Source organism: Halospina sp. K52047b (assembly GCF_008709855.1).
In the GTDB taxonomy this organism is placed as follows: Bacteria; Pseudomonadota; Gammaproteobacteria; order Pseudomonadales; family Oleiphilaceae; genus Halospina; species Halospina utahensis_B.
This window is the reverse complement of the sequence record NZ_VYJH01000005.1, coordinates 171,909-215,315: the sequence shown is the minus strand read 5'-3', so window position 1 is coordinate 215,315 and position 43,407 is coordinate 171,909. Positions and strand designations below refer to the sequence as shown.

Sequence of the window (43,407 nt, the reverse complement as noted above, 5' to 3'; positions counted from 1 at the left end):
AAGTCTCATTCCCCGCAATCGTTCTCTCCCTGAACGGACTCCGCTGAAAAACTGCTGACTGATTCAAAGCATTGCCCGCCTGCCTGAGTATGCTGGATACAAGGAAATTCCCTCTCCCGTTTTCGGCTCAGGAGTTTGGCAATTGGCGGACAGAAACCTGAAAACGTCCATGAGTCTGATGATGCTCTGGCTTGCCGGTGTGCCGTCAGCCTGGGCGTCCGGCATGGAGCCCATGAGCAACCGGGAAATGGCTGACGTCCGGGGGCAGGGAGTCGGGATCGTCATGGAGGACTTCCGCTTTGCGCATGGCCATGATCCGGACAACAACCAGACATTCCGGTTGAGCGGCATCACCAACCAGGCCGGAGAGGATGTCGAGGTACTGGTTGATCAGCTTTACATCGGAGGTGCTGGGAGCCAGCGGGGTGAGAGCCTGCAGACGGTCAACCTCGGGCGTCTGACCAACCCCTTCGGGATTGATCTGGTTGATGGTGATGGGATCGGCGGTGATGCAGCTGGTAAGGCGGTGTTTGAATACGCGGCTCCCGAAAAGGTTGCACAGGCTGAGGGCGTCGCCTGTCTGCCAGGTGGGGCGGACACCGGCTGCGTGAGTCGTGCGCCGAATGCGGATCAGAACATCCGGGGCGAACGCATGGATCTTGGTTTCGAGACAACGGTGCACTCTGGTACCGCTGTGGCGAAGTCGGTGAATATCCATGCCGAGAAGGCCGTTGTGGACGGCAGTTACATCCAGCTCTGGGGGGCGACTTCTGATGATAGCCGCCAGCAGCTGCGAGGCCGGATCCAGACCAATTTCTATACGCCGAGCCTGACGGTCAGTGCCTGCGAGCAGGGCGGAACCAGCTGCAACACCGAGATCGCCTTCAATGATTTCATGATGGAGCTGGCCCTGGGTAATGAGCATCAGCCGCTGTTCATGGGCGTACTCGGCGTGGGCCAGGAGGTGATGACTGACGGTGAGGTCGTTGCGGGTCCTGGCAACTTCCGTCTGGAGCTGAAGGCGATCAATGATGCCCGCTCGCCGGACCCCATCAATGAGGCCGGTGACAGCTCCAGCGACGATAACGCCACCTACGATTTCTACAGTGACTACTACACCAACGATGAATACCGCAGCGACATAGAAGTCGGCAGTCTGGAGGTCGGTGGCCAGGACATGGGATCAACCAGGATGAAGGGGATGCTGTTCCAGAAACTGGATGTGACCACGAGGAGCCTGGACTGATATGGCGATTCAGGGAAATAGCATACGCAGGTTCATGGTCACAGCTGTCGTTGCCCTCGGTTGCGCTTCAAACGCTGTGGCCGAGATGGAATCGATGAGTGACCAGGACCTCTCGGGAGTCAGTGGGCAGTATGGGGGCATGTCGCTCTCTGGCGATGTGACGTTCAATGAGTCCGGTGGTCCCCTCAAGGGGGAGGCTGTCGGGTTTGACTGCGGCGAGGGCGAGCGTTGTGGTGCCCGGATTGCCGCCCAGCTGAATCAGGGCGGTGGCTGGATTGTACTGGACGATCTGCAGGGAACCTTCGAGTTCATGGGGCTGACGCTGGCCACTCGGCTGATCAATGGGGACGATACGGGATTCGGGGGCGATGCAGGGGACTTCAACCGGGAAGTCATTGAGATCGGCCTGCCGGAGACAGCCCGTTTTACGGATTTCAGCTACACCATGGCAACCAGTTCAACGGCCCGCCCCGGCGATAGTGATTTCCGTCAGGTTGATCGCCTGACAGTGGAAATGGGGGGCGACATGACTCTGGACGGTAATGCATTGATCTTCCCTACGGAGCCCTGAGCCATGAAGAAACAGGTACTCCATCGCTGGTTTTCTGCAGCAGGGATGGCGCTCTACGCGGCAACGGGCCAGGTGTGTGCCATGGAAGCCATGAACGATGCGGAACTGGCCGGTGTCCAGGGGCAGGCGGGCGTTACCGTCGAAATGGCCCACAAGGCCTCCATGGATCGTTTCAGCTATTTCACCAATGACAACGGGATACATCTGGAGGACATTCGGGTCGGGTCTGCCTCCGATCCTGAAGGTCGGGCGAGAAGGGACTATGAACTCGATCTGCTGAACGATGGCAGCCTTGAGATCGGGCTGGATATACAGGATGAGCGTGTGTCTGTGGGTGGTGTCTCGCTGGATGACAGTGGCGCCCGGAGCATGGGGGCCTTCTGGATGGATCGTGATATGGATGGCTTCTTTCGCATTACTCCTGGTGGTGCGGGTGGCTCTGCTGATGGATACACCTTCAATTTCGATTACGCGTTGAGTAATGGCCGTTTCGGCTATCGCACGAATGGTCATCAGTTGTTTCTCGATGATGTATCCATGAATATCTCAACACCGGAAGGGGCCGGTCATACGCTTGATGTGATCGATGGGGCCATCCAGTACGTGGCGCCGACGGTTGGGGATATCACCATAGGAGCAGTCCGTTACGCTGAACAGTCGACCAACATTCGAGGCGATCAGAGCGCGCTCGCCAGCATGGGGTCTTTTGAAGCCGGTTTCGATTTTATTACGGATTTCGAGATTCGTGGTGGTGGCGGTCGCCAGGGGGCCGAAGGGATACAGGTTAGCGCAGATACTACGCTCAATACCGCAAGCTTTCTTTACAGCACCAACGGTTATGGGCTGCTTTATCAGGGAATATCCGGGGCCTCCAGTGTCCAGGACCTTCGTATCGAAGTAGGGGAGGATTTCACGGAGGAGGGCCGTCAGGGACTGGCCTTTACCCTGAACGGGGACAGTTCCAGGGCGGAAGGCAATCTCAGCATTGATGACATCCGGCTGGGTGTTGATGCCGGAACCCGGGATGGCGGACGCAGCGTCGGTTCCGTGAACTTCAGCTGGCTTTACGAGAACCAGACCATCAATGGGGCGACTTTCGCTAATCAGGTCTACCTGATGGCCGGAGGTCACCCGGATGCGGGCGACGAGGGGATGCGCTTCGCCTCTGAATGGAGCCTTGCGGATGCGGGGCTGACCTGGACGACCAACGGCAGTTCTGTGCTTTTTGACGGGATACAGTCCTGGGGGCGCGGTGATGTGACTGTCAACGTCACGGGCAATGAGGCACTGGGGGGCACGCAGTTCTACAAAGGGCTTCGGGTTGGTTTTGATGGCATTTCCGGCGGCTACCGCATGGATGGGATTCGTGTCGGCTCCGAGGGCTCGGCAGAGGGAGCCGAGGTTCAGGCGGGAGCTGAGCTTCTGAGTGCCCTCGGGGTTTTCCGTTCCTTTGAATTCGGCAATATGGACGGGCAGTACACGCTGACTCCGGGCGGTCCGAATGGCGACGGGATCACCATCAACTCGGACCTCTATATCGAGGATGGCCGTATCGGGTCCCTGACCGAGGCGTCTGGCCAGGGCGTCTGGGCGGACGACCTGTCTTACGAGGGGCACATCCGGGATATGACGCTGGAAGTCGTTCAGAATGGTCTTCGTGTCGTGCAGGGAGAGGCATGGAGCACCATGGATGTGGGCAATCTGCGGGTAGGCGGCGCGGAAGATGGCGCCAGTTTCGGCCGCATCGTCTGGCAGCGCTACGGTCAGGACAGTGAGATGGTGATTACGGGGCCGGAAGGGCAGGAAGGGCTCAAACTGGCCCTTACGAGCATCTTCAGTGAGGCGGTGGGCGATAAGCGTAACCGCTTACTGTGGGAGACTGGCCGGACCACGGATGCGGAGGGCAACCCCCAGAATGGAACCGGGATGCAGTTGGTGCTCGACAACATACACACGTCCGATGGACTGGGTGCCGGCAACAATGATTTCGGGGTCCAGACGGAGTTGTCGGTCGACGTCCGTGAGGCGGATTCCGCTGATGGACTGCAACCGAGCTTCCATGTGAATACCCACACACGGTTCAGGGAGCTCAATGTCGGCCGTGTCAATCTTGTCCACAATGATGGCAGCGGCAACAGTTCCACGGCGACGGCGCTGCAGGGCGTCAGCATCCAGAACATGGATATGGAATCGAACCTGAACGCCACACCCATTCCCTGAGGTGTTCCTTTCCCCTGCTGTGTTGGTTACCTTAGCCGGATCAGGCAAGGAGACCACATGCATCCCTATCCTCTGATCCACCTGCTGGCCGATGGCCAGCTCCATTCCGGTACTGAACTTGCGGAGCGGCTGGGTGTGACCCGGACCGCTGTCTGGAAACAGCTGCGCGGGCTTGAGGAAATCGGTCTGGACGTTGAGTCCGTCCGCGGCAAGGGCTATCGGCTGGCTGAACCGCTGGATCTGCTGTCCCGGGAGTCGATCGAGCCGGCTCTGGCGGGTCTGAAGCCTCAGCCCGAACTGGCGCTGGAGCCAGTCGTTGAATCAACGAACACACTCCTCATGGGCCATTCCGGTTATTCAGGGGTTCCCCGCGTGTGTCTCGCCGAGCAGCAGTTACAGGGGCGCGGTCGCCGGGGGCGGGGGTGGGTCAGTCCCTTCGCCCGCAACCTCTATCTCAGCGTCGGTGTGGAAACCGATGCCGGGCCCGCAGCGGTCCAGGGCGTAACGCTAAGGGCGGGCCTCGGGGCGGTCCGGGCACTGGCGGGGCTTGGTATAGAGGGACTGGGGATCAAGTGGCCCAATGATCTTTGGCTCAATGGCCGCAAGGTGGCGGGCATTCTGACGGAGCTTCAGGGATCGGCCCAGGATGAACTCAGACTCGTGATCGGGCTGGGCCTGAATGTCTATATGACGGAATCGGAAACCGCGATTGACCAGCCCTGGACATCCCTGGCCAAAGAGGGGCAGGTGCCAGAGGGGGGGCGCAACCGTTTGGCTGTTGCATTGATTGAGGGAATCCTGGCCTCGGTGGCCGGTCTCGGGTTCGGGCCGGATCCGGCCGTTCCCGCAGAGTGGGCGCACTATGATGTGTTACGGGGCCGGCAGGTGGCCGTCAGGGGCAGGGATTGTCGAGGCATCGGTGATGGCATTGATGCATCCGGGCAACTTCGGCTGCGGACGGCGGATGGCGAAGTGATACTCCTGAATGCCGGAGAGGTGAGTCTGGAGGTCCCGATTGATTCTGCAGGTTGATGCGGGGAATTCCCGGGTCCACTGGCGCTGTCTTGATATGGACCGCTTGGTCATCGCCCGGGGTGATCAGCCATGGGAGACGATCGGATCCGACGGCATTGCGGGCGTGGACTCTGACAGGCTGGCGTGGCTGGAGTTTGCCTCGGTTGCCGGCGACCGGGCCAATCAACTGAAAGCCAACCTGGTTTCCGGCAACCACGTGCGGGTTATGGAGTTTGCGGCTTCCCGCCGTCAGTGTGGTGTGGTCAATGCGTATAATGATCCCGCCCAGATGGGGGTTGATCGATGGCTGGCGATGCTTGGGGCGTACAGTACCTGGGAGGGCCCGATTACGGTTCTTGATGCCGGAACGGCGATCACCGTTGACCATGTGGACGCTTCGGGTAATCATCAGGGTGGCTATATCCTTCCAGGTGGGGCTCTCATGGCGCAGTCGCTTGGCGCGGGAACCTCGGGGGTGCGCCCGGAAGCGGTTGCCGGTGCCGACACTGCGCCCGGCATAACAACATCCGAGTGTGTTCATCACGGCATAGCCTGGCTCATGCAGGCCCTGGTGGCCCGAAGCGCTGATTACTGGCAGGGTCGTGGCACCATGATCGTGACCGGTGGGGATGCTGCGGCTGCAGCGTCGGGTTTGCCGACGGAGCAGGTTGTAGAGCCGGACCTGGTGTTCCTGGGCATGGATGCGGTCATGGCTGAAGCCGGGGGCAGTCGCTGAAACACGGGAGTCTGGTGTGCGGATTCTTTTCGGGGTACTCGTTATCGCCAATCTGGCCGTCTTTCTGCTGGCCGCACGCCTGCCAGCACCGGAGTCGGGTAATGTGCCCAAGGCCAATATACCAAGGGTGGAACCGATCCGGACCATTGAAGCAGAAGAGGGTGTTGCAAAGCCGCCGCAAAATCCTTAGGATACTGCCCTCGCTGATTGGCGATACACAGCTGGTGTAGCTCAGCAGGCAGAGCAACTGACTTGTAATCAGTAGGTCGGGGGTTCGATTCCCTCCACCAGCTCCAGATCAGCACCGTTTTTAAGCAGAAGGCCTGCGGGTCGGCTGCGAGACGGAGGGGTTCCCGAGTGGTCAAAGGGATCAGACTGTAAATCTGACGCGAGAGCTTCGCAGGTTCGAATCCTGCCCCCTCCACCATATTTTGCGGGTGTCGTATAGTGGCTATTACCTCAGCCTTCCAAGCTGATGACGCGGGTTCGATTCCCGCCACCCGCTCCAGGTTGTCGAGGGCTCATGTAGCTCAGTGGTAGAGCACACCCTTGGTAAGGGTGAGGTCGGCGGTTCAAGTCCGCCCATGAGCTCCAGTTCTAAGGCTGAAGGCTGGCTGTAACATAACGAAGAAAGGCAACGGCGCGGGAGATAGGTCAAGTGTCTAAGGAAAAATTCGAAAGAGATAAGCCGCACATCAACGTGGGCACCATTGGTCACGTGGACCACGGCAAGACGACGCTGACGGCGGCGCTGACGCGCGTGAGTGCGGAAGTGTTCGGCGGTGAGGCGCGTGCGTTTGACCAGATCGACAACGCGCCGGAAGAGAAGAACCGCGGTATCACGATCGCGACCTCGCACGTGGAGTACGGTTCCGAGAGCCGTCACTACGCGCACGTTGACTGCCCCGGCCACGCTGACTATGTGAAGAACATGATCACGGGCGCGGCGCAGATGGACGGCGCGATCCTGGTGGTCTCCGCCGCTGACGGCCCGATGCCGCAGACGCGTGAGCACATCCTGCTGTCACGCCAGGTTGGCGTGCCGCACATCGTGGTGTTCCTCAACAAGGCCGACATGGTTGACGACGAGGAGCTGCTCGAGCTGGTTGAGATGGAAGTGCGGGAGCTGCTGAACGAGTACGACTTCCCGGGCGACGACACGCCGATCGTAACCGGCTCCGCGCTGATGGCGATGGAAGGCAAGGACGACAACGGCTACGGCACCACCGCGGTGGCGAACCTGATCAAGGAAATGGACGCGCACATTCCCGAGCCCGAGCGCGCCATCGATCAGCCGTTCCTGATGCCGATCGAGGACGTGTTCTCGATCTCCGGTCGCGGTACCGTTGTCACCGGCCGTGTTGAGCGCGGTGTGGTCAAGACCGGCTCCGAGGTGGAGATTGTGGGTCTGCGCGAGACGCAGAAGACCGTTTGCACCGGTGTTGAGATGTTCCGCAAGATGCTCGACGAGGGTCGTGCGGGTGAGAACATCGGCGCGCTGCTGCGTGGCACCAAGCGTGACGACGTTGAGCGTGGCCAGGTACTGGCCAAGCCGGGCAGCATTACGCCTCACACCAAGTTCGAGGGCGAGATCTACGTCCTGAGCAAGGACGAGGGTGGTCGTCATACGCCGTTCTTCACCGGCTATCGCCCGCAGTTCTACTTCCGGACCACGGACGTGACCGGCACCTGCGAGCTGCCGGAAGGCGTCGAGATGGTGATGCCGGGTGATAACGTGAAGCTGGTAGCCACGCTGATCGCGCCGATCGCGATGGAAGACGGGCTGCGCTTTGCGGTACGCGAAGGCGGCCGGACTGTCGGCGCAGGCGTGGTGACCAAGATTATCGAGTAATACAAAGTTTCGGTGCAGGCCAGTAGCTCAATTGGCAGAGCAGCGGTCTCCAAAACCGCAGGTTGGGGGTTCGATCCCCTCCTGGCCTGCCATTTATTTCGGCACCCACAAAGTTGAACCCTATGGAATCCAGTTCCAGAGAGGCGACGACCCGCTTTGACACCGCAAAGTGGGTCGTCGTTGTTGCTTTGGTGGCGGCAGGTGTAGCCGGCAACCATTACTACGGGGGCGAGTCCCTTCTTTACCGTACACTGGCGCTGGTGGCGCTGGCGCTTGTTGCCGGCGCTGTTGCGCTGCAGACGGGAAAGGGGCGTCAGCTGGCCCGGGTTATGAGAGAGGCCAAGGTCGAGATCCGCAAGGTGGTCTGGCCGACCCGTCAGGAGCTCCTTCAGACAACGGCCATTGTACTTGGCTTTGTGCTGCTGGTGGCATTGATCCTGTGGGGGATGGATTCTCTGGTGGCGTGGATTGTCTCAAGTTTGATCGGTTAACAGAGAGCGGCACATGGCGAAACGCTGGTACGTGATTCACGCCTATTCCGGCTTCGAAAAGCATGTCATGCGGTCCCTCAGGGAACGGGTGCAGCTCAACAACATGGACGATCTTTTCGGTGAGATTCTCGTGCCCACCGAAGAGGTCGTTGAAATGCGTGAAGGCAAGAAACGCAAGAGCGAGCGCAAGTTCTATCCGGGGTACGTGCTGGTCCAGATGGAGATGACCGACGAGACCTGGCACCTGGTCAAGAGTACTCCCAGGGTTATGGGTTTCATTGGCGGCACACCGGATAAGCCGGCACCGATCAGCGAGAAGGAGGCAGACGCCATTCTTCAGCGTGTCGAAACCGGCGCCGAGCAGCCCAAGCCCAAGACCCTGTTTGAGCCGGGCGAGATTGTCCGTGTCATCGAGGGTCCGTTTGCGGACTTTAATGGCGTGGTTGAGGAAGTCGACTACGACAAGAGCCGTGTCAAAGTAGCGGTTCTGATTTTCGGCCGGTCCACGCCGGTCGAACTGGAATTTGGCCAGGTCGAGAAAGACTGAAGGCCATCTGGAGAAGGGCACGTGGGCCTGTCAGGTGCCACGTGCCTTTCTGTCTCAACGGGGAGCCAGTAAGGCGTTTGAACCCATCAGGAGGTTATCGTGGCTAAGAAAATCGAAGCTTATATCAAGCTGCAGGTCGCCGCGGGCAAGGCCAATCCGAGTCCCCCCGTGGGTCCGGCTCTGGGTCAGCACGGCCTGAACATCATGGAGTTCTGCAAGGCATTCAACGCCGAAACGCAGGACATGGAGCCCGGACTGCCGACACCGGTAGTCATCACGGTCTACAGTGACCGCAGCTTCACCTTTGTCACCAAGACGCCGCCGGCGCCGGTGCTGCTCAAGAAGGCAGCAGGCATCTCTACCGGCTCGGGCAAGCCCAACACCGACAAGGTGGGCAAGGTGACCCGGGAACAGCTGGAAGAGATCGTGAAAGCCAAAGAGCCTGATCTGACGGCCGCTGATATGGACGCTGCAGTGCGTACCATTGCAGGCACGGCACGCAGTATGGGCCTGAATGTGGAGGGGCTCTGAGATGGCAAAACTGAGCAAGCGCCAGAAGCTGATCCGCGACAAGGTTGATCGTACCCGCGCCTACAGCGTGGATGAGGCGGTCGATATCCTGAAGGACCTTGATCAGTATACGAATTTCCAGGAATCCGTGGATCTGGCTGTGAATCTGGGCGTTGATGCCCGGAAATCCGACCAGGTGGTGCGCGGTTCCACTGTTCTCCCCAATGGCACGGGCAAGAGCGTGCGGATTGCCGTTTTCGCCCAGGGCGATAACGCGGACAAGGCGACTGAAGCCGGTGCCGATGTGGTCGGCATGGATGATCTGGCGGAACAGATCAAGGGCGGCGACCTGAACTTTGACGTGGTCATCGCCACGCCGGACGCCATGCGCGTTGTCGGTCAGCTGGGTCAGATCCTGGGTCCCCGCGGTCTGATGCCGAACCCCAAGGTCGGCACGGTGACCGCCGACGTGGAGACCGCTGTTGGCAACGCCAAGGCCGGTCAGGTCCGGTTCCGGACCGACAAGAAGGGTATTGTGCACTGCGGCGTTGGCAACGTCGGCTTCGATGCTCAGGCGATCCGCGAAAACGTGGAAGCGCTGCTGGGCGATCTGAAGAAGCTCAAGCCCTCCACGGCCAAGGGTATCTATCTCAAGAAGGTGACGCTGTCCTCCACTATGGGGCCAGGGCTTACCATTGATCAGTCAACACTGTCCATCTGACAGGTTGCAGAATACCGGGCGCCGTAAGCGGTGCCCGCAGCAAGCTTTGTAGTCTGGGCGTGAGCCGGGCTGTCAAAGACCGCAGGTCCCCGAAGCCATCCGGTACAGGGGTTAAAGCAATGCCTGCGCAGACGGTGTAAGACGTTCTCTCCGAACAAAGACACCGTAAGGGCGCCCTCAGGGGCGTGAGTTGATCGCCGGTTCTGCCGGCACAACCTGAGGAGTAAAACCAGTGGCAATCCAACTCGAAGGCAAAAAGGCGATTGTCGCCGAAGTCAACGAGGCTGCCAGTGGTGCTTTGTCTGTTGTCCTTGCGGACTACCGGGGTGTGGACTCCGGCGATATGACCGCATTGCGCGCCAAGGCCCGTGAACAGAACGTTTATCTGCGTGTGGTTCGTAACACACTCGCCAAGCGTGCTGTCCAGGGAACCGACTTTGAGTGCGTGAGCGAGGTCCTCGCCGGCCCGACCCTGTTTGCATTTTCCATGGAGGATCCGGGTGCGGCTGCGCGCCTGCTCAAGGATTTTTCCAAGGAAAACGACAACTTTGAAATCAAGGCACTGGCCGTAGGTGGCGAGCTGCTGGGTGGCGAGCAGATTGATCGTCTGGCCAAGCTTCCGACGCGTGACGAAGCGCTGTCGCAGCTGGCGGGCACAATCCAGGCTCCGATCACCAAGCTGGCACGGACCTTCAACGAGGTTCCGTCCAAGGTTACCCGCGCGGTAGCTGCAGTTCGTGACCAGAAGAAAGAAGCAGCCTGATTGGTTTTTTATCATTTTTGAATCTGGAGAATAGTCATGGCTCTGTCTAAAGACGATATCCTTAATGCAATCGCTGAAATGAGCGTCATGGAAGTAGTTGAGCTCGTGGAAGCGATGGAAGAGAAATTCGGCGTTTCCGCTCAGGCTGCTGTTGCAGCAGCTCCGGCTGCGGCTGGTGGTGGTGACGAAGGCGGTGCTGCGGAAGAGCAGACCGAATTCGACATCGTCCTGACGTCTGGCGGTGAGAAGAAGGTCAACGTGATCAAGGTTGTTCGCGAACTGACAGGTCTCGGCCTGAAAGAAGCGAAAGCTCTGGTTGACGGCGCACCGGGCAACGTCAAGGAAGGCGCCAGCAAGGAAGAGGCGGACGACGCCAAGGCGAAGCTTGAGGAAGCAGGCGCCACTGTTGAGCTCAAATAACGGCTTCCATAGCCGTCCAGAGCGCTGAACCGCGAATTGGCTGGTGGCGTATGCCGCCGGCCTTTTCGCGTTATATGCAGGTCACCCGGATCCAGGATCCGGGTGCCCGGGCCCGACCCGGGACCCATCCCGGCTGACTGTTCGCAGGCCGGGTACACCAGTTATTGAGTCCGAAGCTGGGGAATGCAGATGACTTACTCCTACACCGAGAAAAAGCGAATCCGCAAAGAGTTTGGCAAGTTGCCGTCCGTCATGGATGTTCCGTTTCTGCTTGCAACGCAGATCGACTCCTACCGGGACTTTCTGCAACTTGAATCCGACGCGGATAATCGCAAGAACACGGGCTTGCATGCCGCGTTTCAGTCCGTTTTCCCGATTACCAGCTACTCGGGGAATGCAGCACTGGAGTATGTCAGCTATCGGCTCGGCGAGCCGGCATTTGACGTCAAGGAATGTCAGCTTCGGGGGGTGACCTACGCGGCACCGCTTCGCGTGAAAGTGCGCCTGGTCATCTATGACAAGGAATCGTCCAACAAGGCCGTGAAGGACATCAAGGAACAGGAAGTCTACATGGGCGAAATGCCCCTGATGACTGAAAACGGCACCTTCGTGGTCAACGGCACTGAGCGGGTGATTGTCTCCCAGCTTCATCGTTCGCCCGGTGTGTTCTTTGATCACGACAAGGGCAAGACCCACTCCTCCGGCAAGCTTCTCTATTCCGCCCGGGTGATTCCCTATCGTGGTTCCTGGCTGGATTTCGAGTTTGATCCCAGGGATTCCGTGTTCGTGCGCATCGACCGCCGGCGTAAGCTTCCGGCCACCATTCTGCTGCGCGCGCTGGGATATACTTCCGAGCAGATTCTGGAGCTGTTCTTCGACAACAGCCGCTTCACGCTCGGCAAGGAATCCTGCCGGCTTGAGCTCGTGCCCAGCCGGCTGCGTGGTGACATCGCAACGTTCGACATCATGGACCAGGAAGGCGGCGTCATTGTTGAGAGTGGCCGCCGGATTACCGCGCGCCACATCCGCCAGCTCGAGAAGGCGGGGGTTACCGAGCTTGAGGTTCCGCGTTCCTATCTCCACGGTCGTGTGGTTGCAAGGGACATGGTGGATGAGAGCACCGGTGAGGTGATTGTTGAGTGCAACACCGAACTCACCGAGGACCACCTGGAAAAGCTTGAGGAAGCGGGCATCCAGACAGTCGACACCATCTACACCAACGACCTCGACTGCGGACCGTTCATTTCCGATACGCTGCGGATTGACCCCTCGCGCAACCAGCTGGAAGCGCTGGTCGAGATCTATCGGATGATGCGTCCGGGGGAGCCGCCGACGAAGGAATCCGCTGAGACGCTGTTCAACAACCTGTTCTTCTCTGAAGAGCGCTATGACCTCTCTGCCGTTGGCCGGATGAAGCTCAACCGCCGTCTTGGACGCGAGGAGCTGGAAGGCTCCGGTGTTCTGGACGAGCAGGATATCGTGGATGTGCTGCGCACCCTCGTGGACATCCGTAACGGTAAGGGTGAAACGGACGACATCGACAACCTGGGCAACCGCCGCATCCGCTGTGTCGGTGAGATGGCCGAGAACCAGTTCCGTGTTGGCCTGGTGCGGGTCGAGCGCGCGGTGCGCGAGCGCCTGAGCCTGGCCGAAAGCGAAGGCCTGATGCCCCAGGACCTGATCAATGCCAAGCCGGTGGGGGCGGCAATCAAGGAGTTCTTCGGCTCCAGCCAGCTGTCCCAGTTCATGGACCAGAACAACCCGCTGTCCGAGGTGACTCACAAGCGCCGCGTTTCGGCACTTGGCCCGGGTGGTCTCACCCGTGAGCGGGCCGGCTTTGAGGTCCGGGACGTACACCCGACCCACTATGGCCGTGTCTGCCCGATCGAGACACCGGAAGGTCCGAACATCGGTCTGATCAATTCGCTGGCCACCTATACCCAGACCAACAAGTACGGCTTCCTGGAAAGCCCGTACCGCAAGGTTATCGACGGCCAGGTGACGGACGAGATCGTGTATCTGTCCGCGATCGAGGAGAGCAATTACATCATCGCCCAGGCCAGCGCCAAGCTGGATGACAGCGGCAAGCTCTCCGATGAGCTGGTTACGGTGCGGCATAAGAATGAATTCACCGTCATGCCGCCGGAGAAGGTCAACTTCATGGACGTCTCTCCGCGGCAGGTTGTGTCCGTTGCCGCCGCGATGATTCCGTTCCTGGAGCATGACGACGCCAACCGCGCCCTGATGGGGTCGAACATGCAGCGTCAGGCGGTTCCCACCCTGCGCGCGGATAAGCCGCTTGTGGGCACCGGCATGGAACGCACCGTGGCGAAAGACTCCGGTGTCTGTGTGACGGCTGAGCGTGGTGGCGTGATCGAAAGCGTCGACGCTTCCCGTGTCGTGGTCCGTGTTCGCGACGACGAGACCAGTGCCGGTGACGCGGGCGTTGATATCTACAACCTGGTGAAGTACACCCGTTCGAACCAGAACACCTGCAGCAACCAGCGGCCCATTGTGAACCGTGGTGATGAGGTTGAACGTGGCGATACGCTGGCCGATGGTCCGTCCGTGGATCTGGGCGAGCTGGCACTGGGCCAGAACATGCGCATCGCCTTCATGCCGTGGAACGGCTACAACTTCGAGGACTCCATCCTCATTTCCGAGCGCGTGGCTCAGGAAGACCGCCTGACCACCATCCACATCCAGGAGCTTACCTGTGTAGCCCGCGATACCAAGCTGGGCTCCGAGGAGATCAGCGCGGATATCCCGAACGTGGGTGAGCAGGCGCTGTCCAAGCTGGACGAATCCGGCATCGTATACATCGGTGCCGAAGTGGATGCTGGCGATATCCTGGTCGGCAAGGTCACGCCCAAGGGCGAGACGCAGCTCACACCGGAGGAAAAGCTCCTGCGCGCCATCTTTGGCGAGAAGGCATCCGACGTGAAGGACACCTCGCTGCGGATGCCCACCGGCAAGCGCGGTACCGTGATTGACGTCCAGGTCTTTACCCGCGACGGTGTCGAGAAGGACCAGCGTGCTCTGTCCATCGAGCAGGATGAGCTGAATGCCTTCCGGAAGGACCTGAAGGAAGAGTATCGCATCGTTGAGACGGCCACGTTTGAGCGTCTGACCAGTGCACTGGAGGGACAGACAGCCATCACCGGCCCGGGTGTGAAGAAAGGGGACATCCTGAGCGCGGATTACCTCAGCCAGCTCAGTTCCGACGATTGGTTCAAGCTGCGCATGCAGGACGATTCCCTGAATGACCTGCTGGAACGCGCCCAGGAACAGCTTGAAGAGCGGCGCCAGGATCAGGAGCAGCGCTTTGAGGTCAAGAAGGAGAAGATCCAGCAGGGTGACGACCTGGCCCCGGGCGTACTCAAGATCGTGAAGGTCTATATGGCGGTCAAGAGTCGCATCCAGGCGGGTGACAAGATGGCCGGCCGCCACGGTAACAAGGGTGTGATCTCCGCGATCATGCCGACTGAGGACATGCCCTTCGATGAGCAGGGCGAGCCGGTGGATGTGGTTCTGAACCCGCTGGGTGTGCCCTCCCGGATGAACGTCGGGCAGGTGCTTGAGACCCATCTGGGCGCGGCTGCGCGCGGGCTGGGTGACAAGATCAACACCATGCTCGAGCAGCAGAAGAAAGTGGGCGAGATCCGGAAGTTCCTCGACGAGGTCTATAACGGTACCGACACACCGGAAGTCAAGCTCGATGAATTGAGTGACGACGAGATCATCACCATGGCCAACAACCTGCGTGGTGGCGTACCAATGGGTACAGCGGTGTTTGACGGTGCCAACGAGGCCGAGATCAAGAAGATGCTTGAGCTCGCGGACATGGATACCAGCGGCCAGATCAAGCTGTTCGATGGCCGCACCGGTGACGGCTTCGACCGGCCGGTGACCGTGGGCTACATGTACATGCTCAAGCTCAACCATCTGGTTGAGGACAAGATGCACGCCCGTGCGACCGGTTCCTACAGTCTGGTGACCCAGCAGCCGCTGGGCGGTAAGGCGCAGTTCGGTGGCCAGCGCTTCGGGGAGATGGAGGTCTGGGCCCTGGAAGCCTATGGCGCCGCCTACACCCTGCAGGAAATGCTGACCGTGAAGTCCGACGACGTGAACGGCCGCACCAAGATGTACAAGAACATTGTCGATGGTGACCATCGTATGGAGCCGGGCATGCCCGAATCCTTCAATGTTCTGGTCAAGGAAATCCGGTCGCTCGGCCTCGATATCGATCTCGAGACGGACTGACCCGAAACCTGTTTGGCAGCGACGGCGGTGGCACAGCGCCACCGCCAGTGATTAACGCTCCGGAGCCAATATTATGAAAGACCTGCTCAACCTGCTGAAGAACCAGAATCAGAAACAGGAATTCGATTCCATCCGGATTGGCCTCGCTTCTCCGGAAATGATCCGTTCCTGGTCCTTTGGGGAAGTCAAGAAACCGGAAACGATCAACTACCGGACCTTCAAGCCGGAACGCGACGGGCTGTTCTGTGCCAAGATCTTCGGGCCGGTCAAGGACTACGAGTGCCTGTGCGGCAAGTACAAGCGCCTGAAGCATCGTGGTGTGATCTGTGAGAAGTGCGGTGTCGAGGTTGCCCTGGCAAGCGTTCGCCGTGAACGCATGGGCCATATCGAGCTGGCGAGCCCCGTGGCTCACATCTGGTTCCTGAAGTCCCTGCCGTCGCGCATTGGGCTCCTGCTGGATATGACCCTGCGCGATATCGAGCGCGTTCTGTACTTCGAATCCTTCATCGTCATCGAGCCGGGCATGACCACGCTGGAACGCGGTCAGCTGCTCAACGACGAGCAGTACTACGAGGCACTCGAGGAATTCGGTGACGAGTTCGATGCCCGCATGGGCGCGGAAGCCGTCAAGGAAATGCTGGGCGATATCGATCTGGGCGAAGAGATTGAACAGCTGCGGGAGGCCATCCCGCAGACCGCTTCCGAAACGAAGATCAAGAAGCTCTCCAAGCGCCTGAAGCTGATGGAGGCGTTCTACTACTCCGGGAACAACCCGCAGTGGATGATCATGGAAGTGCTGCCGGTGCTGCCGCCGGACCTGCGTCCGCTGGTTCCGCTGGATGGCGGCCGCTTTGCCACCTCCGACCTGAACGATCTCTATCGCCGGGTGATCAACCGTAACAACCGCCTCAAGCGTCTGCTTGAGCTCAATGCGCCGGATATCATCGTGCGCAACGAGAAACGGATGCTGCAGGAGTCCGTGGACGCGCTGCTGGACAACGGCCGTCGTGGCCGGGCCATTACCGGTTCCAACAAGCGCCCGCTCAAGTCCCTCGCGGACATGATCAAGGGCAAGCAGGGCCGTTTCCGTCAGAACCTGCTGGGCAAGCGTGTGGACTATTCCGGTCGTTCCGTGATCGTGGTCGGTCCGTACCTCAAGCTCCACCAGTGCGGTATCCCGAAAAAGATGGCGCTGGAGCTGTTCAAGCCGTTCATCTTCTCCAAGCTCGAGCATCGCGGCCACGCCACCACCATCAAGGCGGCCAAGAAGATGGTTGAGCGTGAGGAAGGCCTGGTCTGGGACATTCTGGAAGAGGTCATCCGGGAGCACCCAGTCCTGCTGAACCGCGCACCGACGCTTCACCGTCTGGGCATCCAGGCGTTTGAGCCGGTGCTCATCGAAGGCAAGGCCATCCAGCTTCACCCGCTGGTCTGCGCGCCCTATAACGCGGACTTTGACGGTGACCAGATGGCGGTTCACCTGCCGCTGACGCTGGAATCCCAGCTTGAGGCGCGGGCACTGATGATGTCCACCAATAACGTGCTGTCGCCGGCCAACGGCGAGCCCATCATCGTGCCTTCCCAGGACGTGGTTCTGGGCCTGTACTACATGACGCGCGAGCGTCTCCGTGCCGCGGGTGAAGGTCGCATCTTCGGTGACCTCGACGAGGTCGAGCGCGCCTTTGGCGCCGGTGAGGTAGATCTGCAGGCGAAGGTCCGCGTGCGTGTCACCGAGGTTGATCTCGATGACGAGACCGGTGAGCGTCACGTACAGACCAGCATTCAGGACACCACTGTGGGTCGGGCGATGCTGTACAACATCACGCCGGAGGGGCTGCCGTTCAGCCTGGTCAATCAGGCCATGGCCAAGAAGCAGATCTCGAAGCTGATCAACGCCTGTTACCGCGAAGTAGGCCTTAAGGAAACGGTGGTCTTTGCCGACCAGCTGATGTACACCGGTTTCCACTATTCCACCGTCTCCGGCTGCTCCATCGGCGTGAACGACTTTGAGGTCCCTGACGAAAAGTACACGCTGATTGAGGAAGCCGAATCCGAGGTCATGGAGATCGAGCAGCAGTTCGCTTCCGGTCTCCTGACTCAGGGCGAGAAGTACAACAAGGTGATCGACATCTGGGCCCGGGCCAACGACCAGGTCTCAAACGCCATGATGGACCGCCTGAGCAAGGAGCAGGTCATCACGCCTGAGGGCGAAGTGGCGAAGGATGAGAACGGCGAGGAGCTGACCCAGGAGTCGTTCAACTCGGTCTACATCATGGCCGACTCGGGCGCCCGTGGCTCTCCTGCGCAGATCCGGCAGCTTTCCGGTATGCGCGGTCTGATGGCCAAGCCGGATGGTTCGATCATCGAGACTCCCATCACGGCTAACTTCCGTGAGGGTCTGAACGTACTGCAGTACTTCATTTCGACCCACGGTGCACGTAAGGGTCTGGCGGATACGGCCCTGAAAACAGCCAACTCCGGTTACCTGACCCGCCGTCTGGTGGATGTCTCCCAGGATCTGGTCGTGACCGAGGAAGATTGCGATACGGATGACGGCATCCTGATGACGCCGCTGGTTGAAGGCGGTGACGTGGTTGTACCGCTGGGCGACCGGGTCCTTGGTCGTGTGACCGCGAAGGACGTATTCACCCCGGGTGATAAGAAGAACCCGGTGGTCGAGGCCGGTACCCTGCTGGACGAGAAGCTGGTTGACAAGGTTGAGCGTGCTGGCGTGGACGAGGTATGGGTCCGCTCGGCGATCACCTGTCACACGCGTTATGGCATCTGCTCGAAGTGCTACGGTCGCGATCTGGCGCGCGGGCATCAGGTCAACGTGGGCGAAGCCGTTGGCGTCATGGGCGCGCAGTCGATCGGCGAGCCGGGTACCCAGCTGACGATGCGTACCTTCCATATCGGTGGTGCGGCAAGTCGGGCTTCCGCTACGGACAACATTCAGGTCAAGCACGGTGGCAAGGTCCGTCTGCACAACCTGAAGTCCATCGAGAAGAGTGACGGCACCCAGGTGGTGGTTACCCGTTCCTCCGCTCTGGCGATTGCGGACGAACACGGGCGTGAACGTGAGTGGTACAAGCTGCCCTATGGCGCTGTCCTTGAGGTGAGCGAAGGGGCAGAGGTGGAAGCCGGTACAGTGGCGGCGAAGTGGGATCCCCACACGCACCCCGTTATCGCCGAAGCAGAGGGCAAGGTGCGCCTGCTCAACATTGAAGAAAACATCACGGTCCGCACCCAGACTGATGAGCTCACCGGCCTGTCGACCATCGAGGTGATGGATCCCAACGATCGGCCGGCCTCCGGTAAGGATCTGCGGCCGGCTGTGGAAGTGGTAGACGGCAACGGTGAGCCGGTCACCCTGGCGGGTGGTTCGCCGGCGCATTATTCGCTGCCGGCCAACGCGCTGGTAACGCTGCGCGAAGGCGATACCATGGAAATGGGCGACGTCATTGCCCGGATACCGCAGGAAACCACCGGCACACGCGACATCACCGGTGGTTTGCCGCGGGTCGCGGACCTGTTCGAAGCGCGCAAACCCAAGGATCCGGCTATTTTGGCCGAGGTCAGCGGTGTTGTTTCCTTCGGCAAGGAAACCAAGGGCAAGAAGCGGCTGGTCATCACACCGAAGGACGGCGACCCCTACGAAACGCTGATTCCGAAGTGGCGTCAGCTGAACGTCTTTGAGGGTGAAACCGTGGAGCAGGGCGAGGTCATTTCCGATGGTCCGTCCAACCCGCACGACATCCTGCGGCTGCTGGGGATCACCGAGCTGGCGAAGTACATCACCAACGAGATCCAGGATGTGTACCGTCTGCAGGGCGTGGGCCTGAACGACAAGCACATCGAGGTGATCTGCCGGCAGATGCTGCGCAAGGTTGAGATCCAGGATTCCGGTGACACCCGTTTCATCGCCGGTGACCAGGTTGAGTACACCCATGTGATGGAAGAGAACGAGCGGATGGAAGCCGAAGGCAAGATGCCGGCGAAGTTCCAGCGTGAACTGCTGGGCATCACGAAGGCTTCGCTGGCAACCGACTCCTTCATTTCCGCGGCGTCCTTCCAGGAGACGACGCGGGTACTGACCGAAGGTGCGGTTACCGGCAAGCGCGACTACCTGCGCGGTCTCAAGGAGAACGTTGTGGTCGGTCGCCTGATCCCGGCGGGTACCGGTCTGGCGTACCACGAGGAGCGCCGCCGTCGCCGCGAGGAGGCAGAGCAGCAGGTCAGCGCCGACGATGTTGTCGAGGCACTGAGTGCAGAGCTCAATAAGTAACCAGTTATCTTGACTGGAAGAGGGCTCGCACTTAAACTTGCGGCCCTCGCTGAACCGCCCAGACAGGGCGAAAACCGTCTGAAAACCGGAGTTAGTCTAGATGGCAACCATTAACCAGTTGGTTCGAAAGCCGCGTAAGCGCCGGGCTGCGAAAACCGACGTACCGGCGTTGCAGGCCTGCCCGCAGCGTCGTGGCGTCTGTACCCGTGTCTACACCACGACCCCGAAGAAGCCGAACTCGGCCCTTCGTAAGGTCTGTCGTGTGCGGCTGACGAACGGCTACGAGGTGGCATCCTACATCGGCGGTGAAGGCCACAACCTGCAGGAGCACAGTGTGGTCCTGATTCGTGGTGGCCGGGTCAAGGACCTGCCGGGTGTGCGCTATCACACCGTGCGAGGCACGCTTGACACCCAGGGTGTACAGGATCGTCGCCAGGGCCGTTCCAAGTACGGTACCAAGCGTCCGAAGTCCTGATCGGGATTTCGGTTTCAACAACAGTGATTCAGCAGGCTTTCTTTTATCGCCGGCAGTCGGTCGCTACGGATCGTCGGTGCCGATAAGAGTAAGGCCGGGTGGCGTCAGTGGGCGCATCATTCCGGAGCAACCTGAAGACCTGACAACTTTTACCTGAGGGCTTATCGATGCCAAGAAGACGCATTGCAACGAAGCGGGAGATCATCCCGGATCCGAAGTTCAACAGTGAACGACTGGCCAAGTTCATCAACCATGTGATGGAACATGGCAAGAAAGCGGTCGCCGAGCGTATTGTGTACGGCGCGCTGGACATTGTTGCGGAAAAGACCAACCAGGAGCCGCTCGAAGTTTTCGAGACCGCCCTGGAGAATATCCAGCCCATGGTCGAGGTGAAGTCCCGCCGTGTTGGTGGTGCGACCTACCAGGTTCCGGTTGAGGTAAGGCCGTCACGCCAGGTGGCGCTGGCCATGCGCTGGCTGGTGGATTTCTCCCGGAAGCGGGGCGAAAAGTCCATGGTTCAGCGCCTCGCGGGCGAAATCCTTGATGCGGCCGGCAGCAAGGGTGCCGCGGTCAAGAAACGGGAAGACGTGCACCGTATGGCCGAGGCCAACAAAGCCTTCTCCCATTACCGCTTCTAATCGACCGAGGTATCTGACGTGGCACGTAAAACACCGATCAAAAGTTACCGCAATATCGGCATCTGCGCCCACGTGGACGCCGGTAAGACAACCGCAACCGAGCGGATCCTGTATTACACCGGTCGCAGCCACAAGATGGGTGAGACGCACGACGGTGCATCCACAACCGACTGGATGTCCCAGGAGCAGGAACGCGGGATTACCATTACCTCTGCGGCCGTAACCGCCTTCTGGCGTGGTATGGACCAGCAGTATAATGAGCACCGGATCAACATCATCGATACCCCCGGGCACGTTGATTTCACCATCGAGGTGGAGCGTTCCCTTCGGGTGCTCGACGGTGCTGTGGTGGTCTTCTGTGGCACCTCCGGCGTCGAGCCCCAGTCCGAGACGGTCTGGCGCCAGGCGGATAAGTATCACGTCCCGCGGCTGGTCTTCGTCAACAAGATGGACCGTGCCGGTGCGAACTTCTCCCGCGTCGTGGATCAGATCCGCGAGCGGCTGGGTTCCAGTACAGTACCGATTCAGCTGCCGATCGGCGCCGAGGACAACTTCCAGGGCGTGATCGACCTCATGCGGATGAAGGCGATCTACTGGAATGAAGCCGACCAGGGGATGACCTACGAGCAGACCGAGATCCCGGACGAGCTCAAGGAAGAAGCAGAGGCCGCGCGTGAGGCCATGGTTGAGGCGGCTGCCGAGGCCAATGAAGAGCTCATGGAGACCTATCTCGAGAAGGGTGAGCTCAGCGATGACGAGATCAAGAAGGGTCTGCGTACGCGCTGTCTCGAGAATGACATCGTGCTTGCGACCTGCGGTTCGGCATTTAAGAACAAGGGCATCCAGGCGCTGCTCGACAACGTTCTGGAATTCCTGCCGGCACCGGATGAGGTCAGGGCGATTACCGGCGTGGTCGATGACGACGGCACAGAGGAAACGCGTTCGGCCGACGACGATGCGCCGTTTGCGGCACTGGCGTTCAAGATCGCGACCGACCCGTTCATGGGCACGCTGACGTTCTTCCGTGTCTACTCCGGCAAGCTGGAAACCGGCACTGCCATCTACAACGCCAGCAAGCAGAAGAAAGAGCGTGTGGGCCGGATGGTCCAGATGCACGCCAATGACCGCGAAGAGATCAAGGAAGTGTTCTCCGGTGATATTGCGGCTGCCATTGGCCTCAAGAACATCACCACTGGTGACACGCTGTGCGATGAGAAGCACAAGATCGAACTTGAGCGCATGGAGTTCCCGGAGCCGGTTATCTCGGTTGCGGTTGAGCCCAAGTCCAAGGCTGAACAGGAGAAGATGGGGACGGCTCTGGGCAAGCTGGCTCAGGAGGATCCGTCTTTCCGCGTCTATACCGACGAGGAGTCCGGTCAGACCATCATCTCCGGCATGGGCGAGCTCCATCTCGACGTAATCGTCGACCGCCTCAAGCGCGAGTTCAAGGTCGAGGCGAACATCGGTAAGCCGCAGGTGGCCTACCGTGAGTGCATCCGCAAGCCGGTTGAGGTGGAAGGCAAGTTCGTCCGCCAGTCCGGTGGTCGCGGTCAGTATGGCCACGTCTGGATCAAGCTGGAGCCGCTGCCTCTGGATGACGAGGATTCCCCCACGTTCCTGTTTGAGAACAAGATCGTTGGTGGTGTGGTTCCCAAGGAATACGTTCCCGCCGTGCAGCAGGGTATCGAGCAGCAGATGCAGACCGGTGTTCTCGCCGGCTATCCCATCCTCGGTGTCAAGGCGACCCTGTTTGATGGCTCGTATCACGATGTGGACTCCAACGAGATGGCGTTCAAGGTCGCCGGTTCCATGGCGATGAAGCAGGGTGCACTGGATGCATCGCCCGCGCTGCTTGAGCCCATCATGAAAGTTGAGGTTGTGACGCCCGAGGAGTTCATGGGGGACGTTGTAGGCGACCTGAACCGTCGCCGTGGTCTGGTCCAGGGCATGGAGGATACTCCGGCAGGTAAGGTGATCCGCGCCGAGGTACCGCTTTCCGAGATGTTCGGCTATGCGACGGACCTGCGTTCCGCGACCCAGGGGCGCGCCTCTTACGTGATGGAGTTCCACAATTACGGGGAAGCGCCGACCAGCATCGCGCAAGAGATCATGAACAAGAACTGATTGAAACGACAGAACAGAGCGAAGAGGTGAATCGTGTCTAAGGAAAAATTCGAAAGAGATAAGCCGCACATCAACGTGGGCACCATTGGTCACGTGGACCACGGCAAGACGACGCTGACGGCGGCGCTGACGCGCGTGAGTGCGGAAGTGTTCGGCGGTGAGGCGCGTGCGTTTGACCAGATCGACAACGCGCCGGAAGAGAAGAACCGCGGTATCACGATCGCGACCTCGCACGTGGAGTACGGTTCCGAGAGCCGTCACTACGCGCACGTTGACTGCCCCGGCCACGCTGACTATGTGAAGAACATGATCACGGGCGCGGCGCAGATGGACGGCGCGATCCTGGTGGTCTCCGCCGCTGACGGCCCGATGCCGCAGACGCGTGAGCACATCCTGCTGTCACGCCAGGTTGGCGTGCCGCACATCGTGGTGTTCCTCAACAAGGCCGACATGGTCGACGACGAGGAGCTGCTCGAGCTGGTTGAGATGGAAGTGCGGGAGCTGCTGAACGAGTACGACTTCCCGGGCGACGACACGCCGATCGTAACCGGCTCCGCGCTGATGGCGATGGAAGGCAAGGACGACAACGGTTACGGCACCACCGCGGTGGCGAACCTGATCAAGGAAATGGACGCGCACATTCCCGAGCCCGAGCGCGCCATCGATCAGCCGTTCCTGATGCCGATCGAGGACGTGTTCTCGATCTCCGGTCGCGGTACCGTTGTCACCGGCCGTGTTGAGCGCGGTGTGGTCAAGACCGGCTCCGAGGTGGAGATTGTGGGTCTGCGCGAGACGCAGAAGACCGTTTGCACCGGTGTTGAGATGTTCCGCAAGATGCTCGACGAGGGTCGTGCGGGTGAGAACATCGGCGCGCTGCTGCGTGGCACCAAGCGTGACGACGTTGAGCGTGGCCAGGTACTGGCCAAGCCGGGCAGCATCACGCCTCACACCAAGTTCGAGGGCGAGATCTACGTCCTGAGCAAGGACGAGGGTGGTCGTCATACGCCGTTCTTCACCGGCTATCGCCCGCAGTTCTACTTCCGGACCACGGACGTGACCGGCACCTGCGAGCTGCCGGAAGGCGTCGAGATGGTGATGCCGGGTGATAACGTGAAGCTGGTAGCCACGCTGATCGCGCCGATCGCGATGGAAGACGGGCTGCGCTTTGCGGTACGCGAAGGCGGCCGGACTGTCGGCGCAGGCGTGGTGACCAAGATTATCGAGTAATCGGTACCGCGCCCTGGAAAAAGGGGTTGCCGTCGCGCAGCCCCTTTTTTGGTTTCAGGGTCCATCCCTGTAACGGATTCTCTGAAGCAGTCCGTAGGTTGACGCCGTCGCGCATGCGCCCTATAATGCGCATCCTTTTTACGGGTCGGCTTATACGAGCTGCCAACAACGATTGGAGTTTGGTGCAACATGCAGAGCCAAAAAATCAGAATCCGGTTGAAGGCGTTTGATTACCGCCTGATCGATCAGTCCACCCAGGAAATTGTCGATACGGCAAAGCGGACTGGTGCTCAGGTTCGGGGTCCTATTCCTCTGCCGACCCGGAAAGAGAAGTACACCATCCTGATCTCGCCGCACGTCAATAAGGACGCGCGTGATCAGTATGAGATCCGGACGCACAAGCGCCTTCTGGATATCGTTGAGCCTACCGAAAAGACAGTCGATGCTCTGATGAAGCTCGATCTCGCCGCCGGAGTGGATGTGCAGATCAGCCTGGGTTAACCCTTTAGTTAACCCCTCAGAGTGTAACTGTCTTTCAGGCCATAGAGGGTTGAAGCCCCGTACACTAAGAGGTGAACAATGGCGATTGGTGTTGTCGGCCGCAAGGCCGGTATGACTCGTATTTTTACCGACGAGGGTAACTCCATCCCCGTCACGGTGATTCAGGTTGATGCCAACCGGATTACCGAAATCAAGACGCCCGAGCGGGACGGCTACCGCGCGGTTCAGGTAACGACCGGTACGCGCCGTGCGAACCGGATTACCAAGCCGGAAGCGGGCCATTTCGCAAAGAATGGCGTCGAAGCAGGGCGCAGTCTCTGGGAGTTCCGGCTGGAAGACCAGTCAGAGGACGGAGAGCTGCAGCCCGGTTCCGAGCTTGACGTTTCCCAGTTTGAGGATGGTCAGTCGATTGATGTGACCGGCCAGTCCAAGGGCAAGGGCTTCTCTGGTACCGTCAAGCGCTGGAACTTCTCCACCCAGGACAAGACCCACGGTAACTCTCTCGCGCACCGCGCACCTGGCTCCATTGGTCAGTGCCAGTCTCCGGGCCGTGTATTCAAGGGCAAGAAGATGTCCGGTCAAATGGGTAATGCGCGCGTGACCAGTCAGAACATCGAGATCGTGCGTGTTGATGCCGAGCGGAATCTGCTGCTGGTTAAAGGGCCCGTCCCTGGCGCCAATGGCGGGGACCTGATCATCAAGCCCGCAGTGAAAGCCTAAGGGGTGGCGTGATGGAATTGACAGTGACAGGAAGCGGTAACGGTGTTCAGGTATCGGATGCCGCTTTTGGTAAAGAATTCAACGAATCGCTGGTGCACCAGGTCGTAACCGCCTACCTGGCGGCCGGCCGTCAGGGCAGCGTCAAGCAGAAGACGCGTTCTGAGGTCAGCGGCGGCGGTAAAAAGCCCTGGCGACAGAAGGGCACTGGCCGTGCCCGTGCCGGTACCATTCGCAGCCCGATCTGGCGCGGTGGCGGCACAACTTTCGCGGCGCGCCCGCGGGACTATTCGCAGAAGGTGAATCGGAAGATGTATCGTGGCGCGCTGCGCTCGATTCTCTCCGAGCTTGTGCGCCAGGAGCGTCTCGTGGTTGTGGACTCCATTACCCCTGATCAGCCGCGTACCAAGGTGTTCAACGCCAAGCTCCAGGAGTTGGGTGTTCAGCAGGACGCGTTGATTGTTTCTGACTCCGTTGAGCGGAATCTCGAGTTGGCATCGCGCAATATCCCGAACGTGGCGGTTTCCGATGTCCGGGGCGTGGATCCGGTGAGTCTCGTAGCGCACAACCACGTCGTGGTTACAGTGGATGCGCTCAAGAAGTTTGAGGAGATGCTGGGATGAATCAGGAGCGAATTTACAAGGTTCTGCTCGGCCCGCTGGTCTCTGAGAAGGCGACCATGGTTGGTGATCAGGGCCAGGTCGTGTTCAAGGTGGCTCCTGATGCGACCAAGCCTGAGATCCGCAAGGCGGTGGAGCAGCTGTTCAATGTGGACGTAACCAAAGTCCAGGTGAGCAACCGCAAGGGTAAGAACAAGCGCACAATCCATGGCATGGGTAAGCGTGACGATCTTCGCAAGGCGTATGTGCGCCTGGCTGATGGTCAGGATATTGACTTCATGGACGTGGAATAGGTTGAGGGGTTACAGACATGTCGATTGAGAAAACCAAACCGACGTCACCCGGTCGTCGCCACCTCATCAAGGTCCGTAATCCTGACCTTCACGGGGGTGCACCCTACGCGCCACTGGTGACCAAGCTCAGCAAGACGGGTGGCCGGAACAACAATGGCCGGATCACGTCCCGTCATATCGGTGGTGGCCACAAGCGCCATTACCGCCATATTGATTTCAAGCGCAACAAGGATGGTATTCCCGGCCAGGTAGAGCGTCTGGAGTACGATCCGAACCGTTCCGCCCATATTGCGCTGGTCAAGTACCAGGATGGGGAGCGTCGTTACATTATCGCGCCCAAGGGGCTCAAGCAGGGCGACAAGGTTCAGTCAGGGATCGATGCACCGATCCGGGCCGGCAGTACCCTGCCCCTGCGTAACATCCCTCTGGGTTCGGTGATTCATTGCATTGAGCTCAAACCCGGAAAGGGTGCCCAGATCGCGCGAAGCGCCGGTTCGTCGGTCCAGCTGGTCGCGCGTGAAGGCAACTACGCAACCATTCGGCTGCGTTCGGGTGAGATGCGCAAGGTGCCGGCTGATTGCCGTGCCACGCTGGGGGAGGTTTCCAACAGCGAGCACAGTCTCAAACAGTCCGGCAAAGCGGGTGCAACACGTTGGCGTGGCAAGCGGCCAACAGTACGCGGTGTTGCTATGAACCCAATTGACCATCCGCATGGCGGTGGTGAAGGGCGTACCTCTGGCGGGCGTCACCCGGTTACACCCTGGGGGATTCCGACCAAAGGACATAAGACTCGTAAGAACAAGCGTACTGACAAGATGATCGTACGTCGTCGTTCGGCCAAGAAATAACGTTTAGGGGAAGAAGCTGTGCCACGTTCTCTGAAGAAAGGTCCTTTTATAGACCTGCATCTGCTGAAGAAGGTTGAGGCAGCTCTGGAAAACAACAGCCGTAAGCCGATCAAAACCTGGTCGCGCCGCTCCACGGTGTTTCCGGAGATGGTAGGGCTGACCATTGCAGTGCATAACGGCCGGCAGCATGTGCCGGTCATGATCACTGAGGAAATGGTTGGTCATAAACTTGGCGAGTTTGCCGCGACACGCACGTTCCGCGGGCATGCTGCCGACAAGAAAGCGAAGAAACGCTGATTCTGAGGGGATTAAACGATGGAAGTAGCGGCTAAAACGAAAGGCGCTCGACTCTCGGCTCAGAAGGCTCGCCTTGTCGCAGACATGGTTCGTGGGAAGAGTGTCGAGGAAGCGCTGAATACACTGGCGTTCACACCGAAGAAAGCGGCCGGGATCATTCGCAAGACCCTCGAGTCTGCGATTGCCAACGCCGAGCATAACGAAGGCCTGGACGTGGATGAGTTGCGGCTTGCAACCATCTGTGTGGACGAGGGGCCGACGCTGAAGCGGATCCAGGCGCGGGCCAAAGGCCGTGCAGACCGGATCCTGAAGCGCACGTGCCACATCACCGTCAAGGTTTCGGACGAGTAGGAGATACCCGATGGGTCATAAAGTACATCCAACCGGTATCAGGCTTGGCGTTGTCAAAGAGCACAACTCGGTCTGGTATGCGGAGAAAGGGGCTTACGCCCAGAACCTGTTGAAGGATATCGAGGTCCGCGAATTTCTCAATCGCCGGCTCGAGAAGGCCTCGGTCAGCCGGATTCTGATTGAGCGTCCCGCGCAGAACGCTCGGATTACGATCCATACCGCCCGTCCGGGGATTGTGATCGGCAAGAAGGGTGAGGACGTGGATAAGCTCCGAAAGGAGCTGACCGACATGATGGGCGTGCCCGTGCACGTCAACATTGAGGAAATCCGCAAGCCTGATCTCGACGCCAAGCTGGCTGCCCAGAGCGTGGCGAACCAGCTGGAGCGCCGCGTGATGTTCCGGCGCGCCCTCAAGCGGGCCGTACAGAATGCGATGCGCCAGGGCGCCAAAGGAATCCGGATCCAGGCGAGTGGCCGCCTCGGCGGTGCCGAGATTGCACGTACCGAGTGGTACCGGGAAGGTCGCGTACCGCTGCACACGCTGCGTGCGGACATCGACTACGCGCATTACGAGGCCCACACCACCTACGGGATCATCGGCGTGAAAGTCTGGATCTTCAAGGGTGAAATCCTGGGCGGTCTTGAGCAGGTACGGGCTGAAAAAGAAGCCGCTGCTCAGAAGAAAGCTCAGAAGTAAGGGGGTCTCCAAATGCTGCAACCGAAACGAACCAAGTTCCGCAAGGTACAGAAAGGCCGCAATCGCGGCATGGCCCATACAGGCAACAAGGTCAGCTTTGGTGAGTACGGTCTCAAGGCGACCGGTCGTGGGCGTGTCACCGCACGCCAGATCGAGGCGGCCCGTCGGACCATGACCCGCCGGATCAAGCGTGGCGGCAAAATCTGGATCCGTGTGTTCCCGGACAAGCCGATTACCGAGAAGCCCCTTGAGGTCCGCATGGGCAAGGGCAAGGGCGCCGTCGAGTACTGGGTTGCTGAAATCCAGCCCGGGAAGATGCTGTATGAGATGGAAGGGGTGGCAGAAGACGTGGCGCGTGACGCATTCAATCTGGCCGCGGCCAAACTGCCGGTACCGACCACCTTTGTGAACAGGACGGTAATGTGATGAAAGCAACAGAATTGCGTGACAAATCGGCAGAGGAACTGAACCAGGAGCTGATGCGGCTGTTCAAGGAACAGTTCAATCTCCGGATGCGCAAAGCGACAGGTCAGCTGAATCAGTCCCACTTGCTGCGTCAGACCAGGCGCGATATTGCGCGTGTTAAAACCGTTATGACTGAGAAAGCAGGTGACTGATATGGCTAATGCAAGTGAAAACGCCAGGACGCTCAACGGCCGCGTGGTCAGCGACAAGATGCAGAAGACGATTGTCGTTATGGTTGAGCGCCGGGAAAAGCATCCGCTCTACGGCAAGTACGTGAAGCGCTCGACGCGTATCAAGGCTCACGACGAAGACAACCAGTGCAGTGTCGGTGATTTTGTAACCATCGCCGAAAGCCGTCCGCTAGCGCGGAACAAGGCTTGGACACTGGTGAACGTGGTTGAGCACGCGTCGAAGGTGTAAGGCGCCAGGACACTGGTTCTTGTCGTAAAGACGAAGTGGTTTCTAGTGGAGACTAACCATGATTCAGACGCAAACCGTACTTGACGTAGCCGATAACAGCGGCGCCCGTCAGGTCATGTGTATCAAGGTCCTGGGTGGCTCGCACCGGCGCTATGCAAGGGTCGGGGATATCATCAAGGTATCCGTCAAGGAGGCGATTCCCAGGGGTCGTGTCAAGAAGGGTCAGGTGCTCAAGGCAGTTGTGGTCCGGACCAAGAGTGGTATCCGGCGCCAGGACGGGTCCCTGATCCGGTTCGACGGCAATGCGGCGGTTCTGCTTAACCCGCAGGAAGCGCCGGTAGGCACCCGAATTTTTGGCCCGGTGACTCGCGAACTTCGGAATGAGAAATTCATGAAGATCATTTCGCTGGCACCCGAGGTTTTGTAGGAACAAGAGGCCGGTTATGAACAAGATCAAGCGAGATGACGAAGTGGTGGTCACCACGGGGAAAGACCGTAACAAGCGTGGCAAGGTGCTGCGGATTGTTGATGGTGGTGAACGGGTCGTTGTGTCCGGGATCAATATGGTCAAGAAGCACACGCGCCCGAATCCCATGGCGGGAACCCAGGGCGGCATCATCGAAAAGGAAGCTCCGATTCATATTTCGAACGTGGCCATCTATAACCCGCAGCAGGCCAAGGCTGATCGTGTCGGGTTTCAGGTGAAGGAAGACGGCACCAAGGTGCGCATCTTCCGTTCCACGCAAGAAGTGATCGATAACCAGTAAGCGGCGGTGGTTACGATGTCCAACATGAGAGACGTGTACAAAGAACAGGTGATCCCGGCGCTGAACGAGCAGTTCGGGTATGCGAACCCGATGCAGGTGCCGCGGATTGAAAAGATCACCCTGAATATGGGCGTTGGCGAGGCTGTAGGCGACAAGAAGCAGCTCGATAACGCTGTCGCTGACCTGCAGATGCTGTCGGGTCAGAAGCCGGTGATCACCAAGGCGCGCAAGTCCGTTGCAGGCTTCAAGATCCGGGAAGGCTTCCCGATCGGCTGTAAGGTGACCCTGCGTGGTGAGCGGATGTGGGATTTCTTTGATCGCCTGGTGCAGATCGCGATTCCGCGGATCCGTGATTTCCGTGGCCTGAGTCCCAAGTCCTTCGACGGGCGCGGCAATTACAGCATGGGCGTGCGGGAACAGATCATTTTCCCGGAAATTGAGTACGACAAGGTCGACAAGGTCCGTGGCCTCGATATCACCATCAGCACGTCCGCTGAGAGTGATGAGGAAGGGCGTGCTCTGCTTTCGGCATTCAATTTTCCGTTCAAACAGTAAGGATCGGACATGGCCAAAATCGGCATGAAAGAGCGCGAACGCAACAGGGAACGCCTGGTCGCCAAATACGGCGAAAAGCGTGAGCGCCTTAAAAAAATGAGTAAGGATCCGAATCTGAGCGACGAAGAACGCTGGGAAGCGCAGATGCAGCTGCAGAAGCTGCCGCGTAACTCCAGCCCGGTGCGTCTTCGCAATCGTTGCCAGGTAACCGGGCGCCCGCATGGTGTCCTCAGGAAATTCCAGCTTTCGCGCATCAAGCTGCGTGAAACCGGAATGCGCGGAGAGGTTCCGGGGCTGCGCAAGGCCAGCTGGTAACCCGCGCGTTGGTAAGCAACAGCATTGTTGCTGCACAACTGAAACGATCAGGAGTCTCATACGAATGAGCATGCAAGATCCGTTGGCGGACATGTTCACGCGCATCCGTAACGGCCAGATGGCCGAGAAGGTGAGTGTGGAAATGCCGTCCTCCAAGATGAAACAGTCCGTTGCCACGGTCCTGCGGGACGAAGGCTTCATCGAGGACTTCAGCGTTGAGGGCGATAAGAAGCCCCGGCTGACCATCAATCTGCGTTATTTCGAAGGCAAGCCCGTCATTGAGAGCATCCAGCGGGCGAGTCGCCCTGGTCTGCGCCAGTATCGCGGCAACAGCGAACTGCCGCGCGTGGCCAATGGTCTGGGCGTCGCCATCGTCTCCACGTCGAAGGGCGTGATGACAGACAGCGCCGCCCGCAAGGCCGGCATTGGTGGCGAAATTATCTGCACCGTATTCTAGGAGGAGTCATGTCCAGGGTTGCGAGTAATCCTGTCGTGCTGCCATCCGGTGTCGAGGTGAATTTCAACGGTCAGGACGTTGAAGTGAAGGGTGCCAAGGGTACGCTTCAGCACAGCATTCACCCGAGTGTCGAAGTGACGCAGGACGACGATAAGCTGCGGTTCGCGCCGCGTAACAATGCGAAGAAAAGCCGTGCACTGGCCGGTACCACCCGGGCACTCCTGAACAACATGGTTGTTGGTGTGACCAATGGCTTCGAGCGCAAGCTCGAAATCAATGGTGTCGGTTACCGGGCCCAGGCCCAGGGTGACAGCGTGAATCTTACGCTTGGCTTCAGCCATCCGGTGGAATACAAGTTGCCGGAAGGCGTTACCGCTGAGTCCCCCAAGCCGACCGAACTGGTGCTCAAGGGCATCGATAAGCAGCGTGTCGGCCAGGCTGCAGCAGACATCAGGGCTTTCCGTCCGCCTGAGCCTTATAAGGGCAAGGGTGTCCGCTATGCGGATGAAACGGTAAGGCGTAAAGAGGCCAAGAAGAAATAGGGCAAACAGATGAGCGCGAAGAAAGAATCCAGATTGCGTCGCGCACGTAAAGTGCGCATCAAGATCCGGGAACGTGGCTCCAACCGCCTCTGCGTCCACCGTACACCGCGTCATATGTATGCTCAGGTGACTACGGCGGATGGCAGCCAGGTGCTGGCGGCCGCCTCCACACTGGACAAGGAGTTGCGCCAGGGTGCAACCGGAAACGTGGACGCCGCACGCCAGGTTGGCGAGCTGATCGCGGAACGGGCGAAAAACGCGGGTATCGAAACGGTTGCATTCGACCGGTCCGGTTATCGCTACCACGGTCGCGTCAAAGCGCTTGCCGATGCGGCGCGTGAAGCCGGCCTGCAATTCTAAGAGGTGGAGAAGATGAGCGTGAATGAGCAGAACCAGCCCGAGCTTCAGGAGAAGCTGGTGCAGGTCAATCGGGTGGCCAAAGTGGTCAAGGGTGGCCGCCTTTTCGGTTTCACCGCCCTGACGGTTGTGGGTGATGGCAATGGCCGGGTCGGTTACGGCCGCGGCAAGGCACGTGAGGTGCCGGTAGCGATCCAGAAGGCGATGGACTCCGCGCGTAAGAATATGGTGTCCGTGCCGTTGGATGGCGCTACGTTGCAGTACCCGGTCAAGGCTAACCATGGCGCCTCCAGGGTGTTCATGCAGCCGGCTTCCGAGGGTACCGGCATTATCGCCGGTGGCGCGATGCGTGCCGTTCTGGAAGTTGCCGGTGTACACAACGTATTGGCCAAGTGCTATGGCTCCACCAACCCGATCAACGTGGTACGGGCTACCGTTGAAGGCCTGAAAGCCATGCGGTCGCCGGAAGAAGTGGCGGCTAAGCGTGGTAAAACCGTGGAAGAGATCCTGGATTGACGTTATGGCTAACAAAACGATCAAGGTCACACTGACCCGCAGCCCCATCGGCGCACAGAAGAACCATAAACTCTGTGTCCGTGGACTGGGACTGCGCCGTCTCCACCATTCGGTGGAACTCGAGGACACGCCCGCGGTCCGCGGGATGATCAACCGTGTCAATTACATGGTTCGGGTAGAGGAACAGTAAGATGCAACTGAACGAACTCCGCCCAGGTGACGGCTCCAAGGCCGAGCGCAAGCGTGTTGGTCGTGGCATCGGCAGTGGCCTGGGTAAAACCGGCGGCCGTGGTCACAATGGCCAGAAATCCCGTTCCGGCGGCAGTATCGCGCCCGGCTTCGAGGGTGGTCAGCAACCGATGCGTGGGCGCCTGCCCAAGTTCGGTTTCACCTCCCGTCAGCAGCGTTGGGAGACGGAAATCCGTCTTCACGAGCTGGCCAAAGTCGAGGGTGACACGGCTGATCTGGACGCTCTGAAGAAAGCGGATCTGATCCGTCATGACGTTCGGGAAGCAAAGGTGATCGCCTCCGGTGAGATCTCCCGTGCGGTGACCGTCAAGGGCCTGCGGGTAACCAAAGGCGCCCGTGAAGCGATTACTGCCGCTGGCGGGAAAGTCGAAGACTGAGTCGAGGGCTAAATGGCTAAACAGGGACCGGCATCCGCTAAGGGACAGGGCCTCTCGGAGCTCTACTCGAGGCTCAAGTTCGTTGTGATCGCGATCCTGGTTTATCGGATCGGCGCGCACATCCCGGTCCCGGGCATTAACCCGGATCGGCTGGCGGCAATGTTTGAACAGCAGCAGGGTACCATCCTGGGCATGTTCAACATGTTCTCAGGGGGTGCCCTTGAGCGTATGAGTATCCTGGCGCTGGGCATCATGCCCTACATCTCCGCCGCGATCATCATGCAGCTCATGACGGCGGTCAGTCCGCAGCTGGAGCAGCTCAAGAAAGAAGGCGAATCCGGTCGCAAGAAGATCAGCCAGTACACGCGGTACGGTACCGTTGGCCTGGCGTTCGTGCAGGGGCTGGGGATTTCCGTGGGGCTTGCGTCCCAGGGGGTGACGTTCTCCAGCGGCCTCGACTTCTATTTCATCGCGGTCGTGTCCTTTGTATGTGGTGCCGTTTTCCTGATGTGGCTTGGTGAGCAGATCACTGAGCGTGGCATCGGAAACGGCATCTCGCTGCTGATCTTCGCCGGTATCGTCGCCGGTCTCCCGGGCGCCATCGGTCAGACGCTCGAACAGGCCCGCAGTGGTGAGATGAGTCTGCTGCTGGTCTTCGGTGTCGGTGCCATGGCTATTGCCGTGGTTGGGTTCATCGTGTTCATGGAGCGCGGTCAGCGCCGGATCACGGTGAATTATGCCAAGCGCCAGCAGGGACGCCGGGTCTACGCCCAGCAGCAGAGTCATCTGCCGCTGAAGGTGAACATGGCCGGTGTTATTCCGGCGATCTTCGCGTCGTCGATCCTGCTGTTCCCGGCATCACTGGGACAGTGGTTTGGCCAGTCCGAAGGCATGGAGTGGCTGGGGGATCTGTCCCAGATCCTGGGGCCTAACCAGCCTCTGTACATCCTGCTGTTTGCGGCTGCAGTGATCTTCTTCTGCTTCTTCTATACAGCACTGATGTATAACCCGCGGGAGGTCGCGGACAACCTCAAGAAGTCCGGCGCCTTCATCCCCGGGATCCGGCCCGGTGAGCAGACCGCGAAGTACATTGACGGGGTGCTCACACGTCTGACGATCTTCGGGGCGCTGTACATTGCAGCAGTGTCGATCATGCCCCAGTTCCTGACGGTATTCGGCAATGTGCCGTTCTATCTCGGGGGTACGTCACTGCTGATCGTCGTAGTGGTGGTGATGGATTTCATGTCACAGGTTCAGGCACATCTGATGTCGCACCAATACGAATCGGTGATGAAGAAGTCCAACCTCAAGAATCACGGACGCAGCGGCATGTTCCGCTGATCAACGGGAGACTGAAATGAAAGTACGTGCATCGGTGAAGAAAATCTGCCGAAACTGCAAAATCATTCGTCGCAATGGCTCGATCCGGGTCATCTGCACCGAGCCCCGTCACAAGCAACGCCAGGGGTGAGGCAGCATCAGGGGGCGGTTGTTGATATCTGCCGATTCAGGCGCTATCATTCCGCACCTTTTGTGACGGTAACGTAAACAGCAAAGCTTTGAATGCGGAGTGAAGTGAATGGCACGTATAGCCGGTGTCAACATACCCGAGAATAAACATGCCGCGGTTTCGTTGACCTATATCTTCGGGATCGGCCATACCACGGCAGGTCAGCTTTGCGACGCGACGGGCATCCCCCGGAACACGAAGGTTGGCGAGCTTTCCGATGAGCAGGTGGACAACCTGCGCACGGAAGTCGGCAAGCTGTCGGTGGAGGGTGACCTGCGTCGTGAGGTTCAGATGAACATCAAGCGGTTGCGGGACCTGGGCTGCTATCGCGGCCTGCGGCATCGCCATGGTCTTCCGGTTCGCGGTCAGCGGACCAAGACCAATGCGCGGACCCGCAAGGGCCCCCGTAAACCGATTCGTAAATAACAGGTAGGTAAAAATGGCAAAGCCAGGTACACGTACCCGTAAAAAGGTGAAAAAGTCAGTTGTTGACGGCGTGGCCCATATCCACGCGTCGTTCAACAACACCATCGTGACCCTGTCCGACCGCCAGGGCAACGTCCTCTCCTGGGCGACTGCCGGCGGTTCCGGATTCCGCGGTTCACGAAAGAGTACACCTTTTGCTGCGCAGGTAGCAGCTGAAAGGGCCGGTAACGCGGCCGCTGAATACGGTCTTAAAAACCTGGACGTAATGGTCAAGGGTCCCGGACCCGGCCGGGAATCCGCGGTTCGCGCTCTCAATGCGGTAGGTTTCAAGATCACCAACATCGAGGACGCGACACCCATCCCGCATAATGGCTGTCGTCCGCCGAAAAAGCGCCGCGTGTAATCAAGGAGACAGCGATTTATGGCACGTTACATTGGTCCGAAATGTAAACTGTCTCGCCGCGAGGGGACAGATCTATTCCTGAAGAGCGGGGTCCGGGCGCTCGAAAGCAAGTGCAACGTCGATCAGGCGCCGGGTCAGCATGGCGCACGGCGTACCCGGGTGTCCGAGTACGGAACCCAGCTTCGGGAAAAGCAGAAAGTACGCCGTATGTACGGTGTGCTCGAGAAACAGTTCCGGAACTACTATCAGGAAGCAGCTCGCCGCAAGGGTTCAACCGGCGAGAACCTGCTTCAGCTGCTGGAGTGCCGGCTCGACAACGTGGTCTACCGCATGGGCTTCGGCTCCACACGCGCCGAGGCACGGCAGCTGGTTTCCCACAAGGCGCTGCAGGTCAACGGCCGCACCGTCAATGTGGCGTCCTACCAGGTGCAGCCGGGTGACGAGGTCCGCGTACGGGAGAAGGCCCAGAACCAGCTTCGCATCCGCAATGCGCTGGAGCTGGCCAACAGTCGTGCGGCCATCGAGTGGGTCGACGTCGACGCCAACAAGCTCGTGGGAACCTTCCGTTCCCGCCCGGAGCGCAGTGATATCTCCGCGGACATCAACGAGAGCTTGATCGTCGAGCTTTACTCCAAGTAACGCACAGCGAAATAGGGGCGTCCAATGCAGCGTTCAGCTACCGAATTTCTGACTCCTCGCAGCATCAATGTCGAGGAGCAGACCCAAACCCACGCCCGCGTGGTTCTGGAGCCTCTGGAACGGGGCTTTGGCCACACGCTGGGTAATGCTCTGCGGCGGATCCTGCTGTCTTCCATGCCCGGAAGCGCAGTAACGGAAGCGCAGATCGATGGAGTGCTGCACGAGTACAGCGCCATTGAAGGGGTGCAGGAGGATGTCATTGAGATCCTGCTGAACCTCAAGGCGCTGGCCGTTAAGCTCAATGGCCGTGACCAGGCCGAGCTCTCTCTTTCCAAGAAGGAAGAAGGGCCGGTGACTGCGGCTGATATCCAGCTCGACCATGATGTTGAGATCGTCAATCCGGATCTGGTGATCTGTCACCTGTCCAAGGGCGGCGAGCTCAATATGAAGCTGACGGTAAGCTCCGGTCGGGGATACGAGCCCGCGGATCAGCGTGAGCAGGATGAGGAAAGCCGGGCCATTGGCCGCCTTCAGATCGACGCGACCTACAGCCCGATCCGCCGTGTCTCCTACATGGTTGAGAGTGCCCGTGTGGAGCAGCGTACCGACCTGGACAAGCTGATCATCGATCTGGACACCAACGGTACCATCGATCCGGAGGAAGCGATCCGGCGGGCCGCCACCATCCTGCAGCAGCAGCTGGCGGTATTTGTCGATCTGGATCAGGAGAAGGAGCCGGAAGAGTCGCAGGAAGAAGAGGAAGTTGATCCGATCCTGCTGCGTCCGGTCGATGATCTTGAGCTGACTGTTCGCTCGGCCAACTGCCTCAAGGCGGAGAACATCTACTACATTGGCGATCTGATCCAGCGCACTGAAGTTGAACTGCTGAAGACGCCCAATCTCGGCAAAAAATCGCTGACCGAGATCAAGGATGTGCTGGCCTCCCGTGGCCTGTCGCTGGGTATGCGGCTTGAGAACTGGCCGCCGGCGAGTCTGCGCGGTGATGACCGGGTCCTTGGTGGCTGATCGCTGAATCGCTGATTTTGATTTAAGGAATTAGAGCAATGCGTCATCGTAAGAGTGGTCGTAAATTAAACCGCAACAGTTCGCACCGGAAGGCCATGTACCGCAACATGACTGCCTCTCTGGTGGAGCATGAGCTGATCAAGACGACCCTGCCCAAGGCGAAGGAACTTCGCCGTGTGGCGGAGCCGCTGATCACGCTCGCCAAGGAGGACTCGGTGGCGAACCGTCGTCAGGCATTCGCGCGGCTGCGCAATGACCAGGCGGTGACCAAGCTGTTTGAGGAGCTCGGTCCGCGGTTCGAGAGTCGTCCCGGTGGTTATCTGCGGATTCTCAAGTGCGGTCTGCGGGCTGGCGACAACGCGCCCATGGCCTATGTTGAGGTCATCGGTCGTCCGGTTGTTGAGTACGTGGAAGACGATGAGGATGATGACGACGAGGACTGAGAGTCTCGTGTCTCCGCCTGAAGTGCTCAGGCGAAGCCTCAGAAAAAGCCGGACCCTGTGTCCGGCTTTTTCATGCGCAGTTACTGGCTGCAGGCCTCGGGAAGATAATTGACCAGGTACTGGCCCGTGTGGGAGTCGCGCTCCCTGGCGACCGTTTCAGGGGTGCCTTCCGCTACCAGGCGTCCGCCGCCGTCCCCTCCCTCCGGTCCAAGGTCGACCAGCCAGTCCGCGGTCTTGATGACATCCAGATTATGTTCGATCACCACTACGGTGTTGCCGTGGTCCCTGAGGGTGTGCAGCACGTCGAGTAGCTGCTGGATATCGTGGAAGTGCAGGCCGGTTGTGGGCTCGTCGAGGATGTACAGTGTGTTGCCCGTGTCCCGCTTGGACAGTTCCCGTGCCAGCTTGACCCGTTGTGCCTCGCCCCCTGACAGGGTTACGGCGTTCTGGCCGAGCTTCACGTAGGACAGGCCCACCTCCATCAGTGTCTGCAGGCGCCGGGCGAGGAAGGGAACGGAGTCGAAGAACTCGCGCGCTTCCTCGATGGTCATGGAGAGCACCTCATGGATGGTCTTTCCCTTGTAGGTGATTTCCAGGGTCTCCCGGTTGTAGCGCTGGCCCTGGCAGACATCACAGGGCACGTAGATGTCGGGCAGGAAGTGCATCTCGACCTTGATCTCGCCGTCACCCTGGCACGCCTCGCAGCGCCCACCCTTCACGTTGAAGCTGAATCGGCCCGGTTTGTAGCCGCGCGAGCGGGCCTCCTGGGTTCCCGCAAACAGCTCGCGGATAGGCGTGAACAGTCCGGTATAGGTGGCCGGGTTGGACCGTGGCGTGCGCCCGATGGGGCTCTGGTCAATGTCGATGACACGATCCAGGCTTTCCAGCCCTTCAATGCGCTCGTGGGGCTCCGGTGTGAGTGTTGTAGCATTGTTGAGCTGCCGTGCAGCGGCCGGATAGAGCGTGCTGTTGATCAGCGTGGATTTGCCGGAACCTGATACGCCAGTGACGCAGGTCATCAGCCCCACGGGGATGCGTACCTCGTCGCCCTGGAGGTTGTGGCCGGTAGCGCCCGTTACGGTGATCCAGTGTTCGCCGGGGGCGGTCCGCTGTCGGGGAATGGCGATCCGGCGCTGGCCAGTGAGGTACTGGCCCGTGATGGACTCCGGTTCGGCCGCGATGGCGTCGGCAGTGCCCTCGGCCATGATCCGGCCGCCATGGATGCCGGCACCAGGGCCGATGTCCACAATGTGGTCGGCGGCGCGGATGGCGTCCTCGTCGTGCTCCACCACGATCACGGTGTTGCCCATGTCCCGCAGGCGCTTGAGGGTGCCCAGTAGCCGGTCGTTGTCGCGCTGGTGAAGCCCGATCGAGGGCTCGTCCAGAATGTACATCACCCCCACGAGTCCGGCGCCGATCTGGCTGGCGAGCCGGATCCGCTGTGCCTCCCCTCCGGAGAGGGTATCGGCGCTGCGTTCAAGTGTGAGGTAGCCCAGGCCCACGTTGACCAGGAATTCAAGGCGTTTGCGGATCTCGTTGAGAATGGTCTCGGCGATCTGGCCACGCCAGCCCGGAAGGGTGATGGATTGGGCGTTGTCCAGTGCATGGGCAATGGAAAGGCGCGCCATTGCCGGAAGCGTCCAGTCGCCAATGAACACATTGCGGGCCACCTCATTCAGGCGCGAGCCGCGGCAGTCCGGGCAGGGGCGCGAACTCAGGGAACGGGAAAGTTCGTCGCGTACCGTCTGGGAATCCGTTTCCCGGTAACGCCGTTCCAGGTTGGGAATCACCCCCTCGAAGGGATGCTCTCGGTCCACCGCCTGACCGCGGGAGTTCACATACCGGAAGGTGATCGCTTTATCTCCGGTGCCGCGCAGGACGGTGTGCTGGAACCACTCCGGCAGCTCCTGCCAGGGCGTGTCGAGGTCGCAGCCGTAATGGGAGGCGACGCTTTCGAGCATCTGGAAGTAGTAGACTGAGCGCCGGTCCCAGCCCCGTATCGCACCTTCGGCCAGCGTGAGTTCGGGGTTGCGGATCAGTCGTTGGGGGTCGAAAAACTGGTCAACCCCCAGCCCGTCACAGGTGGGGCAGGCGCCCGCCGGGTTGTTGAATGAGAACGTCCGCGGCTCGGGCGCGCTGATGGAGTAGCCGCACTGGGGGCAGGCATGGCGGGCCGAGAAAACCAGCTCCTCCGCGCCGTCTTCATCCATGGAGGCCACCCGGGCGGTTTCATCCGCCAGCGCCAGTGCGGTCTCGAAGGATTCGGCCAGACGCTGCTGCAGTCCGTCCCGGATCCGGAAGCGGTCCACCACCACCTCAATGCTGTGTTTGCGCTTGGCGTCCAGTGAGGGGAGGTCATCGATGTCGTACACCGTCCCGTCAATACGCAGCCGTATGAACCCCTGGCTGCGCATCTCATCCAGCACCTGCTGGTGTTCGCCCCGGCGCTGGCGGATCAGCGGCGCCAGAATCATCATGCGGCTGCCCTCGGGCAGAGCCAGCACCTGGTCCACCATCTGGCTCACCGTCTGGGCAGCCAGTGGTTCATCGTGCAGCGGGCAGTGCGGTTCGCCGGCGCGCGCGAACAGCAGGCGCAGGTAGTCGTGGATCTCGGTGATGGTGCCAACCGTGGAGCGCGGGTTGTGCGAGGTGGACTTCTGTTCGATGGAAATGGCCGGCGACAGCCCCTCAATATGATCCACATCCGGCTTTTCCATCATGGAAAGGAACTGGCGGGCGTAGGTCGAGAGGGATTCCACGTAGCGCCGCTGCCCCTCCGCGTAAAGAGTATCGAAGGCCAGTGATGATTTGCCGGAGCCGGAGAGCCCCGTGATCACCACGAGCTGATCCCTGGGAATATCCAGATCCACTGATGCCAGATTGTGGGTGCGCGCACCCCGGATACGGATGTGTTTCATGTTGCTCCAGTTGCCGGGCAAAACGACCATTATAGGGCTTAGCGCCACCCCGCCATAGATGGATTGATCTGGATCCATGAGTGAACCGCCGGCGCTGTGCTAAGATGGCGCCGCTTTTCCGGAGGATCCTTGATGAACGCCACTGAAAAACGCGCCATAGCGGCTCTGGCAACGGTCTACGGCTCCCGCATGCTGGGTCTGTTCATGATCCTGCCGGTGTTTGTGCTGTTGGGGCGGGATCTTCAGGGGGCAAGCCCGGCGCTTCTGGGTGTGGCACTGGGCGCCTACGGTCTGTCCCAGGCGCTGCTGCAGATCCCCTTTGGCATTCTTTCAGATCGTTTTGGACGCAAGCCGCTGATCCAGATAGGGCTTGTGCTGTTTGCCGCCGGCAGTCTGCTGGCGGGGTGGTCGGATTCCATCCAGGGGGTCATTGCCGGGCGCATTCTGCAGGGCTCAGGCGCTATCGCCAGTGTGCTCATGGCGCTGGCCAGTGACCTTACCCGCGAGGAAAGCCGCACCAAAGGTATGGCCACCATCGGACTGTCCATTGGTATGGCCTTTGCCTTGTCGCTGGTGCTGGGGCCAATGGTGGGGGATGCCTATGGGCTCACGGGGATTTTCCTGCTGACGGCCGTGCTCGCGGGCATCGGTATGGTGCTGGTCGCAACCATCGTGCCCACGCCTGAGACGCGCACCCATCAGCCGGATGCGCTGCCGGCCCGGGACCAGCTCCGCCAGGTGCTGACATCGGGTCGGCTGTTGCGCCTGGATGGCGGTATCTTCGTGCTGCACCTGACGCTGACCGCCCTGTTCCTGATTGTGCCGCTGACGCTGGAGGAGCTGGGGCTGGGCACCAACCAGCACTGGTGGGTCTATCTTTCGGTGATGGGAACGGGCTTTGTGGCAATGCTGCCGCTGCTGATCATTGGCGAGAAGAAGCGCCGTCTCAAGCAGGTGATGACCGTGGCGGTGGCGCTGCTCGGGGTGGCCGTGGCGCTGATGGGCATCGGCTGGGAGCGGATCGCCGGATTCTGGGTGGTGCTGTTCATCTTTTTCACCGGCTTCAATCTGCTGGAGGCACTGCTGCCCTCGCTGATCAGCAAGGAGGCGCCCGCGGCCGGCAAGGGATCGGCCATGGGCGTCTATTCCACCAGCCAGTTCATGGGCTCCTTTGTGGGCGGTGCGCTCGGGGGCTGGCTCTCTGGTTTCGCCGGTGCCAGCGGTGTTATTGTTCTCGTTCTGCTGGCCATCGCGGTCTGGCTCGGCCTGGTTGTCACCATGGCGCCGCCACGCTACGCCACCAGTCTGGCGTTGCAGCTCACCGATGAGCACACCCAGGATCCGCGCACCATGCGCGAGGCGTTTCTGGCCATTCCGGGGGTGGATGATGCCGTGGTGCTTGCCGGCAGCGGTGAGGCCTGGCTCAAGGTGGATCGCCAGCAGTTCAGCGAAGAATCCCTGTGGCGTCTTCCCTTTGTGGCGCGGCAGGTCTGAGTAAGGAAGCCACGGGACGGTTTCCGTCAACGCATAACAGCGAATAAAGAGAAAGGAACAGGAGCAGAGCATGGCGAGAGGCGTAAACAAGGTCATCCTGATCGGCAACCTGGGCGCGGATCCCGAGACCCGGTATACCGCCAATGGCAACCCGGTCACCAATCTCAGGCTGGCAACGGACGAGAGCTACAAGGACCGCAACACCGGCCAGATGGTGCCGCGCACGGAATGGCACCGCATCGTCATGTTCGGCAAGATCGCGGAAGTGGCCGGCCAGTACCTGCGCAAGGGGTCCAAGGTCTACATTGAGGGCCGCCTGCAGACCAACAAGTGGCAGGACCAGAGTGGTCAGGACCGTTACACCACCGAGATCATCGTCGACATCAACGGCCAGATGCAGATGCTCGACAGCCGTGGTGGTGACAGTGCCGGCACCGGAGGCGGCGCGCCGGGTGCCGCACAGGGTGGTGCGCCCCAGGGAGGCGGTGGCTACGCGCCCCAGGGTGGTGACCAGAATCAGGGGACCGGCATGCCGGATCCCGTTGACGACTTTGATGACGACATTCCCTTCTAGCAGACTTCTGCCAGCAAGTCCCAGTGCTGTGTTAAAAGACGTGGATAACCATCTGAACAGCGTGAATCTGTTCGGATCCTGAACTATACTCGCGACACGTATTGGCACTCCCATTGTTCCGTGAGAGTGCCCTTCGGAATTTCACGAGCAGCGCAGACGGTCAACTTGCTGGCACTCCGATCCCTCCGACATCCGTTCGCGAAACGTCACTCTTCACTCCGCGTGGGGCTGGAGTTGACCGATGATGCGCTCCATTGGGCCTGCATGCAGGCGGACGGTTCGCTCCAGAGCGGCTCCGCAGGCGCTGGGCAGACACTGGAATCCCTGGTGAATGAACAGGGGGTGGGTGGTGCCCGGGCGCGGGTGGTTCTGGGGCCGGATCAGTATCAGATCTTTCAGGCAGAGCGCCCCAACGTCGAGCCTGGCGAGCTGGCGGACGCCGTTCGCTGGAAGCTCGGGGATCTGCTCGATTATCCCGCCAGTGAAGCCGTTATTGATACCTTTCCGTTTCCCGAGGACGCCTCACG

50 protein-coding genes and 5 tRNA genes (1 of these 55 cut by a window edge) are annotated in these 43,407 nt (G+C 59.9%); 54 read left to right on the top strand and 1 reads right to left on the bottom strand.

Annotated features, from left to right (window positions below; genetic code table 11):
* The first annotated feature begins 142 nt into the window (after nucleotides 1-142).
* The 51 genes from F3089_RS08910 to rplQ all read left to right on the top strand — a co-directional run bounded on the left by F3089_RS08910 (nucleotide 143) and on the right by rplQ (nucleotide 37,894).
* Nucleotides 143-1,246, top strand: coding sequence for a hypothetical protein (locus F3089_RS08910; RefSeq protein WP_151440464.1), 1,104 nt, complete (start codon nucleotides 143-145; stop codon nucleotides 1,244-1,246).
* Between the two features lie 94 nt (nucleotides 1,247-1,340).
* A complete protein-coding gene (locus tag F3089_RS08905) occupies nucleotides 1,341-1,817 on the top strand; it encodes a hypothetical protein (RefSeq protein ID WP_202405714.1) in 477 nt (158 codons plus the stop codon).
* A 3-nt stretch (nucleotides 1,818-1,820) separates the two neighbouring features.
* On the top strand, nucleotides 1,821-4,037 hold the full coding sequence (locus F3089_RS08900; protein ID WP_151440462.1) for a DUF6160 family protein: 2,217 nt from the start codon (nucleotides 1,821-1,823) through the stop codon (nucleotides 4,035-4,037).
* 57 nt (nucleotides 4,038-4,094) lie between these two features.
* Nucleotides 4,095-5,069, top strand: coding sequence for a biotin--[acetyl-CoA-carboxylase] ligase (locus tag F3089_RS08895; protein ID WP_151440461.1), 975 nt, complete (start codon nucleotides 4,095-4,097; stop codon nucleotides 5,067-5,069).
* Entirely contained in the window at nucleotides 5,053-5,787 is a 735-nt protein-coding gene (locus F3089_RS08890; RefSeq protein ID WP_151440460.1) for a type III pantothenate kinase, read from the top strand. The genes F3089_RS08895 and F3089_RS08890 overlap by 17 nt, the downstream gene beginning before the upstream one ends.
* A gap of 220 nt (nucleotides 5,788-6,007) precedes the next feature.
* A tRNA-Thr gene (locus F3089_RS08885) sits at nucleotides 6,008-6,083 on the top strand.
* Nucleotides 6,084-6,130: 47 nt separating this feature from the next.
* Nucleotides 6,131-6,214: transfer RNA gene (locus F3089_RS08880), tRNA-Tyr, on the top strand.
* A gap of 6 nt (nucleotides 6,215-6,220) precedes the next feature.
* A tRNA-Gly gene (locus F3089_RS08875) sits at nucleotides 6,221-6,295 on the top strand.
* 11 nt (nucleotides 6,296-6,306) lie between these two features.
* Nucleotides 6,307-6,381, top strand: a tRNA-Thr gene (locus F3089_RS08870).
* A gap of 64 nt (nucleotides 6,382-6,445) precedes the next feature.
* Entirely contained in the window at nucleotides 6,446-7,639 is a 1,194-nt protein-coding gene (gene tuf, locus F3089_RS08865) for an elongation factor Tu (RefSeq protein ID WP_077528630.1), read from the top strand.
* A 16-nt stretch (nucleotides 7,640-7,655) separates the two neighbouring features.
* Nucleotides 7,656-7,731 (top strand) — tRNA-Trp (locus F3089_RS08860).
* 30 nt (nucleotides 7,732-7,761) lie between these two features.
* Nucleotides 7,762-8,130: a preprotein translocase subunit SecE gene (gene secE / locus F3089_RS08855; protein ID WP_077529300.1), complete on the top strand. Its 369-nt coding sequence runs from the start codon at nucleotides 7,762-7,764 to the stop codon at nucleotides 8,128-8,130.
* Between the two features lie 13 nt (nucleotides 8,131-8,143).
* Nucleotides 8,144-8,677 carry a transcription termination/antitermination protein NusG gene (gene nusG, locus F3089_RS08850; protein WP_077529299.1) on the top strand — a complete coding sequence of 178 codons (534 nt, stop codon included), beginning with the start codon at nucleotides 8,144-8,146 and terminating at the stop codon, nucleotides 8,675-8,677.
* Nucleotides 8,678-8,776: 99 nt separating this feature from the next.
* Complete coding sequence (rplK, locus tag F3089_RS08845) at nucleotides 8,777-9,208, top strand: 50S ribosomal protein L11 (RefSeq protein WP_077529298.1); 432 nt, start codon at nucleotides 8,777-8,779, stop codon at nucleotides 9,206-9,208.
* A 1-nt stretch (nucleotide 9,209) separates the two neighbouring features.
* Nucleotides 9,210-9,908: a 50S ribosomal protein L1 gene (gene rplA / locus F3089_RS08840; RefSeq protein ID WP_151440459.1), complete on the top strand. Its 699-nt coding sequence runs from the start codon at nucleotides 9,210-9,212 to the stop codon at nucleotides 9,906-9,908.
* A gap of 232 nt (nucleotides 9,909-10,140) precedes the next feature.
* Complete coding sequence (gene rplJ / locus F3089_RS08835) at nucleotides 10,141-10,671, top strand: 50S ribosomal protein L10 (protein ID WP_077529296.1); 531 nt, start codon at nucleotides 10,141-10,143, stop codon at nucleotides 10,669-10,671.
* 36 nt (nucleotides 10,672-10,707) lie between these two features.
* Nucleotides 10,708-11,091: a 50S ribosomal protein L7/L12 gene (gene rplL, locus F3089_RS08830; RefSeq protein WP_095618803.1), complete on the top strand. Its 384-nt coding sequence runs from the start codon at nucleotides 10,708-10,710 to the stop codon at nucleotides 11,089-11,091.
* 189 nt (nucleotides 11,092-11,280) lie between these two features.
* The gene (gene rpoB, locus F3089_RS08825) at nucleotides 11,281-15,354 is read left to right on the top strand and encodes a DNA-directed RNA polymerase subunit beta (protein ID WP_151440458.1); all 4,074 of its coding nucleotides are present in this window, start codon (nucleotides 11,281-11,283) and stop codon (nucleotides 15,352-15,354) included.
* A 73-nt stretch (nucleotides 15,355-15,427) separates the two neighbouring features.
* Nucleotides 15,428-19,639, top strand: a complete 4,212-nt coding sequence (gene rpoC, locus F3089_RS08820) for a DNA-directed RNA polymerase subunit beta' (RefSeq protein ID WP_151440457.1) — start codon at nucleotides 15,428-15,430, stop codon at nucleotides 19,637-19,639.
* A gap of 100 nt (nucleotides 19,640-19,739) precedes the next feature.
* Nucleotides 19,740-20,114, top strand: coding sequence for a 30S ribosomal protein S12 (gene rpsL / locus F3089_RS08815; protein WP_151440456.1), 375 nt, complete (start codon nucleotides 19,740-19,742; stop codon nucleotides 20,112-20,114).
* A 167-nt stretch (nucleotides 20,115-20,281) separates the two neighbouring features.
* Nucleotides 20,282-20,752, top strand: a complete 471-nt coding sequence (rpsG, locus tag F3089_RS08810; RefSeq protein WP_151440455.1) for a 30S ribosomal protein S7 — start codon at nucleotides 20,282-20,284, stop codon at nucleotides 20,750-20,752.
* Nucleotides 20,753-20,770: 18 nt separating this feature from the next.
* Nucleotides 20,771-22,876, top strand: a complete 2,106-nt coding sequence (fusA, locus tag F3089_RS08805; RefSeq protein ID WP_151440454.1) for an elongation factor G — start codon at nucleotides 20,771-20,773, stop codon at nucleotides 22,874-22,876.
* A 33-nt stretch (nucleotides 22,877-22,909) separates the two neighbouring features.
* Nucleotides 22,910-24,103 carry an elongation factor Tu gene (tuf, locus tag F3089_RS08800; protein ID WP_077528630.1) on the top strand — a complete coding sequence of 398 codons (1,194 nt, stop codon included), beginning with the start codon at nucleotides 22,910-22,912 and terminating at the stop codon, nucleotides 24,101-24,103.
* Between the two features lie 189 nt (nucleotides 24,104-24,292).
* Complete coding sequence (rpsJ, locus tag F3089_RS08795) at nucleotides 24,293-24,604, top strand: 30S ribosomal protein S10 (protein ID WP_077529290.1); 312 nt, start codon at nucleotides 24,293-24,295, stop codon at nucleotides 24,602-24,604.
* Between the two features lie 78 nt (nucleotides 24,605-24,682).
* Nucleotides 24,683-25,324, top strand: a complete 642-nt coding sequence (rplC, locus tag F3089_RS08790; RefSeq protein ID WP_151440453.1) for a 50S ribosomal protein L3 — start codon at nucleotides 24,683-24,685, stop codon at nucleotides 25,322-25,324.
* Nucleotides 25,325-25,335: 11 nt separating this feature from the next.
* Nucleotides 25,336-25,944, top strand: a complete 609-nt coding sequence (gene rplD / locus F3089_RS08785; protein ID WP_151440452.1) for a 50S ribosomal protein L4 — start codon at nucleotides 25,336-25,338, stop codon at nucleotides 25,942-25,944.
* Entirely contained in the window at nucleotides 25,941-26,234 is a 294-nt protein-coding gene (rplW, locus tag F3089_RS08780; protein ID WP_077529287.1) for a 50S ribosomal protein L23, read from the top strand. Before rplD ends, rplW begins: the two co-directional genes overlap by 4 nt.
* A 17-nt stretch (nucleotides 26,235-26,251) precedes the next feature.
* Nucleotides 26,252-27,082, top strand: coding sequence for a 50S ribosomal protein L2 (rplB, locus tag F3089_RS08775; RefSeq protein ID WP_151440451.1), 831 nt, complete (start codon nucleotides 26,252-26,254; stop codon nucleotides 27,080-27,082).
* Nucleotides 27,083-27,100: 18 nt separating this feature from the next.
* Nucleotides 27,101-27,379, top strand: a complete 279-nt coding sequence (rpsS, locus tag F3089_RS08770; protein ID WP_077529285.1) for a 30S ribosomal protein S19 — start codon at nucleotides 27,101-27,103, stop codon at nucleotides 27,377-27,379.
* A gap of 18 nt (nucleotides 27,380-27,397) precedes the next feature.
* Nucleotides 27,398-27,730 (top strand): 50S ribosomal protein L22, encoded by a 333-nt coding sequence (rplV, locus tag F3089_RS08765; protein ID WP_077529284.1) that lies wholly within the window; start codon nucleotides 27,398-27,400, stop codon nucleotides 27,728-27,730.
* Nucleotides 27,731-27,740: 10 nt separating this feature from the next.
* Entirely contained in the window at nucleotides 27,741-28,427 is a 687-nt protein-coding gene (gene rpsC, locus F3089_RS08760) for a 30S ribosomal protein S3 (protein ID WP_077529283.1), read from the top strand.
* Between the two features lie 12 nt (nucleotides 28,428-28,439).
* Nucleotides 28,440-28,853 carry a 50S ribosomal protein L16 gene (rplP, locus tag F3089_RS08755; RefSeq protein ID WP_077529282.1) on the top strand — a complete coding sequence of 138 codons (414 nt, stop codon included), beginning with the start codon at nucleotides 28,440-28,442 and terminating at the stop codon, nucleotides 28,851-28,853.
* Nucleotides 28,853-29,044 (top strand): 50S ribosomal protein L29, encoded by a 192-nt coding sequence (gene rpmC, locus F3089_RS08750; protein WP_077529281.1) that lies wholly within the window; start codon nucleotides 28,853-28,855, stop codon nucleotides 29,042-29,044. The genes rplP and rpmC overlap by 1 nt, the downstream gene beginning before the upstream one ends.
* Nucleotide 29,045: 1 nt before the next feature.
* On the top strand, nucleotides 29,046-29,312 hold the full coding sequence (gene rpsQ, locus F3089_RS08745) for a 30S ribosomal protein S17 (RefSeq protein WP_151440450.1): 267 nt from the start codon (nucleotides 29,046-29,048) through the stop codon (nucleotides 29,310-29,312).
* Between the two features lie 58 nt (nucleotides 29,313-29,370).
* Nucleotides 29,371-29,739, top strand: a complete 369-nt coding sequence (rplN, locus tag F3089_RS08740; protein ID WP_077529279.1) for a 50S ribosomal protein L14 — start codon at nucleotides 29,371-29,373, stop codon at nucleotides 29,737-29,739.
* A gap of 16 nt (nucleotides 29,740-29,755) precedes the next feature.
* Complete coding sequence (rplX, locus tag F3089_RS08735; RefSeq protein WP_095618748.1) at nucleotides 29,756-30,079, top strand: 50S ribosomal protein L24; 324 nt, start codon at nucleotides 29,756-29,758, stop codon at nucleotides 30,077-30,079.
* 15 nt (nucleotides 30,080-30,094) lie between these two features.
* Nucleotides 30,095-30,634, top strand: coding sequence for a 50S ribosomal protein L5 (gene rplE, locus F3089_RS08730; protein ID WP_095618749.1), 540 nt, complete (start codon nucleotides 30,095-30,097; stop codon nucleotides 30,632-30,634).
* 9 nt (nucleotides 30,635-30,643) lie between these two features.
* Nucleotides 30,644-30,949, top strand: a complete 306-nt coding sequence (gene rpsN, locus F3089_RS08725; protein ID WP_151440449.1) for a 30S ribosomal protein S14 — start codon at nucleotides 30,644-30,646, stop codon at nucleotides 30,947-30,949.
* A 64-nt stretch (nucleotides 30,950-31,013) separates the two neighbouring features.
* Complete coding sequence (rpsH, locus tag F3089_RS08720; protein WP_151440448.1) at nucleotides 31,014-31,406, top strand: 30S ribosomal protein S8; 393 nt, start codon at nucleotides 31,014-31,016, stop codon at nucleotides 31,404-31,406.
* Nucleotides 31,407-31,414: 8 nt separating this feature from the next.
* Entirely contained in the window at nucleotides 31,415-31,948 is a 534-nt protein-coding gene (gene rplF / locus F3089_RS08715; protein ID WP_095618752.1) for a 50S ribosomal protein L6, read from the top strand.
* Nucleotides 31,949-31,957: 9 nt separating this feature from the next.
* A complete protein-coding gene (gene rplR / locus F3089_RS08710; RefSeq protein ID WP_095618753.1) occupies nucleotides 31,958-32,308 on the top strand; it encodes a 50S ribosomal protein L18 in 351 nt (116 codons plus the stop codon).
* A gap of 12 nt (nucleotides 32,309-32,320) precedes the next feature.
* Nucleotides 32,321-32,821, top strand: a complete 501-nt coding sequence (gene rpsE, locus F3089_RS08705; protein WP_077529272.1) for a 30S ribosomal protein S5 — start codon at nucleotides 32,321-32,323, stop codon at nucleotides 32,819-32,821.
* A gap of 4 nt (nucleotides 32,822-32,825) precedes the next feature.
* Complete coding sequence (rpmD, locus tag F3089_RS08700; RefSeq protein WP_095618754.1) at nucleotides 32,826-33,011, top strand: 50S ribosomal protein L30; 186 nt, start codon at nucleotides 32,826-32,828, stop codon at nucleotides 33,009-33,011.
* Nucleotide 33,012: 1 nt separating this feature from the next.
* Complete coding sequence (gene rplO, locus F3089_RS08695; RefSeq protein ID WP_151440447.1) at nucleotides 33,013-33,447, top strand: 50S ribosomal protein L15; 435 nt, start codon at nucleotides 33,013-33,015, stop codon at nucleotides 33,445-33,447.
* A 12-nt stretch (nucleotides 33,448-33,459) separates the two neighbouring features.
* Nucleotides 33,460-34,788 (top strand): preprotein translocase subunit SecY, encoded by a 1,329-nt coding sequence (gene secY / locus F3089_RS08690; protein WP_095618756.1) that lies wholly within the window; start codon nucleotides 33,460-33,462, stop codon nucleotides 34,786-34,788.
* A gap of 16 nt (nucleotides 34,789-34,804) precedes the next feature.
* Nucleotides 34,805-34,918, top strand: a complete 114-nt coding sequence (gene rpmJ, locus F3089_RS08685; RefSeq protein WP_077529268.1) for a 50S ribosomal protein L36 — start codon at nucleotides 34,805-34,807, stop codon at nucleotides 34,916-34,918.
* A gap of 108 nt (nucleotides 34,919-35,026) precedes the next feature.
* Complete coding sequence (rpsM, locus tag F3089_RS08680; protein WP_077529267.1) at nucleotides 35,027-35,383, top strand: 30S ribosomal protein S13; 357 nt, start codon at nucleotides 35,027-35,029, stop codon at nucleotides 35,381-35,383.
* 13 nt (nucleotides 35,384-35,396) lie between these two features.
* On the top strand, nucleotides 35,397-35,786 hold the full coding sequence (gene rpsK, locus F3089_RS08675) for a 30S ribosomal protein S11 (protein WP_077529266.1): 390 nt from the start codon (nucleotides 35,397-35,399) through the stop codon (nucleotides 35,784-35,786).
* Nucleotides 35,787-35,804: 18 nt separating this feature from the next.
* Complete coding sequence (rpsD, locus tag F3089_RS08670; RefSeq protein WP_077529265.1) at nucleotides 35,805-36,425, top strand: 30S ribosomal protein S4; 621 nt, start codon at nucleotides 35,805-35,807, stop codon at nucleotides 36,423-36,425.
* Nucleotides 36,426-36,449: 24 nt separating this feature from the next.
* Complete coding sequence (locus tag F3089_RS08665) at nucleotides 36,450-37,451, top strand: DNA-directed RNA polymerase subunit alpha (protein WP_151440446.1); 1,002 nt, start codon at nucleotides 36,450-36,452, stop codon at nucleotides 37,449-37,451.
* 38 nt (nucleotides 37,452-37,489) lie between these two features.
* Nucleotides 37,490-37,894 (top strand): 50S ribosomal protein L17, encoded by a 405-nt coding sequence (rplQ, locus tag F3089_RS08660; RefSeq protein WP_151440445.1) that lies wholly within the window; start codon nucleotides 37,490-37,492, stop codon nucleotides 37,892-37,894.
* A gap of 80 nt (nucleotides 37,895-37,974) precedes the next feature.
* On the opposite strand, the gene uvrA is transcribed toward rplQ, so the two are convergent.
* Nucleotides 37,975-40,812 (bottom strand): excinuclease ABC subunit UvrA, encoded by a 2,838-nt coding sequence (uvrA, locus tag F3089_RS08655; protein ID WP_151440444.1) that lies wholly within the window; start codon nucleotides 40,810-40,812, stop codon nucleotides 37,975-37,977.
* Nucleotides 40,813-40,944: 132 nt separating this feature from the next.
* Here uvrA and F3089_RS08650 point away from each other — a divergent pair, with 132 nt between their 5' ends.
* From F3089_RS08650 to F3089_RS08640, 3 genes are all read left to right on the top strand, one after another.
* Nucleotides 40,945-42,306 (top strand): MFS transporter, encoded by a 1,362-nt coding sequence (locus F3089_RS08650; protein WP_151440443.1) that lies wholly within the window; start codon nucleotides 40,945-40,947, stop codon nucleotides 42,304-42,306.
* 70 nt (nucleotides 42,307-42,376) lie between these two features.
* Nucleotides 42,377-42,880, top strand: a complete 504-nt coding sequence (gene ssb / locus F3089_RS08645) for a single-stranded DNA-binding protein (protein WP_095618761.1) — start codon at nucleotides 42,377-42,379, stop codon at nucleotides 42,878-42,880.
* A gap of 234 nt (nucleotides 42,881-43,114) precedes the next feature.
* Nucleotides 43,115-43,407, top strand: the 5' portion of a protein-coding gene (locus tag F3089_RS08640) for a type IV pilus biogenesis protein PilM (RefSeq protein WP_151440442.1). The gene runs 541 nt beyond the window's last position; only the first 293 of its 834 coding nucleotides appear in the window; its start codon is at nucleotides 43,115-43,117; the stop codon falls past the right edge of the window.

Coding starts and splice junctions, on each gene's coding strand:
- rpoC (WP_151440457.1), top strand. CDS start 15,428: ATGAAAGACCTGCTCAACCTGCTGAAGAACCAGAATCAGAAACAGGAA.
- rpsC (WP_077529283.1), top strand. CDS start 27,741: ATGGGTCATAAAGTACATCCAACCGGTATCAGGCTTGGCGTTGTCAAA.
- rpmC (WP_077529281.1), top strand. CDS start 28,853: ATGAAAGCAACAGAATTGCGTGACAAATCGGCAGAGGAACTGAACCAG.
- rpmD (WP_095618754.1), top strand. CDS start 32,826: ATGGCTAACAAAACGATCAAGGTCACACTGACCCGCAGCCCCATCGGC.
- secY (WP_095618756.1), top strand. CDS start 33,460: ATGGCTAAACAGGGACCGGCATCCGCTAAGGGACAGGGCCTCTCGGAG.
- rpsG (WP_151440455.1), top strand. CDS start 20,282: ATGCCAAGAAGACGCATTGCAACGAAGCGGGAGATCATCCCGGATCCG.
- rplF (WP_095618752.1), top strand. CDS start 31,415: ATGTCCAGGGTTGCGAGTAATCCTGTCGTGCTGCCATCCGGTGTCGAG.
- rpsJ (WP_077529290.1), top strand. CDS start 24,293: ATGCAGAGCCAAAAAATCAGAATCCGGTTGAAGGCGTTTGATTACCGC.
- rplO (WP_151440447.1), top strand. CDS start 33,013: ATGCAACTGAACGAACTCCGCCCAGGTGACGGCTCCAAGGCCGAGCGC.
- rpsH (WP_151440448.1), top strand. CDS start 31,014: ATGAGCATGCAAGATCCGTTGGCGGACATGTTCACGCGCATCCGTAAC.
- rpsN (WP_151440449.1), top strand. CDS start 30,644: ATGGCCAAAATCGGCATGAAAGAGCGCGAACGCAACAGGGAACGCCTG.
- nusG (WP_077529299.1), top strand. CDS start 8,144: ATGGCGAAACGCTGGTACGTGATTCACGCCTATTCCGGCTTCGAAAAG.
- rplR (WP_095618753.1), top strand. CDS start 31,958: ATGAGCGCGAAGAAAGAATCCAGATTGCGTCGCGCACGTAAAGTGCGC.
- F3089_RS08665 (WP_151440446.1), top strand. CDS start 36,450: ATGCAGCGTTCAGCTACCGAATTTCTGACTCCTCGCAGCATCAATGTC.
- rplQ (WP_151440445.1), top strand. CDS start 37,490: ATGCGTCATCGTAAGAGTGGTCGTAAATTAAACCGCAACAGTTCGCAC.
- rplA (WP_151440459.1), top strand. CDS start 9,210: ATGGCAAAACTGAGCAAGCGCCAGAAGCTGATCCGCGACAAGGTTGAT.
- rpsQ (WP_151440450.1), top strand. CDS start 29,046: ATGGCTAATGCAAGTGAAAACGCCAGGACGCTCAACGGCCGCGTGGTC.
- F3089_RS08895 (WP_151440461.1), top strand. CDS start 4,095: ATGCATCCCTATCCTCTGATCCACCTGCTGGCCGATGGCCAGCTCCAT.
- rpsE (WP_077529272.1), top strand. CDS start 32,321: ATGAGCGTGAATGAGCAGAACCAGCCCGAGCTTCAGGAGAAGCTGGTG.
- rplL (WP_095618803.1), top strand. CDS start 10,708: ATGGCTCTGTCTAAAGACGATATCCTTAATGCAATCGCTGAAATGAGC.
- ssb (WP_095618761.1), top strand. CDS start 42,377: ATGGCGAGAGGCGTAAACAAGGTCATCCTGATCGGCAACCTGGGCGCG.
- rplB (WP_151440451.1), top strand. CDS start 26,252: ATGTCGATTGAGAAAACCAAACCGACGTCACCCGGTCGTCGCCACCTC.
- F3089_RS08650 (WP_151440443.1), top strand. CDS start 40,945: ATGAACGCCACTGAAAAACGCGCCATAGCGGCTCTGGCAACGGTCTAC.
- rpoB (WP_151440458.1), top strand. CDS start 11,281: ATGACTTACTCCTACACCGAGAAAAAGCGAATCCGCAAAGAGTTTGGC.
- rplE (WP_095618749.1), top strand. CDS start 30,095: ATGTCCAACATGAGAGACGTGTACAAAGAACAGGTGATCCCGGCGCTG.
- rpsK (WP_077529266.1), top strand. CDS start 35,397: ATGGCAAAGCCAGGTACACGTACCCGTAAAAAGGTGAAAAAGTCAGTT.
- F3089_RS08905 (WP_202405714.1), top strand. CDS start 1,341: ATGAGTGACCAGGACCTCTCGGGAGTCAGTGGGCAGTATGGGGGCATG.
- rplV (WP_077529284.1), top strand. CDS start 27,398: ATGGAAGTAGCGGCTAAAACGAAAGGCGCTCGACTCTCGGCTCAGAAG.
- uvrA (WP_151440444.1), bottom strand. CDS start 40,812: ATGAAACACATCCGTATCCGGGGTGCGCGCACCCACAATCTGGCATCA.
- rpsD (WP_077529265.1), top strand. CDS start 35,805: ATGGCACGTTACATTGGTCCGAAATGTAAACTGTCTCGCCGCGAGGGG.
- F3089_RS08900 (WP_151440462.1), top strand. CDS start 1,821: ATGAAGAAACAGGTACTCCATCGCTGGTTTTCTGCAGCAGGGATGGCG.
- rpsL (WP_151440456.1), top strand. CDS start 19,740: ATGGCAACCATTAACCAGTTGGTTCGAAAGCCGCGTAAGCGCCGGGCT.
- rplN (WP_077529279.1), top strand. CDS start 29,371: ATGATTCAGACGCAAACCGTACTTGACGTAGCCGATAACAGCGGCGCC.
- rpsM (WP_077529267.1), top strand. CDS start 35,027: ATGGCACGTATAGCCGGTGTCAACATACCCGAGAATAAACATGCCGCG.
- rpmJ (WP_077529268.1), top strand. CDS start 34,805: ATGAAAGTACGTGCATCGGTGAAGAAAATCTGCCGAAACTGCAAAATC.
- rplX (WP_095618748.1), top strand. CDS start 29,756: ATGAACAAGATCAAGCGAGATGACGAAGTGGTGGTCACCACGGGGAAA.
- rplP (WP_077529282.1), top strand. CDS start 28,440: ATGCTGCAACCGAAACGAACCAAGTTCCGCAAGGTACAGAAAGGCCGC.
- secE (WP_077529300.1), top strand. CDS start 7,762: ATGGAATCCAGTTCCAGAGAGGCGACGACCCGCTTTGACACCGCAAAG.
- rplD (WP_151440452.1), top strand. CDS start 25,336: ATGGAATTGACAGTGACAGGAAGCGGTAACGGTGTTCAGGTATCGGAT.
- rplC (WP_151440453.1), top strand. CDS start 24,683: ATGGCGATTGGTGTTGTCGGCCGCAAGGCCGGTATGACTCGTATTTTT.
- rplW (WP_077529287.1), top strand. CDS start 25,941: ATGAATCAGGAGCGAATTTACAAGGTTCTGCTCGGCCCGCTGGTCTCT.